The organism is Pantoea folii (genome assembly GCF_056678875.1).
In genome coordinates this window covers 1-57,671 of record NZ_JBWXON010000013.1, presented here as the reverse complement: position 1 = coordinate 57,671, position 57,671 = coordinate 1, and the positions used below count along the sequence as shown (strand labels likewise).

At 53.4% G+C, this 57,671-nt stretch carries 49 protein-coding genes, 1 tRNA gene and 1 pseudogene (1 of these 51 running past the window's edge); 25 read left to right on the top strand and 26 right to left on the bottom strand.

Annotation, left to right across the window (positions count from 1 at the left end):
* From AC1MDE_RS15735 to AC1MDE_RS15720, 4 genes are all read right to left on the bottom strand, one after another.
* On the bottom strand, positions 1 to 253 hold the 5' end (the start) of the coding sequence (locus AC1MDE_RS15735) for an ABC transporter ATP-binding protein (protein ID WP_058960201.1). Its footprint begins 536 nt before the window's first position; only the first 253 of its 789 coding nucleotides appear in the window; the start codon lies at positions 251 to 253; its stop codon lies off the left edge, out of view.
* Between the two features lie 10 nt (positions 254 to 263).
* Positions 264 to 1,139, bottom strand: a complete 876-nt coding sequence (gene ntrB / locus AC1MDE_RS15730) for a nitrate ABC transporter permease (protein WP_480344814.1) — start codon at positions 1,137 to 1,139, stop codon at positions 264 to 266.
* 11 nt (positions 1,140 to 1,150) lie between these two features.
* Entirely contained in the window at positions 1,151 to 2,404 is a 1,254-nt protein-coding gene (locus AC1MDE_RS15725) for a CmpA/NrtA family ABC transporter substrate-binding protein (protein ID WP_480344835.1), read from the bottom strand.
* 267 nt (positions 2,405 to 2,671) lie between these two features.
* On the bottom strand, positions 2,672 to 3,892 hold the full coding sequence (locus tag AC1MDE_RS15720) for a nitrate- and nitrite sensing domain-containing protein (RefSeq protein ID WP_479400776.1): 1,221 nt from the start codon (positions 3,890 to 3,892) through the stop codon (positions 2,672 to 2,674).
* 480 nt (positions 3,893 to 4,372) lie between these two features.
* Here AC1MDE_RS15720 and AC1MDE_RS15715 point away from each other — a divergent pair, with 480 nt between their 5' ends.
* From AC1MDE_RS15715 to AC1MDE_RS15680, 8 genes are all read left to right on the top strand, one after another.
* Positions 4,373 to 4,864 carry an SH3 domain-containing protein gene (locus AC1MDE_RS15715; RefSeq protein WP_176505716.1) on the top strand — a complete coding sequence of 164 codons (492 nt, stop codon included), beginning with the start codon at positions 4,373 to 4,375 and terminating at the stop codon, positions 4,862 to 4,864.
* Between the two features lie 85 nt (positions 4,865 to 4,949).
* On the top strand, positions 4,950 to 6,164 hold the full coding sequence (gene icmH / locus AC1MDE_RS15710; protein ID WP_480344813.1) for a type IVB secretion system protein IcmH/DotU: 1,215 nt from the start codon (positions 4,950 to 4,952) through the stop codon (positions 6,162 to 6,164).
* On the top strand, positions 6,164 to 8,278 hold the full coding sequence (gene tssM, locus AC1MDE_RS15705; protein WP_058960206.1) for a type VI secretion system membrane subunit TssM: 2,115 nt from the start codon (positions 6,164 to 6,166) through the stop codon (positions 8,276 to 8,278). Before icmH ends, tssM begins: the two co-directional genes overlap by 1 nt.
* A 13-nt stretch (positions 8,279 to 8,291) precedes the next feature.
* Positions 8,292 to 8,990, top strand: a complete 699-nt coding sequence (gene tagF, locus AC1MDE_RS15700) for a type VI secretion system-associated protein TagF (protein ID WP_058960207.1) — start codon at positions 8,292 to 8,294, stop codon at positions 8,988 to 8,990.
* 33 nt (positions 8,991 to 9,023) lie between these two features.
* On the top strand, positions 9,024 to 10,139 hold the full coding sequence (gene tagH / locus AC1MDE_RS15695) for a type VI secretion system-associated FHA domain protein TagH (protein ID WP_058960208.1): 1,116 nt from the start codon (positions 9,024 to 9,026) through the stop codon (positions 10,137 to 10,139).
* Positions 10,136 to 10,912: a PP2C family protein-serine/threonine phosphatase gene (locus AC1MDE_RS15690; protein WP_045816028.1), complete on the top strand. Its 777-nt coding sequence runs from the start codon at positions 10,136 to 10,138 to the stop codon at positions 10,910 to 10,912. The genes tagH and AC1MDE_RS15690 overlap by 4 nt, the downstream gene beginning before the upstream one ends.
* 14 nt (positions 10,913 to 10,926) lie before the next feature.
* Positions 10,927 to 11,877 carry a hypothetical protein gene (locus AC1MDE_RS15685; RefSeq protein ID WP_479398790.1) on the top strand — a complete coding sequence of 317 codons (951 nt, stop codon included), beginning with the start codon at positions 10,927 to 10,929 and terminating at the stop codon, positions 11,875 to 11,877.
* Between the two features lie 65 nt (positions 11,878 to 11,942).
* Positions 11,943 to 13,364 (top strand): serine/threonine protein kinase, encoded by a 1,422-nt coding sequence (locus tag AC1MDE_RS15680; RefSeq protein WP_479398792.1) that lies wholly within the window; start codon positions 11,943 to 11,945, stop codon positions 13,362 to 13,364.
* Here the strand turns inward: AC1MDE_RS15680 and AC1MDE_RS15675 are convergent, their stop codons facing one another.
* Positions 13,365 to 14,033, bottom strand: a complete 669-nt coding sequence (locus AC1MDE_RS15675; RefSeq protein ID WP_034824260.1) for a gamma-glutamylcyclotransferase — start codon at positions 14,031 to 14,033, stop codon at positions 13,365 to 13,367. It abuts the gene before it with no gap.
* A gap of 535 nt (positions 14,034 to 14,568) precedes the next feature.
* Between AC1MDE_RS15675 and chaA the strand changes: the two genes are divergently transcribed.
* Positions 14,569 to 15,660 (top strand): sodium-potassium/proton antiporter ChaA, encoded by a 1,092-nt coding sequence (gene chaA, locus AC1MDE_RS15670; RefSeq protein WP_058960212.1) that lies wholly within the window; start codon positions 14,569 to 14,571, stop codon positions 15,658 to 15,660.
* Positions 15,661 to 15,729: 69 nt separating this feature from the next.
* Here the strand turns inward: chaA and kdsA are convergent, their stop codons facing one another.
* From kdsA to hemA, 6 genes are read right to left on the bottom strand one after another with little or no spacing between them, the layout of a single operon-like run.
* Positions 15,730 to 16,584, bottom strand: a complete 855-nt coding sequence (gene kdsA / locus AC1MDE_RS15665) for a 3-deoxy-8-phosphooctulonate synthase (protein ID WP_058960213.1) — start codon at positions 16,582 to 16,584, stop codon at positions 15,730 to 15,732.
* Between the two features lie 27 nt (positions 16,585 to 16,611).
* Positions 16,612 to 17,421 carry an invasion regulator SirB1 gene (gene sirB1, locus AC1MDE_RS15660; RefSeq protein ID WP_034824266.1) on the bottom strand — a complete coding sequence of 270 codons (810 nt, stop codon included), beginning with the start codon at positions 17,419 to 17,421 and terminating at the stop codon, positions 16,612 to 16,614.
* A complete protein-coding gene (locus tag AC1MDE_RS15655) occupies positions 17,418 to 17,816 on the bottom strand; it encodes a SirB2 family protein (protein WP_058960214.1) in 399 nt (132 codons plus the stop codon). The genes sirB1 and AC1MDE_RS15655 overlap by 4 nt, the downstream gene beginning before the upstream one ends.
* A 14-nt stretch (positions 17,817 to 17,830) precedes the next feature.
* Entirely contained in the window at positions 17,831 to 18,661 is an 831-nt protein-coding gene (gene prmC, locus AC1MDE_RS15650) for a peptide chain release factor N(5)-glutamine methyltransferase (protein ID WP_058960215.1), read from the bottom strand.
* Entirely contained in the window at positions 18,661 to 19,743 is a 1,083-nt protein-coding gene (gene prfA / locus AC1MDE_RS15645; protein WP_034824272.1) for a peptide chain release factor 1, read from the bottom strand. Before prfA ends, prmC begins: the two co-directional genes overlap by 1 nt.
* A gap of 41 nt (positions 19,744 to 19,784) precedes the next feature.
* Complete coding sequence (hemA, locus tag AC1MDE_RS15640) at positions 19,785 to 21,041, bottom strand: glutamyl-tRNA reductase (RefSeq protein ID WP_058960216.1); 1,257 nt, start codon at positions 21,039 to 21,041, stop codon at positions 19,785 to 19,787.
* 217 nt (positions 21,042 to 21,258) lie between these two features.
* On the opposite strand from hemA, the gene lolB reads away from it, so the two are divergent.
* From lolB to AC1MDE_RS15620, 4 genes are all read left to right on the top strand, one after another.
* Positions 21,259 to 21,882 carry a lipoprotein insertase outer membrane protein LolB gene (gene lolB / locus AC1MDE_RS15635; protein ID WP_034824277.1) on the top strand — a complete coding sequence of 208 codons (624 nt, stop codon included), beginning with the start codon at positions 21,259 to 21,261 and terminating at the stop codon, positions 21,880 to 21,882.
* Positions 21,882 to 22,736 (top strand): 4-(cytidine 5'-diphospho)-2-C-methyl-D-erythritol kinase, encoded by an 855-nt coding sequence (gene ispE, locus AC1MDE_RS15630; RefSeq protein ID WP_167347109.1) that lies wholly within the window; start codon positions 21,882 to 21,884, stop codon positions 22,734 to 22,736. The genes lolB and ispE overlap by 1 nt, the downstream gene beginning before the upstream one ends.
* Before the next feature lie 137 nt (positions 22,737 to 22,873).
* Positions 22,874 to 23,821: a ribose-phosphate diphosphokinase gene (prs, locus tag AC1MDE_RS15625; RefSeq protein ID WP_034824282.1), complete on the top strand. Its 948-nt coding sequence runs from the start codon at positions 22,874 to 22,876 to the stop codon at positions 23,819 to 23,821.
* A gap of 225 nt (positions 23,822 to 24,046) precedes the next feature.
* Positions 24,047 to 25,222, top strand: coding sequence for a GGDEF domain-containing protein (locus AC1MDE_RS15620; RefSeq protein WP_058960218.1), 1,176 nt, complete (start codon positions 24,047 to 24,049; stop codon positions 25,220 to 25,222).
* On the opposite strand, the gene ychH is transcribed toward AC1MDE_RS15620, so the two are convergent.
* The gene (gene ychH / locus AC1MDE_RS15615; RefSeq protein ID WP_058960219.1) at positions 25,219 to 25,494 is read right to left on the bottom strand and encodes a stress-induced protein YchH; all 276 of its coding nucleotides are present in this window, start codon (positions 25,492 to 25,494) and stop codon (positions 25,219 to 25,221) included. The genes AC1MDE_RS15620 and ychH overlap by 4 nt on opposite strands.
* A 260-nt stretch (positions 25,495 to 25,754) precedes the next feature.
* Here ychH and pth point away from each other — a divergent pair, with 260 nt between their 5' ends.
* The 3 genes and pseudogenes from pth to AC1MDE_RS15600 form a co-directional block, all read left to right on the top strand.
* Positions 25,755 to 26,342 (top strand): aminoacyl-tRNA hydrolase, encoded by a 588-nt coding sequence (gene pth, locus AC1MDE_RS15610; protein ID WP_034824288.1) that lies wholly within the window; start codon positions 25,755 to 25,757, stop codon positions 26,340 to 26,342.
* 111 nt (positions 26,343 to 26,453) lie between these two features.
* Positions 26,454 to 27,545 carry a redox-regulated ATPase YchF gene (gene ychF, locus AC1MDE_RS15605; protein WP_034824290.1) on the top strand — a complete coding sequence of 364 codons (1,092 nt, stop codon included), beginning with the start codon at positions 26,454 to 26,456 and terminating at the stop codon, positions 27,543 to 27,545.
* Positions 27,546 to 27,643: 98 nt separating this feature from the next.
* Positions 27,644 to 27,784 (top strand): annotated as a pseudogene (locus AC1MDE_RS15600) (Arm DNA-binding domain-containing protein); the annotation flags it as partial.
* 176 nt (positions 27,785 to 27,960) lie between these two features.
* Here AC1MDE_RS15600 and AC1MDE_RS15595 read toward each other — a convergent pair.
* Complete coding sequence (locus AC1MDE_RS15595) at positions 27,961 to 29,427, bottom strand: DUF2235 domain-containing protein (protein ID WP_479402576.1); 1,467 nt, start codon at positions 29,425 to 29,427, stop codon at positions 27,961 to 27,963.
* A 539-nt stretch (positions 29,428 to 29,966) separates the two neighbouring features.
* Between AC1MDE_RS15595 and AC1MDE_RS15590 the strand changes: the two genes are divergently transcribed.
* Complete coding sequence (locus AC1MDE_RS15590) at positions 29,967 to 31,103, top strand: porin (protein ID WP_480344812.1); 1,137 nt, start codon at positions 29,967 to 29,969, stop codon at positions 31,101 to 31,103.
* A gap of 60 nt (positions 31,104 to 31,163) precedes the next feature.
* Here the strand turns inward: AC1MDE_RS15590 and AC1MDE_RS15585 are convergent, their stop codons facing one another.
* The gene (locus AC1MDE_RS15585; RefSeq protein ID WP_479398809.1) at positions 31,164 to 31,286 is read right to left on the bottom strand and encodes a hypothetical protein; all 123 of its coding nucleotides are present in this window, start codon (positions 31,284 to 31,286) and stop codon (positions 31,164 to 31,166) included.
* A gap of 417 nt (positions 31,287 to 31,703) precedes the next feature.
* Here AC1MDE_RS15585 and AC1MDE_RS15580 point away from each other — a divergent pair, with 417 nt between their 5' ends.
* Complete coding sequence (locus AC1MDE_RS15580) at positions 31,704 to 32,681, top strand: DUF1852 domain-containing protein (RefSeq protein WP_058960220.1); 978 nt, start codon at positions 31,704 to 31,706, stop codon at positions 32,679 to 32,681.
* A 27-nt stretch (positions 32,682 to 32,708) separates the two neighbouring features.
* Positions 32,709 to 33,737: a methionine synthase gene (locus tag AC1MDE_RS15575; protein WP_097116825.1), complete on the top strand. Its 1,029-nt coding sequence runs from the start codon at positions 32,709 to 32,711 to the stop codon at positions 33,735 to 33,737.
* A gap of 117 nt (positions 33,738 to 33,854) precedes the next feature.
* On the opposite strand, the gene AC1MDE_RS15570 is transcribed toward AC1MDE_RS15575, so the two are convergent.
* The 5 genes from AC1MDE_RS15570 to AC1MDE_RS15550 all read right to left on the bottom strand — a co-directional run bounded on the left by AC1MDE_RS15570 (position 33,855) and on the right by AC1MDE_RS15550 (position 38,916).
* Positions 33,855 to 35,273 (bottom strand): 6-phospho-beta-glucosidase, encoded by a 1,419-nt coding sequence (locus AC1MDE_RS15570; protein ID WP_480344811.1) that lies wholly within the window; start codon positions 35,271 to 35,273, stop codon positions 33,855 to 33,857.
* 201 nt (positions 35,274 to 35,474) lie between these two features.
* Positions 35,475 to 36,908 carry a 6-phospho-beta-glucosidase gene (locus tag AC1MDE_RS15565; protein WP_480344810.1) on the bottom strand — a complete coding sequence of 478 codons (1,434 nt, stop codon included), beginning with the start codon at positions 36,906 to 36,908 and terminating at the stop codon, positions 35,475 to 35,477.
* 30 nt (positions 36,909 to 36,938) lie between these two features.
* The gene (locus AC1MDE_RS15560) at positions 36,939 to 37,271 is read right to left on the bottom strand and encodes a PTS lactose/cellobiose transporter subunit IIA (RefSeq protein ID WP_034825225.1); all 333 of its coding nucleotides are present in this window, start codon (positions 37,269 to 37,271) and stop codon (positions 36,939 to 36,941) included.
* A gap of 8 nt (positions 37,272 to 37,279) precedes the next feature.
* Positions 37,280 to 38,596: a PTS sugar transporter subunit IIC gene (locus AC1MDE_RS15555; protein WP_034824306.1), complete on the bottom strand. Its 1,317-nt coding sequence runs from the start codon at positions 38,594 to 38,596 to the stop codon at positions 37,280 to 37,282.
* Positions 38,596 to 38,916 carry a PTS sugar transporter subunit IIB gene (locus tag AC1MDE_RS15550; protein WP_058960224.1) on the bottom strand — a complete coding sequence of 107 codons (321 nt, stop codon included), beginning with the start codon at positions 38,914 to 38,916 and terminating at the stop codon, positions 38,596 to 38,598. The genes AC1MDE_RS15555 and AC1MDE_RS15550 overlap by 1 nt, the downstream gene beginning before the upstream one ends.
* 294 nt (positions 38,917 to 39,210) lie before the next feature.
* Here AC1MDE_RS15550 and AC1MDE_RS15545 point away from each other — a divergent pair, with 294 nt between their 5' ends.
* The 3 genes from AC1MDE_RS15545 (at position 39,211) to gap (ending at position 42,351) form a co-directional block, all read left to right on the top strand.
* The gene (locus AC1MDE_RS15545) at positions 39,211 to 40,233 is read left to right on the top strand and encodes a LacI family DNA-binding transcriptional regulator (protein WP_479398817.1); all 1,023 of its coding nucleotides are present in this window, start codon (positions 39,211 to 39,213) and stop codon (positions 40,231 to 40,233) included.
* Positions 40,234 to 40,284: 51 nt separating this feature from the next.
* Positions 40,285 to 41,262 carry a GlxA family transcriptional regulator gene (locus AC1MDE_RS15540; protein WP_479402574.1) on the top strand — a complete coding sequence of 326 codons (978 nt, stop codon included), beginning with the start codon at positions 40,285 to 40,287 and terminating at the stop codon, positions 41,260 to 41,262.
* Positions 41,263 to 41,340: 78 nt separating this feature from the next.
* Positions 41,341 to 42,351 carry a type I glyceraldehyde-3-phosphate dehydrogenase gene (gap, locus tag AC1MDE_RS15535; RefSeq protein WP_058960227.1) on the top strand — a complete coding sequence of 337 codons (1,011 nt, stop codon included), beginning with the start codon at positions 41,341 to 41,343 and terminating at the stop codon, positions 42,349 to 42,351.
* A 66-nt stretch (positions 42,352 to 42,417) separates the two neighbouring features.
* Here gap and phoA read toward each other — a convergent pair whose 3' ends face one another.
* The gene (gene phoA, locus AC1MDE_RS15530) at positions 42,418 to 43,824 is read right to left on the bottom strand and encodes an alkaline phosphatase (RefSeq protein ID WP_058960228.1); all 1,407 of its coding nucleotides are present in this window, start codon (positions 43,822 to 43,824) and stop codon (positions 42,418 to 42,420) included.
* Between the two features lie 245 nt (positions 43,825 to 44,069).
* On the opposite strand from phoA, the gene AC1MDE_RS15525 reads away from it, so the two are divergent.
* Positions 44,070 to 44,157, top strand: a tRNA-Ser gene (locus AC1MDE_RS15525).
* Between the two features lie 64 nt (positions 44,158 to 44,221).
* Here AC1MDE_RS15525 and AC1MDE_RS15520 read toward each other — a convergent pair.
* A complete protein-coding gene (locus AC1MDE_RS15520) occupies positions 44,222 to 45,097 on the bottom strand; it encodes a LysR family transcriptional regulator (protein WP_479398821.1) in 876 nt (291 codons plus the stop codon).
* Positions 45,098 to 45,190: 93 nt separating this feature from the next.
* Here AC1MDE_RS15520 and AC1MDE_RS15515 point away from each other — a divergent pair, with 93 nt between their 5' ends.
* A complete protein-coding gene (locus AC1MDE_RS15515) occupies positions 45,191 to 46,204 on the top strand; it encodes a nitrilase family protein (protein WP_058960230.1) in 1,014 nt (337 codons plus the stop codon).
* 280 nt (positions 46,205 to 46,484) lie between these two features.
* On the opposite strand, the gene phoH is transcribed toward AC1MDE_RS15515, so the two are convergent.
* The 5 genes from phoH to putP form a co-directional block, all read right to left on the bottom strand.
* Complete coding sequence (phoH, locus tag AC1MDE_RS15510; RefSeq protein ID WP_034824330.1) at positions 46,485 to 47,273, bottom strand: phosphate starvation-inducible protein PhoH; 789 nt, start codon at positions 47,271 to 47,273, stop codon at positions 46,485 to 46,487.
* A 574-nt stretch (positions 47,274 to 47,847) separates the two neighbouring features.
* On the bottom strand, positions 47,848 to 49,128 hold the full coding sequence (gene efeB / locus AC1MDE_RS15505; protein ID WP_479400766.1) for an iron uptake transporter deferrochelatase/peroxidase subunit: 1,281 nt from the start codon (positions 49,126 to 49,128) through the stop codon (positions 47,848 to 47,850).
* Positions 49,129 to 49,130: 2 nt separating this feature from the next.
* On the bottom strand, positions 49,131 to 50,249 hold the full coding sequence (gene efeO / locus AC1MDE_RS15500; protein ID WP_058959853.1) for an iron uptake system protein EfeO: 1,119 nt from the start codon (positions 50,247 to 50,249) through the stop codon (positions 49,131 to 49,133).
* Positions 50,250 to 50,303: 54 nt separating this feature from the next.
* Positions 50,304 to 51,137: an iron uptake transporter permease EfeU gene (efeU, locus tag AC1MDE_RS15495; protein ID WP_058959854.1), complete on the bottom strand. Its 834-nt coding sequence runs from the start codon at positions 51,135 to 51,137 to the stop codon at positions 50,304 to 50,306.
* A 563-nt stretch (positions 51,138 to 51,700) separates the two neighbouring features.
* Positions 51,701 to 53,185: a sodium/proline symporter PutP gene (putP, locus tag AC1MDE_RS15490; protein ID WP_479400764.1), complete on the bottom strand. Its 1,485-nt coding sequence runs from the start codon at positions 53,183 to 53,185 to the stop codon at positions 51,701 to 51,703.
* Positions 53,186 to 53,630: 445 nt separating this feature from the next.
* Here putP and putA point away from each other — a divergent pair, with 445 nt between their 5' ends.
* Positions 53,631 to 57,575, top strand: a complete 3,945-nt coding sequence (gene putA, locus AC1MDE_RS15485) for a trifunctional transcriptional regulator/proline dehydrogenase/L-glutamate gamma-semialdehyde dehydrogenase (RefSeq protein WP_480344809.1) — start codon at positions 53,631 to 53,633, stop codon at positions 57,573 to 57,575.
* Positions 57,576 to 57,671 lie beyond the last annotated feature (96 nt).

Below are 57,671 nucleotides of genomic sequence, written 5' to 3'. Positions count from 1 at the left end.
TCTGGAACACCACCGCACGCTCAGGGCCGGGGCCGCTGATTTCGCGGTTCTCACACAGCAACACGCCGCTGCTCGGTTGAGTTAAGCCGGCGATCAGGTTGAGCAAAGTAGATTTACCGCAGCCGGAGTGGCCAATCAGGCTCAATGTTTCACCCGCGTGGATATCGAAGCTAACGTTATCGAGTGCCAGAAATTCACCGCTGGCGGTGTTAAAACGCTGACTCACCTGCTGTACGCGAATAATCGGATTCATCATCGGCCCCTTATTTATCCCAGCTAAAACGACGTGCCAGCAGCATCAGTGCTTGCTCCAGCAACAGCCCAATCACGCCGATCACTACGATGGCGATCAGGATGTTTTCCACATTGAGGTTGTTCCACTCGTTCCAGATCCAGAAGCCAATCCCGAGACCACCGGTCAACATCTCGGCGGCGACAATCACCAGCCAGGCGATGCCCATCGACAGGCGCATCCCGGTGAGCACGGCGGGCAATACCGCCGGGAACAGGATGCGGCGCATCACCGTCCATTCGTTGAGTTGCAGCACGCGGGCGACGTTGAGGTAATCCTGCGGGATGCGCTGCACGCCCTCGGCGGTGTTGATCACCATCGGCCAGATCGAGCAGATGAAAATGGTCCAGCTGGAAGCGGGTTCGGCACGCTGGAACAGCAGCAGGCCAATCGGCAACCACGCCAGTGGGCTGACCGGACGCAGCAGCGCGATGATTGGGTTGAACATGCGTGCCACAAAGGTGAAGCGGCCAATCAGGAAACCGGCTGGGATGCCCACCAGCGCTGCCAGCCCAAAACCCACCGCCACGCGTTGCAGCGAGGCGACGATGTTCCATCCAATGCCCTGGTCGTTGGGCCCGTTGTTATAGAAAGGGTCAGCGAACAGCGTGACGGCCGCCTGCCAGGTGGCAAACGGCGTTGGAAAGCCTTTGCTCGACATCGATGCCAGCTGCCAGACAAACAGCAGCAAAATTACACCGCAACTCGCCGGGATCAGTCTTTGTAGCAGCGGCTGCAGCCAGCGCTGACGAGCGCGCGGTTTCTGTGGCACCTTAAGCGCAATCACCTGCGCCGGTTGAGCGACGACAGGCGTCGCGGGTTTTAGCGTGCGGGCTTCAGATTTCATGCTGACCTCACTTAACTGCGTTTAATGGCAAAGCTGTCGGCATAAGCGGCGGGGTTGCTGCCGTCCCACACTTTGCCGTCAATAAGCGTGCTGCTGCGCATTTCACTGGACGGCACGGAGACGCCTCCCACTGCGCTGGCGGCTTGTTTGTAGATGTCGATACGATTGATTTGACGGGCAACGGCGGCGTAATCAGGAGCGGTCTTCACCATGCTCCAGCGTTTCATCTGCGTCAGGAACCACATGCCGTCGGAGATCCACGGATAGCTCACTTCGCCATCATGGAAGAAGCGCATGGCGTGCGCGTCCTGCCATTTCTGACCGAGACCGTTTTCGTACTGGCCGAGCATGCGCCCTTCTAAGGTTTCAACTTTGGTATTGATCCATGCGCGCCCGGCTAATACGGCGGCGGTTTCTTTGCGGTTTTCATCCGACGCATCGATCCAGCGTGCGGCTTCCAGCACCGCTGCCGTCATGGCGCGCGCCGTGTTGGGGTTTTCTTGCACCCATTGCGCGCGGGTGGCGAGGATTTTTTCCGGATGATCGGGCCAGATTTGCTGCGTGGTGGCGGCGGTAAAACCGATGTTGTCGCTGATGGCGCGCTGATTCCATGGCTCGCCCACGCAGAAGCCGCTCATGTTGCCCATCTTCATGTTCATTACCATCTGCGGCGGCGGCACCACCACGGTGCGCACATCCTCAAACGGATCGATACCGGCGTTTGCCAGCCAGTAATAGAGCCACATGGCGTGGGTGCTGGTCGGGAAGGTGTGCGCGAAGGCGAACGTGCCTTTCGCCTGGGTGGCGATCAGCTTTTGCAAGCTGGTGGCATCATTGACCTTCTGCTCTTTTAGTTGATTGGCGAGCGTGATGGCCTGACCGTTGTTATTCAACGTCATCAGGTTAGCCATGTCGTGTTGTGGCCCTGCTACGCCCAGCTGTAAGCCGTAGATCATGCCGTACAGCGCGTGTGCCGCATCCAGCTCTCCGGCTGTGAGTTTGTCGCGCACCGCCGCCCAACTGGCTTCTTTACTCGGCAGCAGCGTCAGACCGTATTTCTTATCAAAACCTTTTACAGAAGCCATCACCACAGGAGCGCAGTCAGTGAGTGGAATAAAGCCCACACGCACGCTGCTTTTTTCGGGCGCATCTGAACCGGCAGCCCATACCGCATTGCGTAAGCCCGGCAGTAAATAGCTGCTTCCTACCACCGCGCTACCCAGCAGGAACTGACGACGTGAGACTGAAAACCGCGTTTTACTCATCATGCGCTTCCTGAAAAAAAGAAATAAAAAAAGGCGTCCTCCCGCATGTCGTCAAAACATGGGGCCGGACGCCTTTATCCAAAGCACTCGCTTCACCGCCGTTGGCGAAACAAATGCGCAATGTCTGTGTAATACTGCAAAGCCTGTGCCAGAAAATTTATTACTGCAAAATCAATATTACCGCGCCATTGAGCCGTAAATCTGACTCCACTTTGCACTGCCCTGACGCACAATACGCACAAGCTTTGTGCAACTACCTCCTTCGGGTTATGGCTTCAGTGTGGCCGCTACGGCGAGGATCGCCTGAGCAATATCCAGCATGCGTTTGTTTTGATTCATGGCACTTTTGCGCAGCGCTTGCCACGCATCCTGCTCGCTAAAACCGTGCTGCTGCATCAGCCATCCTTTGGCCTGATCGATGACTTTTCGCTCATCCAGAGAAGCACGCATGGTGGCAAGTTCATCCGCCTGTGCCTGTAACCGTTGCGCCTGTTCACGAATCAATGACAGCACAGAGCGGCCGAGTTGGGGGGCGAGGCCGTTACTGTCGAGCGTTGTTTCCTGCTCACCCAGCCAGCTGGCTCCCGCCACGTAAAGAGAGAAACTCGCATCCTCATTGAACGCCAGATGCTGCGGCTCAGCCTGTTCGCTCACCGCAATGGCGCGCTGGCAACACGCCATTAATGTGCTGCAGAGCCCATCCTCAATCTGTTTCATCTGATCGAGTCGTTGGCTCAGCAATGTGAACCACTGCAGCACGCCATTTTCGCCGCACTGCGCGCCGGTGCAGGCAATACGCCGCAGTCGCTCAATCTGGCTATCTGCATCCGCCATCAATAGCCATTGTTGTTGGTTGTGCGCATCCGCGAAATGACTGAAGGTCGCGAAGCTTTGCTCTTGAGCAGTGATCAACATTTGAATCCGCTGGCGCTGTTCAGCAGTAAACTCCCCGGCAGCGAACCCGGCTGAACCGGTAGCGCGCTCCTGCCCCGCCAACTCCTTACCCTGCATAAAGCTAAAGAGCGCAATCAGCGCGCGGGAAATCTCCGGCTCACTGGCCGTATCAGTGGCTTCGAAGACCAGATTAAGTAAGGTGCGGATAATGTGATTAAAGCCCTCCATCGCCTCTGCATGGCTGCACTGCCCCGCCCGTATTTGCTGGCGTAACGATGGCAGGCTCTCTAACGACTGCAGCGCTGCAGCTATTAGCATACAGAAACGGCTGTAACCCGGCTGCGCCACCGCTTCCGGCAGGACCATAAGGGCATTTTCCTGTCGCTGCTCTACCTCAAGTGCGCGCGCATCCAGCTCATCGCTAAACAACCGCCCTGCGGAACAGATCCAAATGTTGCTGGCACCGCGCTCACGTTGCAGCACGTGAATTAACTCACTGATGGCGAGAATCTGTTCGCCTGTGCGCATAAGTCGTCGCAGGCTGGCAATTTCGCTGGCGCGGCTGGCGCGCAAATATTCAAAGGCCCGGCTCATAAGGTTCTCTTGAGCAAAAAGACATAACGATTCTAAGCAAAAGCCGTGCCGGACCGACTTTAAAGCTGGCGGAAATGTACACGGAAATTCCGAAAGTAAGAAAATTGTTTACCTGCGCAATCTTTTTTTAACCTTAAGGAAAGATTAAGAACGCTTACCAATTACAAGACATCTTTCTACGGCACTTCGGCTTTATCGCCTGCGTCACACACTTACACGACTAAATAAGTAAATTCAGCTTATCTATCACTATAGGCACAGGTTTTTTATCCCCCCTGATATGCGCTGTTTTCGCCCGGTAGCACGGGTTTTCTCGCTATGCAATGGATTGAATTCTCAAAAGTCTTAGGTAGACTGAGCACAGTACTATCTTTCTGTAATCTGACTGTTTTTTGATGGCTTTCCCGCTGCATACTCTGCCCGCCTTAAATGCGTGTGCCACATATTAATCTGCAGCTAATCTGATGAAATTTGAGGTTCATGGTGAATAAGAGTCTGTTGCTCACTCTGCTGGCAGTATTGACGTTGGCGGGTTGTAAAGCGCCACCACCGCCGATGACTGATGACACCCTGGTTACCAGTGAGGTAAATGGCGTCAAGCTGGTTCACCGTCATGCGGTGGCTGCGCCAGGCGAATTCACGCCGGTTAATGAGAGTTTCCGCGCACTGTATGCGGCGTCGGTGATGACCACGCCAGATTATGGCGGCAAGGTCGTTCGTTATCTCGATAACGCTAAACCCTTTGAAGTACTGGGACGTGTCGAACACAGTTGGTTAGCCGTTGCCGATGAACCCAATGGACAACTGATTGGTTACATCCCGCCGAAAGCCGGGGTTGAAAGTAGCCGTTATGACGCCACCCTGCGTAGCGACCGTCCACGTCCCCGCCGTACTAAACAGGTCTGCGTGGCCGTTGGCGGTGCCAGCAAGGCTTGCCGCACCAACGATACCGCGACCTGGATCCTAGACTGATAATGCAATATGGCGCAGATTGCCCACAGCAAGGTCGCACTCTGTGGACGCTCCCTAGCGCCATTGCCAGGAAAAAAGATATTTAATGATCCAGGATTCTGTTGTCCGCGATGGCATTGTCGCGGGCAACGATAACCTTTTGCTTAATGCCGCAGCACCGATATTGAATGCCGTTGTCCGTCTACGGCAGGCTGCTACGCATGACGATCCCGCCGGTTTACGCCAGTTACTCATTGAAGAGATCCGCCAATTCGAACATCGCTGCAAGCAAGCCGGTTTGCCGTTTGAGATGATTATTGGTGCGCGCTACTGCTTATGCAGCGTACTGGATGAAGCCGCCGCACAAACTCCATGGGGTACGCGCGGTGTGTGGTCAGGGAACGGCATGCTGGTCACTTTCCATAATGAAAGCTGGGGCGGCGAAAAAGTGTTTCAGCTGCTTTCCCGCGTCTCGCAAAGCCCGCAGCAACACCTGTGGTTGCTGGAGCTGATTCATTACTGTCTGTTGCTGGGCTATGAAGGACGTTATCGCGGCAGCGATGCTGGCCGTGCACAGTGTGAAGGGATTCGTAAACGCCTCGCTCAACTGATCCAGGAAACGCGCCCGTCAACCACTAACCCGGCCGTGCCGCTGGTGGAAGTGCATCCCCTGGTCAGTCGCTTAACCCGTCCGATGGTGCCGCTATGGGCCTGTGCGATGTTAGCGGCCCTGATTGCCTGCCTGATTTACAGCGGCCTGAACTGGCGGCTGGGCAATGCGGCCGAGCCGCTGCTGCGCGCCATCTATCAAACACCGCTGCCACAAATTATGCCCGGCCGTCGCCCTACCTCACCGCAGGCATTGCTGGATTTGCATCAGCGTTTGAATGATGTGATCGCCGCCGGTCAACTTGAAGTCAGCGATGGCGCCTTTGGCAGTAAAGTGATCATTCCTGCCGATAAACTCTTCTCCCCTGACGGTACCGTGGTCAATCAGGTTGGTCGCGCGCTGTTGGCGCACGTTGCCAGCGCCATGAAAACCGTTAAAGGCACGGTACTGGTGTCGGTGTATACCGATAACAGCCCGGTGGATGGGCGTTTTGCCTCAAGCTATGAATTTTCCTTTGCGCGCGCACGCGCCGTGACCCAGTTGCTAAACCCGCAACTGGCGGAAGGGCACAGTGTGAAAGCGGAAGGCCGCGGCGACAGTAATCCGCTGCTGCCAAATGACAGCAATGAAAACCGCGCGCGCAACCGCCGTGTGGAGATCACCCTGTTTGCCGCACCGGAAACCCTTGGCAATCATCCAGGAGGTGAGTGATGCGCGCATCGCTGCAACATCTGTTAACCCACCGCCTGCTGTGGAGTCTGATTGGTGTCACTGCCTTAAGCTGTGTGCTGTGGATGCTCGGCCCGCTGTGGAGTTGGGGAGACACCCGCCCCCTTGAGCCGGTGTTTCCTCGTCAACTGCTGGTCGGTTTGCTGTTCTTCTGCTGGGTGCTGTTCCAGTTTATCCCGGCGATCTGGCGCGGCTGGTTTAACAGTAAACTCCTCAACCGTTTGCAGGAGATGAGTCACGAAGAGCTGTCCGATCGTCAGGCCACTGATACGCTGCTGGCTCAGCGCTTCAGTGAAGCAGCGCTGCGCCTGAAACGCACACAGTTTGGTCGACGTCATCAACAGAACTGGCTGGCCCGCTTTCAGAGCCACTATCTCTACCAACTTCCCTGGTATGTGATGATTGGGGCGCCCGGCGCGGGCAAAACCACCGCCCTGCTCAATGCCGGACTGGAGTTTCCACTGACCGATAGCCTTGGCAAAGCGGCGATTCGCGGCGTCGGCGGTACGCGTCACTGCGACTGGTGGTTTACCGACAGCGCGGTGTTGATCGATACCGCAGGGCGATATGCCCTGCAGGAGAGCCAGCGTGCACGCGACGGCGCCGAGTGGCAGAGTTTCATCAACCTGTTAAAACGCTATCGCACCCGCCAGCCGATCAACGGGGTGATCATGACCATTAGCGTTGCCGATCTGCTCACCGATTCCGCGGAAGCACGTCACGCTCAGGCCAGCGCGTTACGTAGCCGCATGCAGGAGTTACACCAGCAAACCGGTATCCATTTCCCGGTGTATGTGATGGTGACCAAGACCGATCTGCTGAAAGGGTTTTTGAGCTTTAACGACGGCCTGAGCAAACCGCAGCGCGACGCCATCTGGGGATTCACCTTCCCCTGGGAACCGGGTAAACCGCACAAAGATGACTGGCATAACAGTTTTAGCCAGCAATATCAGCGTTTGGAACAGCGCCTGCAGCAGCAACTGCCCACGGTGATGGCGAATGAACGCGATCTCACCCTGCGTGCTGACTGTTTCCTGTTCCCACAGGAGTTCAGTTCGTTAAGGCCGTTGCTGAATGAGTACCTGGATGTGGTGTTCTCGCGCCATGAGGATGAGATTGCCTGGTCAGCGCGCGGCTTATTCTTTACCAGCGGAACTCAGGAAGGCTTACCGTTTGATCGCATCATGGGCGAACTCAACCGTAAGCTTCAATTGCCACATACCGGTGAAAGTAGCCTCGCCACCTGGGATAGCGTCACCCGTAATAACCCCATCCCCGGCAATAAAGGCCAGAGTTTCTTTATCCGCGACCTGCTGAGCGATCTGGTGTTCCGCGAAAGTGGCTTAGCGGGCAGTAATCGCCATTGGGAGTACCGCAACCGCCTGTTCCACTGGATTGGCTACGGTGCGCTCACCGGCGCATTGCTTTTGCTCTCCGGTTTATGGCTGGCCAGCTATGTCCAGAACCAGCAATATCTTAACCAGGTCGCTGAGCGTATTGAGCCAATGACTCGTCAGAGTCAGCAGGTGATTCATCAGCCAGCCGATAATATCTTTGATCTGCTACCCTTCTTAAATAACCTGGTGAAGCTGCCGTTGTCGGAGCGCTTTTCCCTCGACAATCCACCGCTTAGCATGCGCGTGGGTCTCTATCGTGGCAACCAGGTAAGCGATGCGGCATGGGTGCTTTATCAAAATGCGCTTAAGTCTCTACTGTTACCGCGCGTGGCCCAGCAAATCACCAATTTGCTGCGTGATGACCCCGGTAACGACAATGAATACAGCCGCAATGCGCTGCGTGCCTATCAGATGTTGTATCAACCGCGCAATTATGACGGCGAATTCCTGCGTGCCTGGCTGATGCAGAATCTTCAACGCAATCTGCCAGATGATGTCAGCGCCCGGGATTTGCAGCAGCTTGACTGGCATCTTAGCCAGCTTCTGGATCAGCAGATTCAGTCGTCGCCTTATGCGCGAGATAACGCACTAATGATGCGCAAGCTTGCAGAAAATCTGAAAATTGCCGGTGCGAATGGCAGTTCGCTGGCGATTGCACCACAGCGGGTTTCGCAGCGATTGACCGGACACAGTGAGTAATGGTGAGGTAACCATGGCGACGCACACCGCGCCGGGTTGGTACGGCAAATTACCGGCCACCGGCGATTTCCTGCGCCAGCGCCTGAGTGAGAATACCGTGACGCCCTGGAGCCATTGGTTTCAACAGGGGCTCATGCACTGGCATCAGCAACCCGATGCCTCCACTCAGCTGTTTCTGCGCGCACCTGTCTGGAATTTTGTTCTGCCGCTGTCGCCGCTACGTCAGCAGGTGCAGATGGGCTGCCTGCTGCCTTCGTGCGATCGCGTGGGGCGCAGCTGGCCGCTGCTGGCTTTGCGAAGTTTTCCGCTCAGCCACTGGCACAGCGCTCAGCTGGCCATGTCGGGCGACTGGTTTCAGGAGTTGGGCACGCTGCTACTGCGCGGCGTGCGTGACCGGCTGAACCCCGATGCGCTGGAGCAGCAGATGCAAGGCGTCACGCCGCTGATGGTCCCGGATAATCAGCGCAGCGATATTATGGATGTGATTGGTTTTGATGATCTGCCCTGCACGCTGAGCTGGCGTGAAGTGGCGGATAAATTTGATCCCCAGCAGCATATTAGCTACTGGTGGAGTAATCGCAGTGACGGTTTTGCCCACGCCACACACAAACACAGTGGGCCGCTCACCGCGCAACTTTTTGCGTTACTGTTTAACCCGGCGGCAGGTGCACAGCCGGGACGCAACGGCCTCTATCCACCCATGTTTGAATGAGCCGCAGCGTTTTCCTTGTTAACAGGATGACTCATGCAATTTACCATTGTGCAGTGCAATACGGATGTGCCAGCAAAGACGGTTGCTTTTAAACCGCCTGGGGGAACCATTGGCCGCAGTCAGGATAACGATCTGGTGCTGCCTGACGAATCGCGCGCCATTTCACGCTTGCAGGCGCTGGTGCATATCTCCCCGGAAGGTGAATGCCGCCTGACCAATCAGGGCAGCGTGACCTCGGTGGTATTGAACGGCGTGGCGCTACAGCGTGGTTCACAAGTGCAATTACAGCATGGTGATGCACTGCAAATCGGCGATTATGGCCTTGAGGTGCGCGATCCTGCCTGCCAGAGTACCCAGCATGATGACCCGCTCACGTTCTTCGCGGACAGCGCTGCCGATCCTCTCGGTATGCAGCAGGCATTCGACAGGGTGCCGGAACCCACTGCGGCGCGTCCGGAGCGCCTGACTGACCCACGCCTGGGTATTGATCCACAAAGTGATGCCCCTTCGGCTCCCGCCACGTTGCCGCATGCAGATCAGGACAAACTGCTGGCCGCGCTGCTGGAGGGCATGGGATTGAACAATGGCCATCACACGACGATCACCGAAGAGCAGATGCGCGTGACCGGCCGCATGCTGAGCCTGTTCTCGCAAGGCACTGTTGCCCTGCTCTCTTCCCGTTCGATCCTCAAGCGCGGCGTGAAAGCCGATATGACGATGATCCTCAATGAGGCCAACAACCCGTTTAAAATTTTGCCTTCGGGTAAAACGGTATTGATGCAGATTTATCAGAGCCAGATGCCCGGTTTTATGCCGCCAGAAGCGGCAGTGCGCGATGCACTGGTGGATTTGCAGGCGCATCAGCTGGGTATGATCGCTGGCATACGCGCGATCATCGCGGCGATGCTGCAATCCTTCAATCCGCAACGGCTGGAAGAGGAAGCACGTAAAGATGGCGTGTTGCCTAAGCTACCGTTTAACGGCGGGCGTAAAGCGGCCTTGTGGGATTACTTTTCACGCCACTACCAGCGCACTGCCGGTGAAATTGAAGATGACTTCCATACCCTGTTTGGTGAAGCTTTCCTGCATGCGTATGACATGGAAGTGAATCAATATAAAGATTCCCAGACTCGGACCGAAGACGCATGAAAATGATGTTTGCCAGCCGTTGCCAGCAGGGAATGCGCGATGAAAACCAGGATCGCACCGGAGCCGAGCTGGATGAGCACAAAGCCTGCTTTCTGGTTTGCGATGGCGTGGCCGGTTTGCCTGGCGGTGATAAAGCGGCGCAAATCGTGCGGGATACGCTGCTGACCCAGTTACACAACAGCCCGACGTTCACGCCCGAGAGCACTCGTGCAGCGATTGAGCACTGCCAGCAGGTGTTGCTTGAGGCGCAGGGAAAAAATCCGAAATATGCTCGCATGAGCACCACGCTGGCCGCGCTGTTTATTGACCGCGAGACACAGCGCGCATGGTGGGCGCATGCTGGTGACAGCCGGGTTTATCACTTCCGTCATGGGGTGTTGAGTCAAGTGACGCGTGACCATAGTCTGGCGCAGCAACTGCGCGAAGCAGGCTATGAAAATACCGGAATTAACAGTAATTTACTCTATAATGCGCTCGGCGTTGAGCCTGCACGTCCAGCCACCTTTAGTGAAGTGATTTCATTGACGGATGGCGATGCGTTTCTCGTCTGCACCGACGGGTTCTGGCTCAATCTGACCACTCACGAGATGGAACAAGCCCTGCGCATGGTCAATGCCTGCGAAGAGTGGCTGACTTTGATGGAACAAGCCGTTAACCGCAGTGTAAAAAGCGACAATCTCAGCGCTCTGGCCATCTGGATTGGCGAACCGCAGGAAGCGACGCTGCTTTATTCCCAGGCTGATGCGGCACGTTTTCTGCCGACACGTTATTGATCCCAAGGACCCTTATGAAAGTGTGGTTGCCGGGCTTAGCGACCCTGTTGCTGGCTCTAAATGCGCAAGCTGATGATTATCGTGTGGTCTATTCGCCGAGTCTGTCGCTTGAAGTCTATATCGATAATGTGGCCAGCAATTCACCCAACGACTGGTGCAAAGAGACCTTGCCGTTGCGTATTGTTTCCGGCAAAAGCACTGATTCCAGCATTCTGACCAGCTTCCTGCCGCGCGTTGGCACGCTGCTGGCAAATCAATGCGGCACGCTGGATGAAATCCCGTGGCAGATGACCAATAAAGACGGCAGCGTGCTGGCCAACGGCAGCGCAGCAAAATTACAGAACTGGCGACCCATCGTGATTAACGATGCGACCGCCAGTGCCAGTGCCAGCAATGCCGCCCCGCTGGATCTCTCACGCCCGGCAGACAGCACCCCATTGCAGCACTTCACCCTACCAGCGGGTTGTCATTTCCGCACCTCCTGGGACGAAAACGGCGACTCGCTATTTATTCCGGATAACCCGCAGCAGCACTGCTCCACGGATGGCTGGCTTGAAGGCCCGAGTGAATTAACGCTGATGAGTGGTGACAAAACCCGCTCGCTGGTGGTGAATTTCTATCAGGGCTATCCCATTGCCAACCTCAAGCTCAGCGGCCCGGCACTGGAAGTGGTGGCGGTGAACAAACAGCGCATGATCGTGACGCGTCCGGACGCCGAAGAGAGTTGGTTAGTGCTGCCGTTCGATAGCCAGCAACATGTGTGGCGCTTCACCGGCAATCTGCTGATTAAAATGGATAAGACAGCGGGTGAAGACAGTGACACGGTGAAGAGTCGGGTTGAAACCTTACGCGGCGTTTGGTCGTCGCAGTTTATGCCACAGCAAAAAGTGACTGTGTTACTGATTGACACCCTGCATGCGGATCTTGCCGATCCGGCGATTGGTGCCTGGCGTAACATTAATTAATTAGCGGTCGTCGCCTGACCTCAACAGACGGGCAGGCGCTACAGGACGTGTTCAGAGAGTTCACTATGTCGGCAAACGAAAACCACACACCGAATGCCCTGCCTGCGGGTTACCGGTTTAATGAATTTGAAATCAAGGAAGTGATTGGCGGCGGCGGCTTTGGCATTGTTTACCGTGCCTGGGACCATCAACTGGAACGCACCATCGCTATCAAAGAGTACATGCCGGTTTCACTGGCGGTGCGTGCCGCTGACCTGTCGCTGGAGTTGCGTGGCGAGCGCTTCCAGAAACTGTTCAACGCCGGACGTAACAGCTTCATTCAGGAAGCCCGTTTGCTCGCACGTTTTAATCATCCCGGCCTGCTGCACGTGTTGCGCTTCTGGGAAGAGAATGGCACCGCCTACATGGGCACGCTCTACTACAGCGGGATGACATTAAAAGAGTGGCAGGTCACCAGCCCGGACAGTATCGATGAGTCCTGGATTCGTCGGCTGTTACCGCCGCTGTTTGGCGCAATTAATACCATCCATACCGCCGGTTATCTGCACCGTGATATTTCGCTGGATAACATCCAAATCCAGGAAAATCAGCTGCCGGTGTTACTCGATTTTGGTTCAGCGCGTAAGGAGATCGGCAATCTCTCCGATGAAACCGAGATCATGCTGAAGCCTGGCTTTGCCCCGATTGAGCAATACAGTGAAGAGGGTGAAGTTGAGCAAGGGCCGTGGACCGATATCTATGCGCTTGGCGCGGTGCTGCACAATCTGATTACCGGCCATGCGCCTCCAGTTAGCGTGGTGCGCTGCATCGAGGATAACTATCAGCCACTGGTTGAACGCAAGCCAGCAGGCTATTCCCTGCCGCTACTGCATGCCATCGACTGTGCGCTGGCAATGAAACCCGGCGATCGCCCACAAAGCATTGATGCGTTTGCCAGCCTGATTGATTTGCCGGTGAGCGATGTTGAAGCACTGGTCACCACCTTCCCGGTGGCGGTTGAAGCTCCAGCTCCAGCGCCGGAACCCGTCGCCGCTCCGGTGCCTGAACCACAGGTAATGGCGGTGAATCATGCAGCGGCGGCGATTGAACCTGTCACGCCACGCAACGTGCGTCGCCTTTCGCCTGGTCTGGTCGCCGCCGCTGCCATTGCCATTCTGGCCGTGGTGGTGGTGGTGTGGAAAACGAATCGCCACAGTGAAACCGCTTCGATAGCCGCTACACCTTCTGCGTCAGCGCCGGTAGCGAGTCAGAGCGCAGCAGCCAGCGCGCCAGGTATGGCAACCGTCTATCTGCGCTTGCAGGAGGGCGAGAAAGTGCTGCTTAACGGCGAAGCGAAGGACGTGAAACCCACCGGCAGTGGCTTTGCTTCACTCAATCTTGCGGCGGGGAGTTATCGAATTGAAGTGCAAAATGGCAGCCAGGTAATGAGCCAATCACTGACCATTGACAAACCCGGCACCTGGCTGATTAATCCGGTTAAACAGTAGTTAACGCGCTGCAGATTGCTGCAGCGCCCTCACCTCAGCGGCCAGACGCGTCAACGCATCTTCCTGCATGCCGCGTTTACCCAACTCCTGTTCGAGGGAGTAGAGATACTGAGCATTGGTGCCCAATGGTCCGCTGGCCTGGGCAATCAACGGTGCGATGGTGCTGCGACAGGAGTCTGCTTCATACAGCGGGTGACGCGGATCCATGATAAATACCAACGCCGTCACTTTGCGAGCATCTTCCAGTTCCAGTTCGCACCAGGTTGGCAGATAACAGCCGGTGATCATCTCGCGCTTCCACAGCAGCTCCAGCTCGTCATGCAGCCGCGCTTCGGGTAAACGGAAAGCCAGACCGCTGGTTGAACCGCCTTCTTTTAGCGCCAGCATACGACCGGGCGTCGATACCGTTCCTCTGCCGGCGGTCAGACGCAGACAGAAAGCACGATGCCAGCCTTCGAGTCGCCCGGAAGCCACTTCTTCCGCCTCAAACACCGGGTTCCACATCAGGGAGCCATAGCCAAATATCCACACCGGGCTTTGGTCAGGGCGACAAGCCAGTGTGGCAGCGAGTGACGCGGCACGCTTTTCACAGCTCCACAGCAGCGCTTCGTCGATATCGCCAAATGATGTTTTACAATCCGCTTTTAAAAGAAATTCCCGGGTTAACAATGCGACCTCCTCTACTGCACTGACATCCTGTCGGTTCGGCTCCTCAAAGATGATGTCTCACAGGCAACACGCGTTGCGTCGAATTAAGAGAAGACATTAATGCATTTTTAACAAAAGTTTCAAGATTGACCCCGATCACAAAGGGGAAATTCTTTGTAAATAGCATCGGCTGCCTGGCAGATAACTTGAACAGAGTGATGACGAAGAAAGCAATGAAATGGCAAACATATACTTTAGTTACACAAGGTTTTTTAAATCCATAAAACCACGATAACCCTCATTGAAATCAGATTAAAACAGGCATTATTTTATCTTAAAATGACTTTTATCGATTTACAACAAGATGAATAGTCGATGTTATTAGAAGATAATTGCTTCTTTTGCTGGATTAGAATCAAAAACCTGACTAAGTAAAGTCGCGTAAAAAGCCTGAAACACAACTGTTGAAAAGTTACACTGCGCTGCGTCAGAAAAGTCATTATATTTATCAGGCACTGATCGCCTGTTTTGTTCTTTTTGCCGGAGAGGATGGTGAATGGCTACACATGAGAAAACCCGACACACCGAGTACTCACTGATTTTCCCGATTGTCGCGCTGACGGTGCTGAGCTTCTTTGGCGGTCAGACGGCATTATTGCCGGTTATCGGCATCAACCTATTGGCGCTGGTCGCCATCCTTTGTAGTGCTTTCAGCGTGGTGCGTCATGCTGACGTGCTGGCACACCGCCTGGGTGAACCCTATGGCTCGCTGATTTTGAGCCTGTCTGTGGTGATTCTGGAGGTCAGTTTGATCTCCGCCTTGATGGCCACCGGCGATGCTGCACCTGCGCTAATGCGTGACACGCTCTACTCCATCATCATGATTGTGACCGGCGGCCTGGTGGGCTTTGCGCTGCTGCTCGGCGGACGTAAATTCGCCACCCAATATGTCAATCTGGCGGGCGTAAAGCAGTACATGATTGCCATCTTTCCGCTGGCGATTCTGGTGCTGGTGTTTCCGAATGCGCTGCCAGGCGGTAACTTTACCACGGCTCAGGCGTTGATCATTGCCGCGATCTCCGCTGCCATGTACGGCGTGTTCCTGCTGATTCAGACCAAAACGCATCAGAGCCTGTTTGTTTATGAGCATGAGGATGACGGTGACGATGGCGATCCGCATCATGGTAAGCCTTCTGCGCATAGCTCGCTGTGGCATACGGTATGGTTGATCATTCATCTGATCGCCGTCATCAGCGTCACCAAAATGAACGCCAACCCGCTGGAGAACTTGCTGACCGAACTGAACGCGCCTCAGCAATTTACCGGTTTCCTGGTTGCGCTGTTGATTCTGTCACCAGAGGGATTGGGGGCGATTAAAGCGGTATTGATGAATCAGGTGCAGCGTGCCATGAACCTGTTCTTTGGTTCGGTGTTAGCGACGATTTCACTGACCGTTCCTGCTGTAAGCATTATCGCGACGCTGACGGATCAGCAATTAGTGTTTGGCCTTGAGCCACCACAAATGGTGATCATGAGTGCCGCGCTGATTCTGTGCCATATTTCATTCTCAACCGGGCGTACCAATGTGCTGAACGGGGCTGCGCATCTCGCGTTGTTTGCGGGTTATTTGCTGACGATTATGCTGTAGCGTCTAACGCTCAGATTCAAAGCAAAAAAAGGCGCCCATCGGCGCCTTTCTTACATCTGGATAACGCAATTAGTTGCTGGTATCCAGTTCCGGGAAGTTCTTCACCAGATCATCAATCGCTTTCATCTGCACCAGGAATGGCTCCAGCTTATCCAGCGGCAGCGCGGATGGGCCGTCGCATTTCGCGCTGTTCGGCTCAGGGTGCGCTTCAATAAACAGACCGGCGATACCCACCGCCATACCCGCGCGAGCCAGTTCAGCTACCTGCGCGCGACGTCCACCTGAAGCCGCGCCGAACGGATCGCGCGTCTGCAGTGCGTGGGTCACGTCGAAGATAACCGGGCTGTTGTTGGTGACCTTCTTCATCACGTTGAAGCCCAGCATATCGACAACCAGGTTGTCGTAACCGAAATTGCTGCCACGGTCGCACAGGATCACTTTGTCGTTACCGCCTTCCGCGAATTTATCGACAATGTTACCCATCTGGCCTGGGCTCACGAACTGCGGTTTCTTAACGTTGATGACTGCACCGGTTTTCGCCATCGCTTCCACCAGATCGGTCTGACGCGCCAGGAATGCAGGCAGCTGAATCACATCAACGACATCCGCCACCGGCTGCGCCTGTGAAGCTTCATGCACATCAGTGATGATTTTCACGCCGAACGCCTGTTTCAGCTCCTGGAAAATCTTCATGCCCTCTTCCAGACCTGGACCACGATAGGATTTGATGGAAGAGCGGTTAGCTTTGTCAAAAGAGGCTTTGAACACGTAAGGGATACCGAGTTTGTCGGTCACTTTTACATAGTGTTCGCAAATACGCATGGCGAGGTCGCGCGATTCCAGCACGTTCATGCCACCAAAGAGAACAAATGGCAGATCGTTTGCGACCTTGATATCGCCGATATTTACTACTTTCTGAGTCATGCCCTTTCCTTATTGTCGAGGTGACGCTTAGTGCAGCGTCACCTGTTTCTGTTCAATTGCGTGAATCTGCACTTTAATCATTTCGCTGACCGGATCTTCTGGACACTGTTCAACGAAGTAGGTCAAATCGGTCAGCGCGATATGTTCACACTCAAGCTGAGCGTAGATTAACCCCCGATCGCGGATTTCATACGGGTCATCGGGATCAATCTGCAGCAGTACCTGGCTGACGTTTAACGCCAGTTCCATCTGCTTCTCTTCCATCAGTGCCGCTTTCAACGTATCCAGCATTTTACGCATCACGTTGATGGTTTTGGCTTCATCCAGATCATCATTGTAGAGCTTCGCAGTCGGGCTGATATTGCCCTTCAGCCACACTTCCAGCGTATGTGTATCCAGCGTTTCGCCGTTGAAAGGGTTGATCAACCACATTTCACCGTCCAGCCAGTCAGCACGCAGAATCAACTGGGTGGGGAAAATCACCGGGATCAGCGGCAGCTCCAGCTCGTCGGCAATGTGTAACAGTATCACCCCCAGCGATACGGCTGTGCCCTGTCGGCTCTTCAGCACTTTATCTATCCACAGCGCATCGGACAAATTGTAGACGCCACTGGCGCCACCAAAGCCCCACTGGCGATAAAACAATTCAAGCAGCTTGCCCAGTTGCAAGTCGGCATCCTGTTCGCTACTGACGTATTCCCGTGCTTCTTCAACTAATGCCGCCAGCTGTTGCTGAACGGATGGCGCAGAAAAATCATTGCGTATGGCGCAGGTTGCGCCAATCACCGCTTCACTCAACGGTGTTTCACTGTAATCAACTAGCTCTGGCGAGGTCATACTATCCCCAATAACGGCATTTTGGTCATCGCCAGCTTAATCACAAACAGCAGTGCTACGATTGCAATCAGACAAGCGATCCAACGTGTCCCCATCTTGCGTGGGCGACGGCTCAATGCCACGGAACCTAAGGCGATGTAGATAATAACCCCTAACAGCTTCTCCGTCAGCCAGCTTCCTTGCGGTGAGAACGGATAAAAGTGTGTGATCACCACCAGCCACACGCCACTGAGCAGCAAAAAGGTGTCATTAATATGCGGCGCAATGCGCACCCAGCGACGCTGTAGCATCGCTGAACCGGTGGTTAACCAGTAAAAACGCAGCAGAAACAAGCTGATCGTCAACGCTACCGTCAGCAGGTGAAAATGTTTAATCAGCGGATACCAGCTTGCCATGGTGCTTCCTTAAATCAAAAAAATTGCCCAAGTGTGACGCGCGGATTGCCGCCATAATCGTTAATGCTGCTGACCTGCTGATAGCCGTGCTGCGTCATGATGGCGCGCACAGCTTCATCTTGTTGCCAGCCGTGCTCCAGCAACAGCCAGCCGCCAGGCTGCAACCACTGTGGAGCACGGTGAATAATCAAACGTAAATCGGCCAGCCCGGCTTCATCGGCCACCAGTGCACTAAGCGGTTCAAAGCGCACATCTCCCTGCTGCAGATGTTCATCGGCGGCATCGATATAAGGCGGGTTACTAACGATGAGATCGAAACACTGGGCGGGAATGTCATCGAACCAGTGGCTGAGCTGGAAACGCGCATTGCTAATGTGCAACCGCTGAGCATTCTCTTCCGCCAGCGCCACGGCTGCTGGGATACGGTCGCAGCCCAGCACCTGGCAGTCAGGACGTTCACTCGCCAGCGCTAACGCGATGGCTCCGGTGCCGGTGCCAAGATCGAGCAAGGAGGACGGTGTTACGGGAATACGTAAGAGCGCCTGTTCCACCAGCACTTCGGTATCCGGACGCGGAATTAATGTGGCATCATTGACGCGCAACGGCAGCGACCAAAACTCACGCTCGCCCACCAGATGCGGAATCGGTTCGCCTTTCACCCGACGCGCCAGCAGCGCATCAAGTTCGGCAAGCTGAGTAGCGTCGAGTTCATGATCGTCAAACGCCACCAGCCAGCTGCGTGATTTTCCCGTTACGAATCCCAGCAAAATCTCCGCATCCCGCTTCGGGCTGTCTCCGCCACAGAGCGCGACCACTGCGTGCTTGAGCCAGTGGCGAATCATCATCAGTCTTGTCCAGCCAGCGCGGCCAGCTGATCGGCCTGATACTCCTGCACAATCGGCTCGATCAGCGTATCCAGCTTCCCTTCCATGGTTTCATCCAGGCGGTACAGCGTCAGGTTGATACGATGATCGGTAACACGACCCTGCGGGAAGTTGTAAGTGCGGTTACGGTCCGAACGGTCGCCGCTGCCCAGCAGGTTACGGCGGGTTGAGGCTTCAGCAGCGTTACGCTTGGCGGTTTCGGCGGCATGAATACGCGCACCCAATACCGCCAGCGCTTTGGCTTTGTTTTTGTGCTGGGAACGTTCGTCCTGACACTCAACCACAATACCGGTGGGCAAGTGGGTAATACGAATCGCTGAGTCGGTGGTGTTAACGTGCTGACCACCGGCACCAGAGGAGCGGAAGGTATCGATCTTCAGATCGCCCGCGTTGATTTCCGGCATTTCTGCTTCCGGCAATTCTGGCATCACCGCCACGGTGCAGGCAGAGGTATGAATACGGCCCTGAGATTCGGTTTCCGGGACGCGCTGAACGCGATGACCGCCGGATTCGAATTTCAAACGACCGTAAGCGCCTTCACCATTAATTCGGGCGATAACTTCTTTGTAGCCGCCGTGCTCGCCTTCGTTGGCGCTAATGATCTCGACCTGCCAGCGGCGTGCTTCGGCATAACGGCTGTACATACGGAACAGATCGCCTGCGAAAATTGCCGCTTCATCTCCGCCGGTTCCGGCGCGCACTTCCACAAAGCACGAACGTTCATCATCGGGATCTTTTGGCAGCAGCAGCACCTGAAGCTGTTGTTCCAGCACTTCACGCTTCTCACGCGAAATTTTTAACTCTTCGTTAGCCATTTCACGCATTTCAGGATCGTCGAGCATCATTTCAGCTGTTTCGATATCTTCCTGCACCTGCTGCCAGTCGCGGAAGCAACGGGTCACATCGGTCAACTGTGCATATTCGCGTGATAAGGCGCGAAAACGTTCCTGATCGCCAATGACGCCGGCATCGCCCAGCAACGCTTCAACTTCTTCGTGGCGTTCCTGGAGGGCTTCCAGCTTGGCAACAATAGAGCTCTTCATGTAATAGAGGGTATCCCAGTGATAGGTCGTGACAGACCAGATTACTCTAAACCGAGGCTGTCACGTAAGATCTGCAGGCGTTCGTTGTCGCCATCGCGCGCGGCCTGCTGCAGTGATTTGGTTGGTGCATGAATCAGACGGTTGGTCAGCTTGTGCGCTAACTCTTGCAAGACTTTCTCGGCATCTGCGCCCTGACGCAGTGCGGCAATGGCACGCTCCTGCAACTCGGCACGCACGTCGTCCGCCTGTGAACGATATTCGCGAATGGTGTCGCCCGCGCTTTGCGCACGCAGCCACGCCATAAATTCGCCACTTTCCTGCACAACAATGCTTTCGGCCTGGACTGCAGCGGCTTTGCGTTGTGCCATATTCTGCTCGATGATCGCTTGCAGATCATCGACGCTGTACAAATAGGCGTTCGCCAGCTTACCCACTTCAGGTTCGACATCACGCGGTACGGCGATATCCACCAGCAGCATCGGCTGGTTGCGACGTGCTTTCAAAGCGCGCTCCACCATGCCTTTGCCAATAATCGGCAGCGGGCTGGCAGTAGAAGAAATAATGATATCCGCATCGGCCAGACGGGTTTCAATATCACCCAACCCAATCACTTCTGCGCCCACCTCATCGGCCAGCAGCTGCGCACGCTCGCGGGTGCGGTTGGCAATCATCAACTTCTGCACTTTGTGTTCACGCAGATGACGCGCCACTAACTCGATGGTTTCTCCGGCGCCCACCAGCAACACGTTGACCGTGCTGAGTGATTCGAAGATTTGACGCGCCAGAGAACAGGCGGCGAAGGCGACAGAGACCGCGCTGGCACCGATTTCAGTTTCGGTGCGAACACGTTTAGCGACGGAGAAGGTCTTCTGGAACATGCGCTCCAGCTCGCTGCTTAGCGCATGGTCACGCGAAGAATCAGCATGGGCCTTTTTAACCTGGCCGAGAATTTGCGGTTCGCCCAATACCAGCGAATCCAGACCGCTGGCAACGCGCATCAGATGGCTGACGGCGGCGTTGTCCTGATGCCAGTAAAGGCTGGCACGGACATCCTCTTCACGCAGATCGTGATACTCGCACAACCAGCGCACCAACCTCTCCTGCAAATCTGTCTGCTGCTCTACGCTGAGATAGAGTTCAGTACGATTACAGGTTGAGAGCACCACACCACTCTGAACCATCGGCTGGGACAACAGGCTATTCAGAGCCTGATCCAGCGTGTCTGGCAGAAACGCAACGCGTTCGCGCAGCGCAACAGGTGCGGTTTTGTGGTTGATTCCGAGAGCAAGCAGCGTCATGGTGATTCGGGTTGGGATGTCCCAATATTTGTCAGGGCTTTGTGAAGCGCATTCTACAAGATGCCACAGATCAAGAAAAGCCATACAAAGGCTATGACTGTAATAAGATTAAACTGATCGTGCGCAATTATCCTTACATCGGCATTGACGGCATAGTATTGGATGGTTAGCGTTATCGGTTACGAAGTAAAAACGTGTCTGAGGAGACGACCACGTGATGCATTTGCCCCCGCGCAAGCTGTTGCGCCTTTTGCCCCTTGCCAGCGTATTGCTGGCTGCTTGTAGCATCAACAAACCACAAGGTCCTGGCCCCAGCACCACCTCACCGCAATGGCAGCAGCATCAGCAAGCCGTTGAGAAAATCACCCAATATCAAACGCGTGGCGCTTTTGCCTATCTTTCCGATAAGCAAAAAGTCTATGCGCGCTTTAACTGGCAGCAAACCGCCGCCGATCGCTATCGTCTGTTGTTAACCAATCCGCTGGGCAGCACCGAGTTGCAGCTGGATGCGCAGGGGTCGGTGGTGCAAATTGTCGATAACAAAGGCAAGCGCTATGTGAGCAATGACGCTGAGAAGATGATTTCACAGTTGACCGGCATGGATATTCCGCTGGCGAATCTGCGTCAGTGGATGATGGGTCTGCCGGGTGATGCCACGGATTATCAGCTCAATAGCAGCTATCAGTTGCAGAGTGTGAATTACAGCCGTAATGGCCAGCAGTGGAAAGTGAACATCTCTGATTACGACAGCAAGGTCAATCCACCGCTGCCGGCCAACCTGGAACTGACAGAAGGTGGTCAGCGTATCAAACTGCGCATGGATAGCTGGACCACGCAATGATCACCACCTGGCCTGCTCCGGCAAAACTGAATCTGTTTCTCTACATTACGGGCCGTCGCGCTGACGGCTACCACAATCTGCAAACGCTGTTTCAGTTTCTTGATCACGGCGACACGCTTGATATCACGCCTGACAGCAGTGGGAACATTACACTGCTGACGCCGTTAGCGGGCGTCTCCGATGACGATAACCTGATCGTGCGGGCGGCGCGGATGTTACAGCAAGCCGCGGTCGTTCGCGGTACGCTGCCCGAAAACGCGGGTGCGGAGATAGCCCTGGAAAAACGTCTTCCGATGGGCGGCGGACTGGGCGGAGGCTCTTCCGATGCCGCGACCGTGCTGGTGGCGCTGAACCATTTATGGCAAACCGGGCTTAGCGTGGATGAGTTAGCCACCCTTGGCGTGCAGCTTGGTGCTGATGTTCCGGTATTCGTGCGTGGTCACGCCGCCTTTGCCGAAGGGGTTGGCGAGGAGATTCAGCCTGCTGAACCGGAAGAAAAATGGTATCTGGTGGCTCATCCTGGTATTAGCATCGGCACGCCGGATATCTTTCGTGATCCAGACTTGACGCGCAATTCACCGATACGCACATTAGATGAACTGTTACAGCGTCCTTTTCACAATGATTGTGAAGCTGTGGCAAGAAAACGTTTTCGCGAGGTTGATGCGCTGCTTTCCTGGCTGCTAGAATACGCGCCGTCGCGCCTGACCGGGACCGGATCTTGTGTATTTGCTGAATTTAGCACCGAATCCGCTGCTCGTCAGGTGCTGGAGCTTGCCCCGAAATGGATTTGCGGATTTGTGGCGCGCGGGCTTAATATCTCGCCGTTGCAACGCACCCTTTCCGGGCTCTAAGCGTTTGCGTGACAGTGCCACCCTGTTCCAGGCACTGCACGTGACGCATTAACACACCCGTATGAACGACTTCAAAAGTATTCGCCGGTTACTTTTGAAACGTTCATTCTCTGGACGCCAAGCCTGAGGTTCTTCTCGTGCCTGATATGAAGCTATTTGCTGGTAACGCCACCCCGGAACTAGCACAACGTATTGCCAACCGCCTTTACACTAGCCTCGGAGACGCCGCTGTCGGCCGTTTCAGCGATGGTGAAGTAAGTGTACAGATCAACGAAAATGTACGCGGTGGTGATATTTTCATCATCCAGTCCACCTGTGCCCCCACCAATGATAATCTGATGGAGCTGGTTGTGATGGTCGACGCGTTGCGTCGGGCTTCTGCTGGTCGTATTACTGCTGTTATCCCTTACTTTGGTTATGCCCGTCAGGACCGCCGCGTGCGTTCTGCTCGTGTGCCTATCACCGCCAAAGTGGTTGCCGATTTCCTCTCCAGCGTGGGTGTTGACCGTGTTCTGACGGTTGATCTGCACGCCGAACAGATCCAGGGCTTCTTCGATGTCCCGGTTGATAACGTGTTCGGTAGCCCAATCCTGCTGGAAGATATGCTGCAGATTGGCCTGGAAAACCCGATTGTGGTTTCTCCGGACATCGGCGGCGTCGTGCGTGCGCGTGCTATTGCTAAGCTGCTCAATGACACTGATATGGCTATCATCGATAAACGTCGCCCGCGTGCGAACGTTTCTCAGGTGATGCACATCATCGGTGACGTGGCAGGTCGTGACTGTGTACTGGTCGACGATATGATCGACACCGGCGGTACGCTGTGCAAAGCAGCTGAAGCGTTGAAAGAGCGCGGCGCGAAACGTGTCTTCGCTTATGCGACTCACCCCATCTTCTCTGGTAACGCGGTCGAAAACCTGCGTAAGTCAGTGATCGATCAGGTTATCGTGTGCGACACTATTCCGCTGTCAGACGAGATGAAAGCCCTGCCAATCGTGCGTACCTTAACGCTCTCTGGCATGCTGGCCGAAGCGATTCGCCGTATCAGTAACGAAGAGTCCATCTCCGCAATGTTCGAACATTAATACATTGCATGAAACCGGGCCCCGCGCCCGGTTTTTATTCCCAACAATCCGCTTCATTTACCGATTAAGCCGCTCTCGCTACAGATATTTTCGCGATAAATTTCGTTAAAATTCGCTATTCTCCCTGCCTTACACTCTTTTCATTCGACACGCGATGCTGCACTTTAGCGGGCCATTGATTAGTGGTATTTTTCTCCACACTTTTTTCTGAGAACTCCGACCACTATGACTCTCGACATTTACACACTATTTGTTTGCGAGCTCTATGTGCTGGGTTTTTTGAGCATTATTTTGGTGTTCGCCTGGGTGGGTGCGCAGTACGATCGCGTGCTGGGGTTCACTACGCTGGCGCTCACATTGACCCTGACAGCGGTGTTTCTCAGCAGTCTGCGCAGTGCTGGATTTGTTTTTCTTCCCATCGCTGTCGGCAACGTGGTGATGATGCTGGCCTATGGCAATCTGCTGAACGCTTTTCGAGCATTCTGCAATAAACCTCTCGGATTCAGCTGGTTAGCGGCTGCATTGTTATGGGCCATTCTATGTACGTTCCCGCAGTTTTACGCCAGCCAACCTAAACGCGTTTTAGTCATATGTCTGCTTTGCATTATTTACACCGGTGCCCTGATTCGCCTGTTGTGGCAATCGCGCGATGCACTGCAGGTGACCTTTTGGCCGGCGCAGATGTTGCTGTGGATCCATCTGCTGTTTCACGTGGCGCGCATTTTCCTGGATGACGCCATCGCTACGCCGGTGCGCGGCGCGATAGCCGGTTCCAGTTTTTCGGTGTACGTGATTCTAGAATCCATTCTGTTTGTGATTGGCCTGACGTTTACCATTCTGGCGATGGTCAATGAGCGCACGCAAATAGCTCACAAACGAGCCTCGCTTCACGATCCCCTGACCAGCGTCTGGAATCGTCGCGCCCTGTTCGAGCAAGCCGACAGATTAGTGGTGCGTAACACGCGAAATCCCCAACCGCTGGTTTACACCGCTGTGCTGTTTGATCTTGACCATTTCAAAGGCATTAACGATCGTTACGGCCATCTGCAAGGTGACCGCGTATTAATCGATTTTTGTCAGGTGGTGCAGGCGTTGCTGCCCGCAGAAAGTCATTTTGCCCGTCTGGGCGGTGAAGAGTTTGCGGCGATTCTGCCGGGCAATAGCGAGGATGCAGAACGGGTGTGTGAGCGTATCCGTCTGGCGACACAGCTGTCGCAGCCCAACGACGTCTGCTATACCGTGAGTATTGGCTATGCTACCGCTAACCATCGCGATCACACCTTCCCGATTTTACTCGGCCTGGCGGACGAAGCGTTATACCGTGCAAAAGCCAGTGGCCGTAACCGCGTCGAACGTTATTTCGTGCAGTTACAGCCGGTGCAGGAAGCCGCTCTCTCTTAATGTGAAGAGTGATTGCGGCGGCAGCGTTTGTCACCGTAATGGCGTAACCAAAAGTAGCGGTCTTCGACACGCTCACGTCCGCTGACGCGTGCCCCCGCCAGCCACAGCAGTGCCCCGACAAAGATGCTGAACATAGCACCATGTGCGAGGAACTGCGGCAGATTTAACGCAGGCAGCTGATTAATAATGGAATAGCCGACGCCTAATACCATCGTCAGTAAACCTAAACACATCAGGCCATTACCTAAATAGCGGCATTGTTGACGTTTCATGATTCACCTCCATCCTTATGAAAAAAGCAAAACAGCACATATGGTTAACTTGTCATAAGTTTAGGCAATGACTGCCGGTTAAGTTGCGTACAGGATCACACATCCTTCACAATCTCTGACATTTCTTTACGGCCAGAGGCTTGATTTCGATAGAAATTGATAAGTCACGCAGAGGTATCATCTGTACTCAGCACCCTTTGTCATCGCCGCTTGCAGGCAGTAAACTATCGCCCTTTCCGCAGCAAGACAGGATAAACATCGTGAGCAGCATTAAACTGATTGTGGGGCTGGCCAATCCCGGCGCTGAATACGCCGCAACGCGCCATAACGCAGGTGCCTGGTATGTGGATTTGCTGGCCGACCGGAACAATCAGTCATTGAAAGAGGAGCCGAAATTCTACGGCTACACTGCACGCCTGTCACTGGCGGGTGAAGATGTCCGTTTGCTGGTGCCCACTACTTTTATGAACCTGAGTGGCAAAGCGGTTGCGGCAATGGCGACCTTTTATCGCATCGCACCGGAAGAGATTTTAGTGGCACACGATGAACTGGATCTGCCTCCTGGCATCGCCAAATTCAAACAGGGCGGTGGTCATGGCGGGCATAACGGTCTGAAAGACATCATCAGCAAGCTGGGCAATAACAATAATTTCCATCGCCTGCGGGTTGGCATCGGTCATCCCGGCGATCGCAATAAGGTTACCGGCTTCGTGTTAGGCAAACCGCCTGCCAGCGAGCAAAAACTGATTGACGATGCCGTGGATGAAGCGGTGCGCTGCACAGAACTGTGGCTGAAAGAAGACAAAATCAAGGCGATGAACCGCCTGCATGCGTTCAAGGCTGGCTAAGCCCAATTCCCGCGCCGCAGAAGGCAATTCTGTGTATAATGCGCGAAATTTTTTGAATCTGTCGGCGCTGCCAGCCAGTGCCGTACACTCAGTGAGAAAGGTAATCAGACCATGGGATTTAAATGCGGTATTGTGGGCCTGCCGAACGTCGGTAAATCCACTCTGTTCAACGCGCTGACTAAAGCGGGTATCGAAGCAGCCAACTTTCCGTTCTGCACCATCGAGCCAAACACCGGTGTGGTGCCAATGCCCGATCTGCGCCTCGATCAGCTGAGCGAAATCGTTAAGCCACAGCGTGTTGTGCCGACCACCATGGAATTCGTCGATATCGCCGGTCTGGTGAAAGGCGCATCCAAAGGTGAAGGCCTCGGTAACCAGTTCCTGACCAACATCCGTGAAACCGAAGCTATCGGCCACGTGGTGCGTTGCTTCGAGAACGACAATATTATTCACGTTTCCGGCAAAGTGAACCCGGCGGAAGATATTGACGTTATCAACACTGAGCTGGCGCTGTCCGATCTGGATACCTGTGAACGTGCCATTCAGCGTTGTCAGAAGAAAGCCAAAGGCGGCGACAAAGATGCTAAAGCTGAGCTGGCTGCATTAGAGAAGTGCCTGCCGCATCTGTCCGAAGCGGGCATGTTACGCGCGCTGAAACTGGATGCAGACGAGAAAGCGGCCATTCGCTACCTGAGCTTCCTGACCCTGAAGCCAACCATGTACATCGCTAACGTGAACGAGGACGGTTTTGAAAACAACCCGTATCTTGATCAGGTGCGTGCGATTGCAGAAGCCGAAGGTTCAGTGGTGGTGCCGGTATGTGCAGCCGTTGAATCCGACATCGCAGAGCTGGATGACGAAGAGCGTGACGAGTTTATGGCAGAGCTGGGTCTGGAAGAGCCGGGTCTGAACCGCGTGATCCGTGCAGGTTATGCCCTGCTCAACCTGCAAACTTACTTCACCGCTGGCGTGAAAGAAGTACGTGCATGGACCATCCCAGTGGGCGCGACCGCGCCACAGGCTGCCGGTAAAATTCATACCGACTTCGAGAAAGGCTTTATCCGTGCGCAGACCATCGCGTTTGATGACTTTGTCACCTACAAAGGTGAGCAAGGCGCGAAAGAAGCCGGCAAGATGCGCTCAGAAGGTAAAGAGTACATCGTGAAAGATGGCGACGTGATGAACTTCCTGTTCAACGTCTAAATAAAATGTGTTTTCTCATGGGGTCTAACTAGATCTCATGATGTTCACGAAACTCAATTGAATCCACGCATTTGCGTGGATTTTTCATTTCATAGCGTATCAATGATTTCAATGAGTTATACCTCGAAGTCAAACCTAACGGCAAAAAGGCGCGGCATTATCGAATCAAGCTCAATAGCAAATCAAGCATGTTTGCAATGGGTGAATATCCAGCGGTAAAACTCATTGAAGCGCGAGAGTAATTTTAGATCTGAAATACGCCTCATATCTCATCTTACTCTCTGTTTTACTTAGTTTTTATTTACCACTGAACAGGAGCGCGCACCATACCCACTGCACGCCCCACATCTTACTGAGTCACTCGTTCTTTCATCGATGTGAAAATCATCGGTTGCACCGGTACTGTCCTGCTTCCCTACGTTTGCGGCTTACAGTGATCCAGCCTTCCAAAGGTAATCGTTTTTCCTTCGAGTACAGGCAGCATCTCGATTAAACGATTATCCAGCCAGATTGCCAGATAAGCCTGCCGGGGAGTTTTGAGCAACGTATACGAAAGTGTCTGTGAGACTGAGCCTAACGCTGAAAGGATTTCGTTATCCAGATGCAATGACGAGGGCGCCATTGCATCTTTCATTTTGTAGTGCAGTTTCGTTAACCCTTTATTCTCATCAATGAAAACAGTGTCTGCTTCTACTGAATTCGATACATCCTTAACATGAATGCCTGTGCGATCACGTGACAAGACAAAACTGGCGTACACCGTTTCGATCTGTGATGAATCCAGCATCGCGCCCCTGTCGATATTCGCATTGATCATCTGCTGTAACCGGTTCAGATTGTCACGACGCTGTTGACTACTCTGCGGTTTGACTTCCGCTACCATCTGCTGGCGAGAAACTTTCTGCACCCGGTCAGGATCTGGCGCACCGAATAATATATCGAGCAAACCGCGGGAATCATGTTTGCCATTCGTTAATGGATCAAACGTTGAATTCCAGCAATTCCCAGGCATCAGCCCCATCATATAAAGGAACTTCTCGGTCAGTACGATATAGAGATCGCCAATACCCTCAGAATAAGCAGCACCAATATCAGAATGCGCGCCGGGCAGATGGATAATATTAAGTCGTTGAGGAAATCCTGCCTGCAACTCTGTGGTACTGAGCTGTTCGGGTTCAGGAACAACTTCCACCGTAGGAGTAAAGAGCAGATTACGCTCTTCATCTGCCGCCACAAAATGGACAAGATAATCGAGCGAAACCGGGATACTCAAGTCCAGACGATTTCTTTGGCCCGTGGCCACCGTGTCATAAAAAATGGCATAGAAATGCGGTGATACCACTGACTGCGGCAATTTATTATGCCACTCGTTCGTCACCTGATTCATAAACTGGCGTGCTGTCGCAGCCCCACGGCTAAAGCCAGTCACAAAAATGCGTACGACAGCGTGGGGATCGTCCGTTTTCCACTTTTCAGCCTGCCTGAAGAAGTCTTCTGCTGCCTGGTTTGCGACATGTATTCCACTATTGCCCGTGGCGGCATCACGCCGACTAATTTCTTTATCCTGCATCCCTGCCCCAGGATAATAGACGGCGTTGACAGTATCAGCGATTCTCGCCACCAGTGTTTTCCGCTCATTCAGGGGAACTCTCTGGCGATCATTCATTGTTCCATCAAAGGCAACTTTGTAGAGATAGACCGTTTCCCCTGGTTCTGCTGCCGTCAATAGTGGTGCATTATTCGCGAATGCAGAGGCCTTTTGTATTTCTTTGCGGTCCAACGGGCGTACAGCAATAGGTGTACTACCTGAAAAAAAGCTACTGCAACTTGTTATGCTAAACATAGCGATGAGGCTAATAATAACTGAGCGTAAACACTTCATGTTCTTCCTTGATGAGTTTGAGAAAGAATCAGATATATCCCTTTTTATATCCCCCCGCATTAAAATTACAATTCAATTCATTAATCGACCGATACATCTATAACGTTCTTTTCCATCCTGCCATCATGATAATTTTTTGTCTGCCCTAAGTTAAATTCCAGCCACCTTCACTCCATTTAGTTAACATTTCTCAACCAAAATCTGACCTATTCTTATCCAGAAAGCACCCAGACATTGCTCCGATGGACAGGAGAAAATGACAGCCTGACTCAAGGAGTATTATGATATCGAGCCTAAATCTTCCTTTCGCATAAATTGGCAATTTAGATCAATAAAACAACCATGCTGTATATAATTCACCCTGATATAGTTCGATAGCTCATCATTTACGCATATATTCTCTTCAGGTTAGCCCTGTTAGTGAGAACTAATCTTATCAATGCCAATTGATATAAGAATTTTATATATTCAATACATTTCAATCATGATAAAAATTCAGCCCGCTTTTCTAAGCGTTATCATAATAAGAAACGGATACTATGAAAAAACTCACCACATCACTATGTCTCACCACAGCCACGTTGCTGGCCGTAGCCAATTCAGCGCACGCTGAAATAACCATCCTTGAGAAGAATAAGGACAGCAATGCACTGTTAGCGCCGCTGAGTCTGCAATTTGGCGGCAGTATTCGTCCTGAATTCATTTTTAATAATGGTCCGGAGCCGGGTTATTATAAGAATGGTCATGACGGTGGCACCCGTTTCCGCTTTAGTGGCGATTACGCACTCAGCCAGCATACATCGGTCATTGCCATGTATGAAATGGGTGTCGATCTGGCTAAAGCTGTTGGATGGGATAGCCATTATCCTGAAGGTAAGCAGCGTGATACGCAGAGGAAGCTGTACGCGGGCATTAAAGATGACCGTTACGGTACCGTGACTTACGGTCATCAGTACGGCATTTATTACGAAGTTGTGGGTATGAAAAGTGACGTATGGGACAACGATGGTCACGCAAGTGGTACCGGTATTGGTATCAATGGCAACTACGACGGCGCAAATCGAGCCAAGAATAGCATCAAGTATAAAAATACTTTTGGTGATCTGACGGTTTATGCCAATTACCTGTTGCCAGAGGATAACCTGAGTGCCGGGGATGGCCTTTTATATCGTCGTAATAGCGGCCAGGGTTTAGGCTTCGATTATAATCTGACTAAATCGCTGACCCTGAGTACAGCTTACATCATCACGAATGCCACCATGCGTGATAATGATTATAAAGAGAAGAAATATCATCAGCAGCTGTCTGGTACTGCGCTGACGTGGCAACCAGGAAACTGGTATATTGTGGGAACCGCAAGTTACTACAAAGACTTTGTGCCAAGCACGCGTTATTCAATCGTCAATCATTATTTCGCCGGTAGCGGATACGGTCTGGAAAGTTTCGTCGGTTATACCTTCAATTTCGATGCTCCGTGGTTCAAATCGGTGCAGCCTTATATTGCCGCCGACTCATTGCGCTTCAAAGGTGATGAAGAGTATCACGCTAACCACACGTATTTAGGTGTGGCCAATAACTTCGGCCACGGCTTATCCTTGTATGTAGAACGCACCCTTGCCAGCACTTCAGATAATGAAGCAGACGCAACTTGGATTACGCTATTCTACGACTTCTGATAACGGCGCTGTCGCTAACTGAATAATAATGGAGCATCATCACGATGCTCCATTTTTTTATCAGGCCAGCACCGATCGGGCAGCGTCCAGCACATATCCCCCGCACGCCACGTTAGCCAGCTGCTCAACCGGCTGATGCATCGGCCCGTCTTCGCCCAGACCGATGGTGCAAAACATAACCATTTAACATCCAATCTTCAAGTCGATGATTTGACCCTGTTGAATTAAATTCAGCCAAAAAAATCCACGCCTGGCGTGGATTTTTTATTTCCCATTAGGTAAATTCTTCCGCGTCGCCTCCGGGCGTGCTGACCATCACATCGCTTTAATCTCTGGTCTAACAAACATTCAACGCTCGCTTTTCCGCAAAAAATCCCCCTTCTGACCACCCTGCTTCAGAGTGTGAACCCGATCATGAAATTGGCTCATGCAGGTTTGAAGTTTAATCACTTTCAATCACTGAGTGACTCTGGCATAAAATTCGCATTGTTATTGACTTAAGACAATGTGAAATCTACCGCAGGTGATAGGCCGCAGTATCAGGTCTACCCGCCTAAAGCCGGAAAGGTTTTGCAGCTGAAATCAGGATACCCGAGCATCATGAGCAACGATTTTGCATTTTCAATTAAGAGCAGCGTTTTCGATGAGAACTACAATCCATCTGAAAATACGCGCATCACCACGAACTTTGCTAACCTGGCACGTGGAACCCATCGCCAGCAGAATTTGCGCAATGCCTTAATGATGATGAACAACCGTTTCAACTCTCTGGCGCACGCGGACAACCCAAAAGGCGATCGTTATGCCGTTGAGCTGGAAATCATTTCTGCGGAAATTGATATTGAAGGCAATGGCAAAACCTTCCCGGTGATCGAAATCCTGAAAACCAATATTGTTGATCGCAAAACTCAGCAGCGTACCGATGGCATCGTAGGCAATAACTTCTCGTCCTACGTGCGTGATTACGATTTTAGCGTGCGTCTGCTGGCGGCCAATAACAATAACTCCGGTTTCAGCCTGCCGGAAGGTTTCGGTGATCTGCACGGCAATATCTTTAAAAGTTTCGTCAACTCGGCGGCTTATCAGGAGCGCTTTAATAAAAAGCCAGTAATCTGCCTGAGCGTATCGAGCAAGAACACCTATCATCGCACTGACTATCAGCATCCGGTATTGGGCTTTGAATATCAGCAAGATGAGCTGTCTCTCACCGACCATTACTTCGGCAAAATGGGATTGCAGGCGCGCTACTTCATGCCCGAAAACAGCGTCGCGCCATTAGCTTTCTATTTCACCGGTGACTTGCTGAATGATTACACGGATCTGGAACTGATCGGCACCATCAGCACCATGGAGACGTTCCAGAAGATTTACCGCCCGGAAATTTACAATGCCAACTCTGCCGCAGGCCAGTGCTATCAGCCAAGCCTGACACATGGCGACCATTCATTAACGCGCATTGTTTACGATCGAGAAGAACGCAGCCGGTTGGCTATTGAGCAGGGGAAGTATACGGAAGAGCACTTCATCAAACCCTATCAAGACATTCTTGAGCAGTGGTCTGCACATTACGTTCTTTGATTAAGCCAAAATAAAAGGTTATTGATTATGAAATTGTTATTGCCTACTTCAACGGCAGGAAGCTTACCGAAACCGGCCTGGCTTGCTCAACCTGAAACGCTGTGGTCGCCATGGAAATTGCAGGGTGATGAATTAGCTGAAGGCAAAAGAGATGCCCTGCTGTTATCCCTGCAGGATCAGCAATTAGCGGGTATTGATATCGTCAGTGATGGCGAGCAAACGCGCCAGCACTTCGTCACCACCTTTATTGAGCATCTCAGCGGCGTTGATTTTGAAAAACGTGAGATTGTGAAAATTCGCAATCGCTATGACGCCAGCGTGCCGAGCGTGATCGGTGAAGTAGTGCGTAAAAAGCCGGTGTTTGTTGAAGATGCTAAATTCCTGCGCCAGCAAACCAAACAACAGATTAAGTGGGCTCTGCCAGGCCCAATGACCATGATCGATACGCTTTATGATGGTCACTACAAAAGCCGTGAAAAACTCGCCTGGGAATTTGCCAAAATTCTTAACCAGGAAGCCAAAGAGTTAGAAGCAGCCGGTGTTGATATTATTCAGTTTGATGAACCCGCATTTAACGTGTTCTTCGATGAAGTAAACGACTGGGGCATTGCCGCACTGGAAAGAGCCGTTGAAGGTCTGAAGTGCGAAACCGCCGTGCACATTTGCTATGGCTACGGCATTAAAGCGAATACCGACTGGAAAAAGACCCTCGGCACTGAGTGGCGTCAGTACGAAGAAGTGTTCCCTAAACTGCAAAAGTCTTCTATCGATATCATTTCACTGGAAGCGCAGAATTCGCGCGTGCCAATGGATCTGATTGAGCTGATCCGTGGCAAAAAAGTGATGGTCGGTGCCATTGATGTGGCGACCAACACTATTGAAACTGCGGAAGAAGTGGCTGATACCTTGCGTAAAGCACTGCAGTTTGTCGACGCCGATAAGCTTTATCCTTCTACTAACTGCGGTATGACGCCACTGTCGCGCCGTGTTGCCAGAGGTAAGCTGGAAGCCTTGAGCGCAGGTGCTGCTATCGTACGTAACGAACTCACCGCGTAATGCTGATCCACTCACCGCCCAACAAGACGGTGAGTGCTTTTCCCGGTGCCCAGCGATGTTCAAACGGGCACCGTCTTCAGTCTCCTTCCTGCCTCATTCGATCCTGATAAAACCTCATCACGCCCTATGCGCGTGCGCTTGCCTGTCGGCCAGTAACTGATCGACGAAGGTAACGATCTCCGGTTTGGTCTGCTCAATCTCCGCAATTTTGCTGGCGAACTTCGGCAAATAGGCTTTATGGGCATACAACAATTGATCCAGCACTTTGATCGCCGTGTCGCCCGCCGGAATCAGCGGATTAATGGTGAAAGCGTGTAATGCCGCACCGTAATCTCCAGTAACGGCGGCTTCAATCACTGTTTCCTCCATGGCTTTCATTAACTGAATCATGCCGCGCGCCGCAGGCGGTAACGCTCCCCAACGCAGCGGTTCTGCGCCATGAGAAGTGATGGCGGCAGTGACCTCCACCACGCAATCAAACGGTAAATCGGCAATCGCGCCATTATTGCGCGTTGAGACCACCATTAATTTTCCGCTGTTATTTTGAATCGATGCAATGAGATCGCAAGCCGCATCGCTGTAATGCGCCCCGCCCCGCTGACTCAACTCTTCAGGCTTGTAATTAAGGTTCACGTCTTTATATAACTCGAACAACCGCGCTTCGGTTTTCTTCACCACTTCAGCGCGGGTTTCATAGTGATCGAACTCTTCGATGGCATGAGCGAGCATCGGTTCCTGCAAATAGTAATAGCGATGGTAACCGCAGGGCAGCAGGCCAAGATGTTTTACCTGATCGTAGTTAAAAGGAATCTGATGAATATTTTTCAGCCCTTCATCGCTTTTTTCCTGCTGGTCTGGGGAATAGATTTTATCAATCAGTTCTGCGGTGCGTTCATTGCCCTGCTGATCCCATACGCGATGCCAGTGGAAATGGTTAAGCCCGGCAAATTTGAAATAGAGATCGTTCTCTTCCGCACCGAGCACGCTGCAAGCCTGAGTGATATGGCCGAACGGCACATTGCACAGGCCAACGGTTTTTTCCCACTTGCCATATTTAATCGCCGCTTCGGTGACCATACCTGCCGGATTAGTGAAATCCACCAGCCAGGCGTTTGGGCACAATTGACGCATATCCTCGATAATATCGAGAATCACCGGCACCGTGCGAAACGCTTTAAATATCCCGCCCGGGCCGTTAGTTTCCTGGCCCAGTAAACCATTGGCTAATGGAATCACTTCGTCTTTTAAGCGTGCATCCAGCAACCCCACGCGGAACTGGGTGGTCACGTAATCCGCATCCTTTAACGCTTCCTTGCGCTCGAGAGAAAGATGCACCTGCCAGTCGAGTTTGGCAGCCGCGATCATGCGTTTTGCCATACTGCCAACGATTTCCATCTTCTCTGCGCCGTCCTCAATATCGACCAGCCACAACTCGGCAATCGGTAACTGCTCCTGACGCAGGATAAGTCCTTCAATCAACTCAGGCGTATAGCTGGAACCCCCACCGATAGTGACAATTTTGATCTTATTTGGCATAGGATATAACTCCGTTTGGTTGCAATCAGGTGAGCAGAAGCGCCGTTTCAGGCAGCATCAGGCCTCACCGCATGGATGATATTTTTCCTGGTTCGGGTTCATGTTATTTATTCAGCCTGCCTGCGCAGGCTGGAAAGGATATTCACTGCCGAAGAGATGACAACTCTGATTTAACCGGGCTACCTGCCCGGGCAATGCGAATTAAAGCGCTTCACCTTGCGAGGCGATGACCTGTTTATACCAGGCAAAACTCTTTTTCTTCGAGCGCGAAAAATCGCCGGTTTGATCGTCATTACGGTTTACGTAAATAAAGCCGTAGCGTTTGCTGTATTGGCCGGTGCCAAAAGAGACACAGTCCAGACAGCCCCAGGGCGTGAAGCCCATTAAATCCACGCCATCTTCCAGTACGGCTTTTTTCATTTGCTCGATGTGTTCACGCAGGTAGGCAATACGATAGTCATCATTGACCTCGCCGTTGGCCTCACGTTGATCGACGGCGCCAAAACCATTTTCCACAATAAACAGCGGCTTCTGGTAACGCTCATACAGCGCATTTAGCGTGTAGCGCAGGCCGACGGGATCAATCTGCCATCCCCAATCTGACGCCTGAACGTGAGGGTTTTTACGGCTGCCGGGGAAAGCTTCAAGTGCGCTGTCCATGCGCGTTGCACTGGCATACTCCACGGCGTTACTCATGTAATAGCTAAAGCCGAGATAGTCGGTGCAGCCTTCTCGCAGCGTTTGTGCATCTTCCGGCGCCATCTCAATGTGGAATCCGCGCAGTTCCCACTCTTTCAAAATGTACGAAGGATAGGCACCGCGCATGTGCACATCGCCAAACAGATAGCGTTCCTGCATCGACTTTTGCGCGTACATTACGTCATCAGGATGGCATGACCACGGATACAGCGGCACCATCGCCAGCATGCAACCGATCTTGAATTCAGGATTGATTTGATGCCCCAACTTCACCACTCTGGCACTGGCCACAAACTGATGATGCAGCACCTGATACATCACCTCTTCCGGCTTCTCATGATCGGTGAAAATCACGCCTGAGTTGCTGTAGCCGAACAGTGGTCGGCGCCAGTTACGCTGGTTGTTGATCTCGTTAAAGGTCATCCAGTATTTCACTTTGCCTTTGTAGCGCTTCATCACCACTTCGCTATAGCGCACAAAGAGATCGATCAATTCACGATTCAGCCAGCCGCCATATTGCTGCACCAGATGCAATGGCATCTCGAAGTGCGACAGCGTAATCACCGGTTCGATGCCATATTTGAGCAGCTCATCAAACATGTCGTCGTAGAACTGCAGGCCCGCTTCGTTAGGTTGTTGCTCATCGCCTTTCGGGAAGATGCGTGTCCAGGCAATCGAGGTACGAAAACATTTAAAACCCATCTCGGCAAACAACGCGATATCATCTTTGTAATGATGATAAAAATCGGTGGCCTGATGATTGGGGTAGTGTTTCCCCTCGACAATGCCATCGGTAATTTCACGTTCAACGCCATGCGCTCCGCCCGTCAACACATCGACGATGCTCGGCCCTTTACCGCCTTCGTTCCATCCACCTTCAACCTGATGCGCGGCAACGGCGCCGCCCCATAAAAAATCAGCCGGTAACTGAGACATAATCCATCCTTTCATGTGATTAACTGCGTCTTACTGCAAGTGGGTTTTCGATAACTCCTGCACCTGACGATGCAGATAGATCAGCTCTTCAACTAAATCGCGGCACAACATGGCGTTCATCAGATGATCCTGCGCATGCACCATAATCAGGTTGACCGGAATTTTGCCGCAGCCTTCATCCGCACCGATCAACGCGGTTTGAATTTTGTGGGCTTCGCGCGCAGCATTTCGTGCACTTGCCAGCAACGCATCGGCTTCCTGCCAGTTGTGTTTTCGGGCCGCTTGCAGTGCCTGCATCGATGATGAACGGGCTTCCCCGGCATGAATAATCAGCTCCATCACCGTGCTTTCCATTTCCTGCATCTCTTGCATTACTTCATCTCCTCAGCCAGTTGTTCCTGCGCCATCTCTTCTTCCTGCGCAAGCAGTTGGCGTTCATACATTTTGAAGAACGGGTAATAAATCAGCGTGGACAAACAAATCAGGAACGCGACTAACACCACTGCGCGCCAGTCCCAGCCGGTTGACCAGGCGGCACCAATCGGTCCCGGCGTGGTCCAGGGTGCCAGCGAAATGACGTGGTTGATCAGGTTGGTGCGGGTGGCGGTCCAGGCGATAACCGCGTTGATCAACGGCGTGGTGATAAAGGGAATAAACAGCAGCGGATTCATCACCACCGGCGAACCGAAAATAATCGGCTCATTGATGTTAAACATACCGGGTACAAAGCCTAGGCGGCCGATGGCGCGCAGATGCGCGGAGCGGCTGCGCAGATAGAGAATCACCAGGCCCATGGTGGCACCCGATCCGCCTACGGTGATGAAGAATTGCCAGAATGGCTCGATAAAGATTTTAGGGATCTCTTGCCCGGCATTTAACGCTTCCTGGTTCAGTCCCAGATTACTCAGCCAGAATGCCTGCAGGATGCCGCCGACAATCGCCGCGCCGTGAATGCCGGCGAACCACAGCAAATGACATAGCAATACGGCGATGAGCACCGCAGGCAGTGAATCGGCTGCTGAGATAATTGGCGCAAACACTGACATGATGGCCTGAGGAATCAACAGACCAAAGTGGCTCTCCATAAACAGGTTCAGCGGGTAGAGCGTCAGGAAAATCACCATGATGGGGATCAGCAGGTCAAAGGACTGACGAATTTTCGGCGGCACCTGTTCCGGCAGTTTGAAACCAATGTTGTACTTCACCAGCCAGTGCATCACTTCCGTGCAGTACAGGCTGATCAGAATGGCGGTGAATATCCCTTCCCCACCCAGCGAAGCGACGGACAATGCGCCGTTCTTTTCCGGTGCAGCCACCACCAAAAAAGTCATCAGCGACAGCAGCGCCGCCATCAGGCCATTCAGTTTGTAGCTTTGCGCCAGGTTATAGGCAATCGCGCCGGTGATGAACACCGCCATGATGCCCATCGTCATGTTGTAGGGCATCATCAGCTGGTCGTTGTACTGCTTCACCATACCCAGCCACCACTGGGCGAAGCCCCATTGGCTGTCCTGACTGAAAGGAGGATGTGAGAACAGCAGCATAAATGAGCCGACAATCAGGAACGGCATCGAGGCAATAAATCCGTCCTTGATCGCCACCACATGCCGTTGCGAGGAGAGTCGCGCAGCAATCGGGCTGATGCGGTTTTCAATCACACCAAATAAGGAGTCAGCCAGTGTACTCATCATGCCCCCTTATTAGCATCAATCAGGGCGAGCGCCGACTTCAGGATCTTTTCGCCATTTAACATGCCGTAATCCATGGTATTAATGACGGTAACCGGTTTGTGATACTCCTGTGCCTGACGTTCGAAATCTGCCAGCTTATATTTGATCTGCGGGCCTAGCAGACAACAGTCATACTCGGCGATTTTTTCACTGAACTCTTCCATGCCAACGGCATCAATTGTGGCTTCTAAACCCAGCTGCGTAGCGGCTTTCTGCATTCTTTGTACGACCATGCTGGTTGACATACCTGCGGAACAACACAATAGAATTTTCACCATGACACCCTCCGTTTTTTTTAAATAATTACGCGCCGAGAATCGTTTCTGCAACCGGTTACAGATTCAATTTGTTCTTTTTGTGATCCATAACTCAAACCGTTAAACCTTATTTAAAGAGTGAAAAGATGATTAATCTGAGACCGGTTTCATATTATTTTTATGTTAGCCTTTTAAATATGTGATGAAATCAGATGATAATGAGAAAAAACGTTATCGGTTAGAAGAGCCTCACTCTGCGGTTTTCAGATTGAGCTTTTGCGCTACAATGCGCGAGAACGCTGAGAAGGAAGATAAATGACGACAATGCTTGATGTCGCAAAACGCGCAGGTGTGTCAAAAGCCACGGTGTCACGGGTGCTGGCTGGCCATGCTTATGTGTCTAAAACGGTGCGGGATCGGGTGATGCTGGCCATAGATGAGATGGATTACCGTCCTAATCTGCTGGCACGAAGTCTTGCGACCAACCGTTCGCACAGTATTGGTCTGATGGTGCCCAACACGCTTTACAATGGTCCCTTTTTTACCGAGCTACTATTCCAGGCCGCGACCATGACGGAAAAACTCGGTTCACAACTGGTGCTGGGCGATGGTAAACACAATGCGCAGCAAGAGCGCGAGGCCATAAACTTTTTAATCGATAGCTTTTGCGATGCCGTGATTATCTATCCGCGCTATTTAAGCGTGGAAGATATTGATGCCCTTATTCCTGGTATGAGTAAGCCGTTAATCGTGTTAAATCGCCGTTTGAAGCAGCATCCGCAATATTCGGTGTGTGCTGACCACGAAAATGACACCCTCAACGCTGTGAATCATTTGATTGCTCAGGGCCACCGCGAGATCGCTTTTATCAAAGGGATGGGTAGCTCTCACACCGGATTAAGTCGCCTGAAAGGCTATATTTCATCGTTGATGGAAAATGGCATTGAATACGATGAAAACCTGATGCTGGATGGCTGCTGGACCAGCGCCAGTGGGCAGCTGGCGGTTGAAGCACTGTTACGTCGTAAAGTCACATTTTCCGCGATTGTCGCCAGCAATGATGATATGGCGATTGGCGCCGCCTGCGCCTTGCACAACGCGGGTTTGCGCATCCCGCATGACGTCTCCTTGCTGGGCTTTGATGATATCCCGGTTGCGCCCTATCTCCTGCCGGCGTTAACCACGGTGCATGTTCCGGTTGCTGAGATGGTGTCGAGCGCATTAACGCAACTGTCTAAAATGCTGGATGGCGAAAGCGTGACGGCGCAGCCACTGATGCCGGGCCGACTGGTGCTGCGCAATTCGATCACTCAGGGACCGTATTACCAGCAAAAATAATGCTGCCGTGCCATAATCTGGCTTAATTTGCCACGATGAGCATTTTACGCCATGAAGCATTTCCTCGTTATTGTTCCCGATGGCGGCATGCTGTTTGAAGCCGCCGGTATTGCCGACATCCTAATGCACGCCAACCTGCACCTGCCGGTCGGCGTTGATCAGCCACGTTATCGTGTCAGTATCGCCACCACGCAGTCACATCAGGTGATTCATGGTCAGTCGGGCCTCAACCTGCTGGCTGACCTGAAGCTGGCCGAATTAGATCCCCGTGCCGCCTGGGACACCATCATGATTACCGGACGCGGTGACAGCGTTGAAGAAGGCAATATGGTGGTGGATTTCATCAGGCTGGCGGCTCCTCAGGCTCGGCGTGTGGTGTCTATTTGTGGTGGCGCGATGCTGCTCGCCGAAGCCGGTTTGCTCGACGGACGCCGCGCCACGTCACACTGGCGCCTGCTGGAAACCCTGCAAACCCGCTTCCCCCGTGTCCAGGTGGAAGGGGGTCCGCTGTATATTCAGGATGGTCCTATCTGGACGTCCGGCGGCGTCAGTTCCGGCTTTGATCTCACGCTGGCGCTGGTTGAAGAGGATTTTGGTTTCAGCGTAGCACGCGATATCGCTCAGGATATGGTGATGTATTTGCGTCGCCCCGGCGGACAGATGCAGTTCAGCCGCTACCAGCTACAACAAACCAGCACCGGCCCGATCCACGATCTGCAAAGCTGGATACGCGCCAACCTGGCGAAAGATCTGTCGGTTGAGAAATTGGCCGAACGTGTCGCCATGAGTCCACGCAATTTCACCCGCGTATTCACCCGTGAAACCGGTGCGTCACCGGCGCGCTATGTCGCAGAAGCGCGACTGGCCGCCGCACGAGAACAGCTGGAGCAGAGTCGCGCGACGCTGGAAAGTATCGCCCTTGACACCGGATTTGGCAGCAGCATCAATTTGCGCCGCAGTTTTGAGCGCCAGCTGCATCTCACTCCGGGTGAATATCGCCAACGCTTTCACTGCCGTAAAATGGCGTAAAGTGATCCTTTTTTGTCGTTTACGCCAATCACGCATCGTCCTACATTGACTGCAACCACTTCGGATAAGGAGTCAATGATGATCAAGGTTGGCATTAACGGTTTTGGCCGTATCGGACGTAACGTATTCCGCGCCGCACTGGGAAGCGATGATATTGAGATTGTGGCGATTAACGATCTCACCGACAGCAAAACGCTGGCGCATCTGCTTAAACACGATTCACTGCTGGGCAGACTTCCTGCAGAAGTTGAGGCCGGTGAGGGTGAGCTGCGCATCGATGGTAAGCCAGTGCGGGTGTTCAGCGAGCGCGACCCGGCCAATATCCGCTGGCGTGACGTGGGTGTTGATATTGTGATTGAAGCCACCGGCTTCTTCACCGAGCGCGAGAAAGCGGCAGTGCATATCACGCACGGCGGCGCAAAAAGAGTGATTATCTCTGCTCCTGGTAAAAACGATGATTTGACGATTGTGCTGGGTGTGAACGACCAGCGTTACGATCCCCAGCAGCATTTCGTGGTGAGTAACGGCAGTTGTACCACCAACGGTCTGGCGCCCGCCGCGCAGGTATTGCATCAGGCATTTGGTATTGAGCATGGTCTAATGAATACCACTCATGCATATACCAATAGCCAGGTGCTGCACGATCAGCCTGAGAAGGATCTGCGCGGTGCGCGTGCGGCGGCGCTGTCAATCGTGCCTTACTCCAGCGGTGCGGCTAAAGCGCTGGGCCGTGTTATTCCCGAGTTGGATGGACGTTTGACGGGCTATTCATTGCGCGTACCGGTGCCGGTGGTGTCGATTGTGGATCTTACCGTGACGCTGAAGCGTGATGTGACGGCAGAAGAAGTGAACAATGCATTTAAGGCCGCCGCCGCTGAGGGTCCATTAAAAGGCATTCTGGGATACAGCGATGAGCCACTGGTCTCCAGCGATTATCAGGGCGATCCGCGTTCATCGATCATTGATGGGCTCTCTACCCTGGTGATTGGCGGCAACCTGGTGAAAATCCTCGCCTGGTACGATAACGAGTGGGGATTCTCAAATCGTCTGGTGGATTTAGCGCGCTTAATGGCGCAGCGCGGATTGTAATTCGCACCAATCTGCAGCCAGAAAAATCCCCGCTGATGCGGGGATTCTCGTTGCTGCCGGGAGTGATTACTTGATGCCCATTGCATCCTTCAGCGTAAAGAACAAGTCAGTCTGATCGGTCAGGCCCACCACGTTAGCCGCATAAGGCCCATAGGCCGCGATGCGCAGCTGTGTGCCGGTATGTCCCTGAGAATCCTCTTCAGAGTTACCGTAGCTGATGGTCATGACCGCACCATCTTTGGTGTTCACCGCCTGGGTCAGGCCTGGGGCTTTGCGGCCATTTTCAATAATCTGGCTGCTATGCGCATGGTCTGCCGTCACTACCACCAGCGTGTCACCGTGTTCACGTGCAAAGGCCAGCGCCTGCTGCACGGCCTCATCCAGATCCACCGTTTCGCCAATCTGGCCGCACGGGTTCGCCGCGTGATCCTGTTTATCAATTGACGCGCCTTCCACCTGCAGGAAGAAACCTTTCTCATTGGTGCTCAGCAGATCAATCGCCTTTTTAGTCATCTGCGCCAATGTTGGTGTTGATGCCGGGCGATCTTTATTCACTTCACAGGTCACCACCGGTTTATCGATATTGCCGTGATAGCTGGCTTTCGGTCCCTGCCAGCGAACCGGCATATTGCCGTCAGAGAACAGCCCGAGCACCGGCTTCGTCTGATCGGCCTGTTTAATTGCATTCATGCCATCAAGGTTATCGACCAGCTGGAAGCCCAGTGCCTGAGCCTGCTCGCGCAGGGTTTTACCCTGATATTCACCCGCTTTGGCGCTTTCAGAGAACGATTTCGCCCCGCCGCCGAGGGTGACATCTGGACGGGTTTTCAGCATCTGCTCGCTGATGGACCCTTTACCGCCCTGCTCCAGCGCATTGGTGGGACACAGCTCGCTGGTTTTTTCCGGGCCATAACATTTACGCGACGTGACATGCGCCATCAAAGCGGCGGGCGTGGCATCCTGTAATTCTGCAGTCGAGACGTTACCGGTGGCTTTCCCAGCGGCTTTCGCCAGCTCCAGAATGGTGACCTGATCCTTGCCATTAACGTCTACGCCGATGGCGCCGTTATAAGATTTGGTGCCCGTCGCCCAGGCGGTCGCGGAGGCAGCCGAATCGGTCACGTAATTCGGTTTGTGAGTTTTCTTGTCTAACGAGTAGTGGGTGTACTGACCGGTTAACGGCAGCGCATCAATGCCTGGGAAGAAACCACCCGCGCCCATCGCCTGATTTCGTGCGGCGGTGATTTCCGAGTCACCCATGCCATCGCCGATCAATAAGATGACGTTTTTGGCCGTGGTATTGATTAATGAGGATTTCAGCGCTTCCGTCTGGTCGCTGCTGAGGCGGCGCGCGCCACCGTGTTCGGTGATATCACCGGTGGCGGCGCGGCTATACGTTGTTGAATCTGCGACAGCTGACGTCGCGATGAGTGAAGCCAGCAGAGAAACCGTAAAAAGAGGTATGTGTTTCATTTATAAGCATCCTTATCAGTAAATATAACCAAATGTTTCCGCAGACAAGTCTGCGACAGTCTGGTGACACTTTTGTGGCAGAGAAGGAATAATTTGATGACAGAACACGCAGTTCGGCGAGAGATGCAGCAAGCTGCACAGAGCTTAAGCGGATAGAACAAAAGGAGAAAATAGGGCTTGACCGTATTCAGGTAACTCCCTATAGTAGCGCCCCGTTGACCCAGTGCGGTTGGCAGAAAAAATGTGGTGAGATGTCCGAGTGGCTGAAGGAGCACGCCTGGAAAGTGTGTATACGGCAACGTATCGGGGGTTCGAATCCCCCTCTCACCGCCATCATTTTGAAGAAGAGCCTGAACGAAAGTTCAGGCTTTTTTTTGTCTTCAATTCAGCCACATCGTTAATTTATCTGGCCATTTTCCATTACCATCGCTAAAAACTTGTCTCTTAGCGGGTCCTTAATCTGACCATTCCACGCCAAACCGGTGTGCCATTGGGTATGCTCGCCTTCCAGCGGCAATAGTGTGACGCCTACAGGCAGGATGTGTTTCACACTCGCCGGCAGTAACGCCACACCATCACCAGCGGCCACCAGCGCCAGTAACGTCTGGATATCATCAGCAGCCGACACCGTGCGCGGCGTGAGGTTTCTTGCGGTCAGGAATTGATCGGCCTGCGTAGTGAGCCCTTCGCCCCGCTGAGGTGCCAACTGTAAGAGTTGATGATTTTCAATAACCTGCGTTGCTTCTAAGTGACTCAATAATTGATCAGCGGCTACCGCCAGCACTAATTGTTCCGTATCCAGACTGTGACTTTGCAGTGATTCAGGCACGGGTAAGCGCACAAATCCCACCTGCAGTCGTCCTTCAGCAAGCCATTGGGTCTGAACCGCCGAAGGCATATCGTTGAGCGAGACCTTTACGCCGGGATAACGAACGCGAAAGGCAGCGACACGTTTGGCAGCAAAAAGATAAGAAGAGATGCCAAAACCCAGAGTGAGTTTTCCTGAATCCCCTCTTTGGATCGCCGTCACGTCAGCGAAAAAATCCGCATAGCGTTCCACTGCCTCGCTGGCAGCCGCTAACAATTGATCTCCCGCCACCGTTAACCGCGCGCCATGCCGTCCGCGCTGAAATAGCGTCACACCAGAAAGGTGCTCCAGTGTCTGGATCTGTTTCGATAGTGCGGGCTGGGTGATGCAGAGCTTATTGGCCGCCGAGTGGTAGGTGCCTTCTTGCGCCAGCGTCACAAAGGCGCGTAACAGTTTAATATCCATTCCAATCGGTTATCAAAGTGGGAGAAGTTGTGATTATACACGGTGGTTTTCCCTCTGGTGAAATAGCGACCTATTTCCTTTCGGAGAATCACCATGGAACATTCACTTCGCGTTGCCACCGTGCAGTTTTGCCATCGCGCCAGCGACAAAGCTTACAATCTTTCCGTGATGGAGCGCTTTATCGCGCAGGCCGCACAAGAAGAAGTCAAAATATTAGCCTTTCCTGAAATGTGCATCACGGGTTACTGGCATGTGCCGGATCTGCCCATTACAGAGGTCGAAGCCCTGGCCGAGCGCACGGAAAACAGCCCGTCACTGGCGCGTATCGCGAGCCTGGCGGAAAAGCATCAGATGGCGATCGGCGCCGGCTACATCGAAAAGCATGATAATGGACTGCTCTACAATGCCTATGCGGTCTGCATGCCGGATGGCCAACGCCATGTACATCGTAAGATCCATGCTTTCGAACATGCGGGCATCGCCCAGGGAAATGAATTCACCGTGTTTGACACGCCATGGGGGGTGAAAGTCGGGATTCTGATTTGCTGGGACAATAATTTAACCGATAACGTCCGCATCACCGCGCTCATGGGAGCCGATATTCTGATTGCCCCGCATCAAACAGGTGGCACCCATTCACGCAGTCCCTTTGGTATGAAACCCATTCCGGTGAGCCTGTGGGAAAACCGAGAAAGCGATCCCAGCGCACTGGAAATCGCTCTGGCTAGCGACAGCGGTCGAGGCTGGTTGATGCGCTGGCTGCCTTCGCGTGCGCACGATAACGGTCTTTTCGTCCTGTTCAGTAATGGCGTCGGACTGGATAACGGCGAGATCCGTACCGGCAATGCGATGGTGATTGACCCCTATGGCCGCATCGTTAACGAAACCACTTCCTTCAGGGATACGCTGGTGAGTGCCGACCTGGATCTCTCGTTACTGGCGATGTCTACCGGACGCCGCTGGATCCATGGTCGTCGCCCGGAGCTTTATCAACTCCTGTGCGAACCTCAGGGCTATGAGCGTGATGCACGTACTGCACGGTTTTCCGAAGATGTTCCTGTGTTCGATCACATAATGGCGCGTAAAACATTTTTGGATAAAAAATAACGCAGCATGAGGAGTAAACCTTTCGCGTTTTATGAATACCGACACTGAAGATATCTGGATGTGATAAATACTCATATAGGAAAAAATAAATGAAAGGATTCATGCATTATCCAGAGGGTTTAATTGGCACTTATTTTTTACAACATCATCGTGTTCTGATCGATTTTCCTAACCAGCAGTTATTGATGCGCGCCATTGAACCAGGCTGAGCAGCAATAAAAAAACCCGGCTTGCGCCGGGTTTTGCTTCGCTACACTCTCAATCAACTACTACTCAATGGTTAACCGTAAGCCAGCAGCGTGCGCTGGCAAAGTGCCGAACGGACGCAGTCGTTTTTGTCGAAACGCACCACACCAATCATCTCGTCTTCTTCGAAACGCGCCAGCGCATCAGCAAGACCGGATTTGACATGGGACGGCAAGTCACACTGGGTGATATCACCGTTGACGATAACCGTCACGTTCTCACCTAAGCGTGTCAGGAACATCTTCATTTGTGCCGCAGTGACGTTTTGTGCCTCATCAAGGATCACTACCGCATTCTCAAACGTACGTCCGCGCATATATGCGAAGGGCGCAATCTCTACCTTGGCAATTTCAGGCCGCAGGCAGTACTGCATAAAGGAAGCGCCGAGACGTTTAACCAGAACGTCGTATACCGGTCGGAAATACGGGGCGAACTTCTCGGAAATATCCCCAGGGAGGAAACCGAGGTCTTCATCCGCCTGCAGAACCGGGCGCGTCACAATAATCCTTTCGATATCCTTATTGATCAGGGCCTCAGCCGCTTTGGCTGCGCTAATCCAGGTTTTACCGCAACCGGCTTCACCGGTGGCGAATATCAGCTGTTTCGTTTCTATGGCATTAAGATAGTGCGCCTGAGCTTCATTTCTGGCTTCAATCGGACCACGATCGCGTGAATCACGCGCCATACCAATTGAGTCCAACCCACCCATCTGCACCAGCGAAGTGACCGATTCTTCTTCGCGCTGACGGTGACTGCGAGAATCACTACGAACGACTCTTCTTGCTTCACGACGCGCTTTGATCACTGCTTTCTGTCTTCCCATAGTGGCACCTTACAGTTGGTTTCATTTATCGCGGCGGATCACCCGCGGCGATGACTTGAACGCTTTAGAGGTTTGTTTGGCTTCCTTGTAAGCCGGGTCTGGCCATTGAAAATAGTGTGCAACAACGACGAAGCGCTGAAGCGCACCGGTAGAGAATTGGCGTTAGTTCGGAAACGATAATTGAAAAGTGAAGAGGATACTTTGGAGGGAAGAAATCCCCCGCAGTGTACTGCGCTAGCTGAAGTGTATTTAACTGTCCATAGAAGGACCGGGTCATGCGCGAACTCCAGTGGACTTAGCCACACAACTGACAACGCTTATGAGTAAAGTGCATCATATTAACCATGCTTTGCAACAGTATTTTTACGTCACGACAAAGAAAAACAGATAAGCGAAGCATGAGAATTTTCGTCTTAAATTAAATTATCTCGCAATTTCAGTGGGATGGATTATTTGACGTGCGACGAACTTTTTCGGAACATTCGGAAGTGGAAGCGACCAGGGGAAAGTTTACGGTCGGTGAAAAAAGCGCCAGCGCAACCTTATCGCTGTGCTGGCACGGTGCGTTTATTAATCAGGCCTGCAGTAAAGGCTGGCCAAGGTAATGTTTTTCGTCAGGTACGCCGGGCAAAACGAAAAAATATCCGCCGCCAATCGGACGAATATATTCTTCCAGCGCTTCGCCATTGAGACGTTTTTGCACGGTGATAAAGCCTTTGGCTAAATCATGCTGATAGCAAACGAACAAGAGTCCCATATCTAGCTGCCCCGAACCGGTAATCCCTGAGGAGTAACTGTAACCCCGGCGCAGCATTAAACTGCTGTCGGTTTCCGGCGTGCGTGGGTTAGCGAGACGGATATGCGCATCCAGCGCGATGACATCGCCATCCGGGTCTTTGCTGTAATCCGGCACGTCATGTTCCTCTTTCATGCCCAGCGGCGCACCGGAAAGTTTCTCACGACCGAATATCGTTTGCTGTTCACCCAGTGGAGTGCGATCCCACATTTCAACGTGGAAACGAATGATACGCACCGCCTGATAACTGCCGCCATGCGTCCATGCGGGTTCTTGTTGATTTGCAGTGACCCACAGCAACTGATCCATCAACGCAGGATTATGCGTGTCAGGGTTAGCGGTGCCATCTTTGAAGCCCAGCAGATTGATCGGCGTTTCTTTACCGTGACTGCGTGCAGCGTGGTCGGCGATAAAGCCGTCGCGCCGCCAGCGCACGGCCAGCAGATCGGGCGTGTACTTAATGATGTCGCGCAGTGCGTGTATCACCGTATCTTGCGTATTGGCGCAGATTTGCAGCAGCAGATCGCCGTGACACTGATCGGCATCCAGCGAATCGTTGGGGAAGCGCGTCATGCTTTGCAGTTGCGTCGGTTTGTGTGCACTTAAACCAAAGCGCTCATCAAACAACGAGGTGCCCACGGACAGCGTCATGGTGAGATTATCGGGTGCGATATCGGCGCCAAGAATGCCGGAATCCATTGGCGGCAGCTGCGGGTTGGTGACAACTGGCGCGGCGCCTCCTTTGGTCAGGAAAGCGAAGCGCTCGGTCAACAAACGGAACAAGCGCTCCAGATCGGTTTTATCGCTGGCTAAGACGTCAAAAGCTACCAGCATCATCGAAGCTTGCTGCGGGGTGATAATGCCAGCCTGGTGAGTGCCGTAGAAAGGTTGCGCCTGCTGGCGCGCATCGGGTGCAACCGTGCCGGGAGAGAAGCTGTCAGCCGCGGCTGCCGTATGGAACGGACAACCGCCACTCAGGGCGGCCGCGCCGCCCAACATACCTAACCCCTGCAATAAACGACGACGCGACGGCTCTGCCGCGTCATTTTTATGGCTCATGATTAGTCGAGACCTAAAGTTCCGCGCAGCAGGGAGAGATCTTCCGCCAGAGTGGTGATCGGCCCTTTCAGCGCATTGCGGTCAGCGGTAGTCAGTTTCTCGTAAGATTCGAAACCGTCTTTGGTGCGGTATTTGCTGAGGATGCTGTCGACTTTCTTAAAGTTAGCATCGACTTTCGCCAGCAGCTGCGGGTTAGCTTTTTGCAGCTGTGGACGCAGCAGATCAACGATTTTCTGTGCACCGTCGATATTGGCCTGGAAGTCGGACAGGTCGGTACGGCTGTAACGATCTTCTTCACCGGAGATTTTGCTGGCCGCCACTTCTTCGATCAAACCTGCTGCGCCACCGACCACTTTCGCCGGAGGGAAGGCCAGTTCACTGATGCGGGTCTGCAGATCCAGCACGTCCTGATTCAGCTTAGTCGCAAACTCTTCTGCATCTTTGGTGGTTTTGTCGGCCCACAGGATTTTTTCGATGCGGTGGAAGCCGGTGAATTTCGGATCTTCGGCTTTTTTCTCGAAGTCATCTTCACGGGCATCGATGCTGCTGTCCAGATCGGAGAACAGTTCTGCAATCGGTTCGATACGCTCGTAGTGCGCACGGGTTGGTGCGTACAGCGCTTTGGCTTTTTCCAGGTCGCCCGCTTTAACCGCATCGGTGAAGGCCTGAGTGCCCGCCACCAGCTCTTTGACTTCGCTCATCACGTAGGTTTTGTAGTCCGTGATTGGGCCAGCCAGCTGCATGATGTCGGTTTTACCTTTGGCAGCGGTTTTCGACTCACCCGATACCACCAGTTTGCCTTTCGGGTTGGTCAGCAAGCCACAGGTCATGTCATATTCGCCCGCTTCGAGGTTCGCGGTCAGTTTCTGGCTGAAGCCCGGTGCGATGTTTTCACGCTCTTCCACCACCATTACCCCTTTCAGGATTTCCCACTCCAGCGCTTTCTGGCTGTTGTTTTTGATGATGAACTGGGTTTTACCCGCCTGCACATTAAGCGACATCGGCTCACACTGTTTGTCAGTGACGGTGACCGTGACTTGCGGGATGGATGCAGCAGATGCGGCGCCTGAGAGAGCCAGCATTGAAACCAACAGCGCCTTACGGCGGAAGCGAATCGTCATAGTGATATCCCTGTTACATGGAAGAACAGGCGCGCAATCGCGCCTGATTTAATTTCAGCGCGTGGTGCGCGCAGCACTGGCCGTTGGGCGCGCCGGGAAGAAGAACAGCAGCAGCGCCGGAATCAGGTAGATAAGCCAGGCCGCCACTTCACTGACGCTTGGCGTTTCCTGATAGCCGAGAATGCCTTCCAGCAGCGTACCGACCACCGAGTGGGTGGAGAGCGTGTTGCTGAGGTCGAAAGCAATGTCCTGGAAGTGGTTCCAGAGCCCCGCTTCGTGGAAAGCACGGATCGCACCTGCCGCGAGACCTGCGGCAACAAAGAGAATGAATAAGCTGGTCCAGCGGAAGAAGCTCGCCAGGTTGAGGCGGATGCCGCCGTAGTAGAGCAGCATGCCCAATACAATCGCCGTCAACAGGCCGAGTACTGCACCAATAGGCGGCGCGTAGCCGACATCCTGGGTGAAAGCAGCGAGCAGGAAGAATACCGATTCAAGCCCTTCACGAGCCACGGCCAGAAAGACCATGAGGACCAACGGGAAGCCACCGCCGCCCTGCTTTTGCAATGCCTGGTCCACCGAGCGTTCCAGCGTAGCTTTGATGTTGCGCGAGACTTTGCGCATCCAGAACACCATGGACGTGAGGATAACCACCGCGACGACCGCGACGATGCCTTCAAACAGTTCTTGTTGTTTTTGCGGGAATTCGCCGGTGGTTTCATTAATGAAGATGCCAAGGCCTAAGCAGAGTGCCGCGGCAATGAAGACGCCCGCCCACATCGCGGGGAACCACTGTGTACGCTGGGTGCGTTTCAGGTAGCTGGCAATCAGGCTGACGATGAGAGCTGCTTCAAGACCTTCACGCAGCATAATGAGAAACGGTACGAACATCACCAACCTCTTGATTGTTAAGCAGGGTAAACCTTAGGTAAAAATACGTAAAGTGCAAACGATATCGATTATCATTATCGCGGGTAGAATTACAAGTCACTGAATGAAATTATTTCTCATTTGCGGGCTGTAATGCGGATTCTGTGAAAATGGGCGATGGGGATTTCAGCGTTCAGATAAATATTCAGTGCTGGGGGTGTGGCTGCAAGCTCAGTGCCGGGATATCGCTGCAGGTTCAGTGCCGGGTTTTCGCTGCACGTTCGGTGCAGGTTAAGTGCCGGGTTTTCGCTGCACGTTCGGTGCAGAGTTATCGCTTCAGGTTCAGTGCAGAGGTGTCGCTTTGAGTTCAGCGCATTGTCCACTAAAGGCCATCCCGATCGCGAAGAAACCACGCATCCCTGCAGATCGGCCGCGCCGTCCATTTCGCGGACGCTTCGCTCCTCGGAATGGCCTTTATTGAACGATTAACTACGTCATTGCTTTGAAGGGAATGCTGAAGCCTGGTCGATTCCATAAAAAAAGCCCGCCGTTTGACGGGCGGGCTTAGTGTGTCAGAGACAAAATTACTTGGTGTTGTATTCAGCTTCAGCGGCAGCGAAGCGCGCCTGTGCTTGTTCTGATGGGCCTTTGCCGATCAGGCTGAACACCACAATCGCGATGCTGGCGAAGATGAAGCCAGGAATGATTTCATACAGTTCGGTGTAACCATACTGTTTCCACAGCAGCACCGTCAGTGCACCAATCACCATCCCAGCTAGCGCGCCATTGCGGGTCATACGCTTCCAGCATACGCCGAACAGAACAACCGGACCGAAGGCAGCACCAAAGCCCGCCCATGCATAGCTGACTAAGCCGAGCACACGGTTTTCCGGATTGGCCGCCAGCGCGATAGCGATCAACGCAATCAGCAGCACCATTAAACGCCCTACCCACACCAGCTCTTTCTGACTGGCATTTTTACGCAGGAAGCCTTTGTAGAGGTCTTCTGTCAGGGCGCTTGAACACACCAGCAGCTGGCAGCTTAAGGTGGACATCACCGCAGCCAGTATCGCAGACAGCAGGATGCCAGCAATCCACGGGTTAAACAGGATACGCGCCAGTTCAATGAACACGCGTTCGCCGTTCTGGCTTACGCCTGCCGCTTGTTCAGGGTGGTTCTGGAAGTAGGCGATACCGAAGAAGCCCACCGCCACGGCACCGGCCAGGCACAGGATCATCCAGGTCATGCCAATGCGACGTGCAGTGCGAATCGAGTGATGTGAATCCGCCGCCATAAAGCGCGCCAGGATATGCGGTTGTCCAAAGTAGCCCAGGCCCCAGCCGAGTAAGGAGATAACGGCAACAAAGTTGAGCCCTTTCAGCATGTCGAGGTTTTCAAGACTTTTTGCTTCGATCACCGCCAGTGAATCATCCAGGCCACCTACCGCGATAATCACAAACACCGGGGTGAGGATCAGCGCGAAGATCATCAGGCTGGCCTGCACGGTATCGGTCCAGCTCACCGCCAGGAATCCGCCCACCAGCGTATAAAGAATGGTGGCAGCAGCACCGGCCCACAGCGCAGTTTGGTAATCCATACCGAAGGTGCTTTCAAACAGACGCGCACCCGCAACCACGCCTGATGCGCAATAAATGGTGAAGAAGATGAGAATGACCACAGCGGAGATAACACGCAGCAGCTTGCTTTTGTCTTCGAAACGGCTGGAGAAGAAGTCCGGCAGTGTTAAGGCATTATCGTGATGTTCGGTCTGCACGCGCAGGCGACCTGCCACAATTTTCCAGTTAAGCCAGGCACCGATGGTTAGGCCAATGGCGATCCAGCTTTCTGAAATGCCGGAAAGGAAGATGGCGCCGGGTAAGCCCATCAGCAACCAACCGCTCATATCTGATGCACCCGCTGACAGTGCGGTGACCACACTGCCTAAACTGCGTCCGCCCAAAATGTAGTCGTCAAAGTTTTTGGTCGAACGGTAGGCAATAAAGCCAATCAGCACCATTCCCAGGATATAAATTACAAAGGTCACCAACATCGGTGTACTCATACTCATACTCTCTCCACTTATTATTTAATCCGTTAAGAGAAATCTTTTTTCCTGTGCCACCGGAACGGGACGGCATCAGGGCTTTACCGCATCCAGAGAAAGCGATTTCTCTTAAGGCGCGGTATCCTGCCGCAAAGGGGCGGCGCGCACAATGCATTTAACACAGCTGTCACAATGGTTTCACCTGACTTCGCTGATTTAATGCCAATAGGTTGCACACGCTCACACTTTGAGTTGCACCTTGTTCAGCATGAGAGTGCTCTCGTTGACGGGAGTTGCAACTTTGGCGAGCTTCTTGCAGCAAGTTTTGTGCCGTTTCTTCACATGACCGATTTTAAGTGTTGATAAACGTGCAACTCAGGTCACATTTAACATGGTTGCACAAAGTTGCAACATGAGTGATAGTGCAGCCCACGCTGATGTTGAATCATATTTTGAGGACGAGGAAATCATGGGAACGACCACCATGGGGGTGAAGTTGGATGAAGCCACCCGCGATCGCATTAAATTGGCGGCAGGTAAAATTGACCGCACGCCACACTGGCTGATCAAACAGGCGATTTTTAACTACCTTTCGCAGCTGGAAGCCGGTGAATCAATGCCGGAAATTCCCCTACAGCTCGCCGACGCCGCCAGTGAAGAAGGCACGGCAGACGAGTCATTCCAGCCCTTCCTCGACTTCGCTGAACATATTTTGCCGCAGTCGGTCACGCGCTCTGCCATCACCGCTGCGTGGCGTCGTCCGGAAACCGATGCGGTACCGATGCTGCTGGAGCAGGCGCGTCTCCCTGCCCCGTTGGCCGAGAAAACGCATCAGCTGGCTTATAGCCTGGCGGATAAGTTGCGTCACCAAAAAGGTGCAACCGGGCGCGCCGGAATGGTGCAAAGCCTGTTACAAGAGTTCTCCCTCTCTTCGCAGGAAGGCGTGGCGCTGATGTGTCTGGCGGAAGCGCTGCTGCGTATTCCCGACAAACCAACTCGTGATGCGCTGATTCGCGACAAAATCAGCAATGGCAACTGGCAGTCGCATCTGGGCCGCAGCCCGTCGATGTTCGTTAACGCCGCGACCTGGGGTCTGCTGTTTACCGGACGTCTGGTATCGACTCACAATGAAGCCAACTTGTCGCGTTCACTTAATCGCATTATTGGTAAGAGTGGAGAACCGCTGATCCGCAAAGGCGTGGATATGGCGATGCGCCTGATGGGCGAGCAGTTCGTTACCGGCGAAACCATTGCGGAAGCACTGGCCAATGCGCGCAAACTGGAAGAGAAAGGCTTCCGCTACTCCTACGATATGCTGGGTGAAGCGGCGCTGACCGCCAGCGATGCCAAAGCTTATCTGGTGTCCTATCAGCAGGCGATCCATGCTATTGGTAAAGCTTCCAATGGCCGTGGCATCTATGAAGGTCCAGGCATCTCGATCAAACTGTCGGCCCTGCATCCTCGCTATAGCCGCGCGCAGTATGAACGCGTGATGGAAGAGCTATATCCGATCCTTAAATCACTGACCTTACTGGCCCGCTCTTACGACATCGGTATCAATATCGATGCGGAAGAAGCAGACCGTCTGGAACTGTCGCTCGATCTGCTGGAAAAACTGTGCTTCGAGCCGGAACTGGACGGCTGGAACGGGATTGGCTTTGTGATTCAGGCATACCAGAAGCGCTGCCCGTTTGTGATCGACTCCCTGATCGATCTCGCCCAACGTAGCCGCCGTCGCCTGATGATCCGTCTGGTGAAAGGCGCGTATTGGGATAGCGAAATCAAACGTGCGCAGATTGAAGGGCTGGAAGGTTATCCGGTTTATACCCGCAAAGTGTACACCGACATCTCTTACCTGGCTTGCGCCCGCAAACTGCTGGCGGTACCGAATCTGATCTATCCGCAATTTGCTACTCATAACGCTCACACGCTGGCAGCGATCTATCAGCTCGCAGGCAATAACTACTATCCGGGTCAGTACGAGTTCCAGTGCCTGCACGGCATGGGCGAACCGCTGTATGAGCAGGTGGTCGGCAAAGTGGCAGACGGCAAACTGAACCGTCCGTGCCGTATCTACGCGCCGGTCGGCACCCATGAAACCCTGCTCGCCTATCTGGTACGTCGCTTACTGGAAAACGGGGCCAACACCTCGTTTGTTAACCGCATCGCGGATAACACCCTGCCGCTGGATGAGTTGGTTGCCGATCCGGTTTCTGCGGTGGAGAAGATGGCGCTGACCGAAGGCGCAGTCGGTTTACCGCATCCGAAAATCCCGCTGCCGCGCGATCTGTATGGTGAGAAGCGCGCCAACTCAGCCGGTCTGGATTTGGCTAACGAACATCGTCTGGCATCACTCTCCAGCGCCCTGCTCAATAGCGCCAGCCAGCCATGGATTGCCCAGCCGCTGGTCGAAGGTGAGCTGGGTGACGGCGTGAGCCGTCCGGTACTCAACCCGTCTGCGCCAGCCGATGTGGTGGGCAGCGTGCGCGATGCCAGCGAAGCAGAAGTCTCGGAAGCGCTGGATGCCGCAGTGAATGCCGGTCCAATCTGGTTTGCCACTCCGCCACAAGAACGTGCAGCCATTTTGGAGCGCGCCGCCGAAGCGATGGAAGGCCAGATGCAGCAGCTGATTGGCCTGCTGGTGCGTGAAGCAGGTAAGACCTACAACAACGCCATTGCCGAGGTGCGTGAAGCGGTTGATTTCCTCTATTACTACGCCGGTATGGTGCGAGATGATTTCGATAACGAGACCCATCGTCCGCTCGGCCCAGTGGTGTGCATCAGCCCGTGGAACTTCCCGCTGGCGATCTTCACCGGTCAGATTGCTGCAGCACTGGCAGCCGGTAACAGCGTGCTGGCGAAACCCGCTGAGCAGACGCCGCTGATAGCCGCGCAGGCGGTACAAATCATGCTGGATGCGGGCGTGCCATCAGGTGTGCTGCAACTGCTGCCGGGCCAGGGCGAGACTGTCGGTGCACAGTTAACGGGTGACGAGCGAGTACGCGGTGTGATGTTCACCGGTTCCACCGCCGTCGCGACGCTGCTGCAACGCAATCTGGCGGGTCGTCTCGATCCGCAAGGCCGCCCAACGCCGCTGATTGCTGAAACCGGCGGCATGAACGCCATGATCGTGGATTCTTCGGCGCTGACTGAGCAGGTGGTGGTCGATATCGTTGCCTCCGCCTTTGACAGCGCCGGACAGCGTTGCTCGGCGCTGCGTCTGCTGTGCGTACAAGATGATGTCGCCGATCACACCCTGAAAATGCTGCGTGGCGCGATGGCTGAATGCCGCATGGGCAATCCGGAACGTCTTTCTACGGATATCGGCCCGGTGATCGACGCCGAAGCCAAAGGTAACATCGAGCGCCACATTCAGGCGATGCGCAATAAAGGTTTCACCGTGTATCAGGCGGCGCAGGACAATCCGCAAGACAGCAAAGAGTGGACCAGCGGCACCTTTATCAAGCCAACCCTGATCGAGCTGGGTCAGGTGAGCGATCTGGATAAAGAAGTGTTTGGCCCAGTGCTGCACGTGGTGCGTTATGCGCGTAACAGCCTGCCACAGCTGATCGATCAGATTAACGCCTCTGGTTACGGTCTGACACTGGGTGTGCATACGCGTATTGATGAAACCATCGCGCAAGTCACGGCAGGCGCGAAGGTCGGTAACCTGTATGTGAACCGCAATATGGTCGGCGCGGTCGTCGGCGTGCAGCCCTTTGGTGGAGAAGGTTTATCCGGCACCGGTCCAAAAGCCGGAGGTCCTTTGTATCTCTATCGCCTGCTGGCAAACCGCCCAGACAGTGCACTGCGTAAGACCTTCGATCGTCAGGATGCCGAGCGTCCAGTCGACAGTTCCGTACGTGCTGAGCTGATGAGCGCGCACCAGGCATTGCAGAGCTGGGCGCAGGATAAACCTGAACTGCTGGCGCTCTGTCAGCGTTATGACGAGCTGGCGCAGGCGGGTACGGTGCGACTGCTGCCAGGCCCAACGGGTGAACGTAACACCTTCACGCTTCTGCCGCGCGATAACGTCCTCTGTATTGCGGATAACGAGCAGGACGCACTGACACAGCTTGCGGCAGTGACCAGCGTGGGCAGCCAGGCGCTGTGGCAGGATGATGAGTTGCATCGCGCGCTGCGCAAATCACTGCCTGCCGCCGTACAAAAACACGTGGTGCTGGTGAAAGATGTGCTGGCAGCCGGGTTTGATGCGGTGATCTACCACGGTGACGCGGATCAATTGCGCGTGCTGTGCGAGCAGGTTGCCGCGCGGGACGGTGCGATTGTTTCGGTACAGGGCTTCGCGCGTGGCGAAACCAATCTGCTGCTGGAACGTCTGTTGATAGAGCGCTCACTGAGCGTGAATACCGCCGCAGCGGGTGGTAACGCCAGTTTGATGACGATTGGTTAAAAAATAAGGGCCCACATGGGTAATGCCGATCAGTTAAGGATCAGTTGAACGATCCAGTGGCTGTGTAAGAATCCGGAAACGCTTCGTTTCCGGATT

Coding starts and splice junctions, on each gene's coding strand:
- AC1MDE_RS15565 (WP_480344810.1), bottom strand. CDS start 36,908: ATGTCTCAGTTACCGGCTGATTTTTTATGGGGCGGCGCCGTTGCCGCG.
- AC1MDE_RS15595 (WP_479402576.1), bottom strand. CDS start 29,427: ATGAAGTGTTTACGCTCAGTTATTATTAGCCTCATCGCTATGTTTAGC.
- AC1MDE_RS15570 (WP_480344811.1), bottom strand. CDS start 35,273: ATGCCAAATAAGATCAAAATTGTCACTATCGGTGGGGGTTCCAGCTAT.
- AC1MDE_RS15655 (WP_058960214.1), bottom strand. CDS start 17,816: ATGGCAAGCTGGTATCCGCTGATTAAACATTTTCACCTGCTGACGGTA.
- tagF (WP_058960207.1), top strand. CDS start 8,292: ATGGCGACGCACACCGCGCCGGGTTGGTACGGCAAATTACCGGCCACC.
- chaA (WP_058960212.1), top strand. CDS start 14,569: ATGGCTACACATGAGAAAACCCGACACACCGAGTACTCACTGATTTTC.
- putA (WP_480344809.1), top strand. CDS start 53,631: ATGGGAACGACCACCATGGGGGTGAAGTTGGATGAAGCCACCCGCGAT.
- lolB (WP_034824277.1), top strand. CDS start 21,259: ATGCATTTGCCCCCGCGCAAGCTGTTGCGCCTTTTGCCCCTTGCCAGC.
- efeO (WP_058959853.1), bottom strand. CDS start 50,249: ATGACGATTCGCTTCCGCCGTAAGGCGCTGTTGGTTTCAATGCTGGCT.
- AC1MDE_RS15515 (WP_058960230.1), top strand. CDS start 45,191: ATGGAACATTCACTTCGCGTTGCCACCGTGCAGTTTTGCCATCGCGCC.
- prfA (WP_034824272.1), bottom strand. CDS start 19,743: ATGAAGAGCTCTATTGTTGCCAAGCTGGAAGCCCTCCAGGAACGCCAC.
- AC1MDE_RS15575 (WP_097116825.1), top strand. CDS start 32,709: ATGAAATTGTTATTGCCTACTTCAACGGCAGGAAGCTTACCGAAACCG.
- AC1MDE_RS15720 (WP_479400776.1), bottom strand. CDS start 3,892: ATGAGCCGGGCCTTTGAATATTTGCGCGCCAGCCGCGCCAGCGAAATT.
- ychH (WP_058960219.1), bottom strand. CDS start 25,494: ATGAAACGTCAACAATGCCGCTATTTAGGTAATGGCCTGATGTGTTTA.
- efeB (WP_479400766.1), bottom strand. CDS start 49,128: ATGAGCCATAAAAATGACGCGGCAGAGCCGTCGCGTCGTCGTTTATTG.
- AC1MDE_RS15540 (WP_479402574.1), top strand. CDS start 40,285: ATGAAGCATTTCCTCGTTATTGTTCCCGATGGCGGCATGCTGTTTGAA.
- AC1MDE_RS15725 (WP_480344835.1), bottom strand. CDS start 2,404: ATGAGTAAAACGCGGTTTTCAGTCTCACGTCGTCAGTTCCTGCTGGGT.
- ychF (WP_034824290.1), top strand. CDS start 26,454: ATGGGATTTAAATGCGGTATTGTGGGCCTGCCGAACGTCGGTAAATCC.
- ntrB (WP_480344814.1), bottom strand. CDS start 1,139: ATGAAATCTGAAGCCCGCACGCTAAAACCCGCGACGCCTGTCGTCGCT.
- prmC (WP_058960215.1), bottom strand. CDS start 18,661: ATGATGATTCGCCACTGGCTCAAGCACGCAGTGGTCGCGCTCTGTGGC.
- AC1MDE_RS15715 (WP_176505716.1), top strand. CDS start 4,373: ATGGTGAATAAGAGTCTGTTGCTCACTCTGCTGGCAGTATTGACGTTG.
- sirB1 (WP_034824266.1), bottom strand. CDS start 17,421: ATGACCTCGCCAGAGCTAGTTGATTACAGTGAAACACCGTTGAGTGAA.
- AC1MDE_RS15620 (WP_058960218.1), top strand. CDS start 24,047: ATGACTCTCGACATTTACACACTATTTGTTTGCGAGCTCTATGTGCTG.
- gap (WP_058960227.1), top strand. CDS start 41,341: ATGATCAAGGTTGGCATTAACGGTTTTGGCCGTATCGGACGTAACGTA.
- tssM (WP_058960206.1), top strand. CDS start 6,164: ATGCGCGCATCGCTGCAACATCTGTTAACCCACCGCCTGCTGTGGAGT.
- kdsA (WP_058960213.1), bottom strand. CDS start 16,584: ATGACTCAGAAAGTAGTAAATATCGGCGATATCAAGGTCGCAAACGAT.
- AC1MDE_RS15590 (WP_480344812.1), top strand. CDS start 29,967: ATGAAAAAACTCACCACATCACTATGTCTCACCACAGCCACGTTGCTG.
- putP (WP_479400764.1), bottom strand. CDS start 53,185: ATGAGTATGAGTACACCGATGTTGGTGACCTTTGTAATTTATATCCTG.
- AC1MDE_RS15580 (WP_058960220.1), top strand. CDS start 31,704: ATGAGCAACGATTTTGCATTTTCAATTAAGAGCAGCGTTTTCGATGAG.
- AC1MDE_RS15560 (WP_034825225.1), bottom strand. CDS start 37,271: ATGCAGGAAATGGAAAGCACGGTGATGGAGCTGATTATTCATGCCGGG.
- phoH (WP_034824330.1), bottom strand. CDS start 47,273: ATGGGAAGACAGAAAGCAGTGATCAAAGCGCGTCGTGAAGCAAGAAGA.
- AC1MDE_RS15690 (WP_045816028.1), top strand. CDS start 10,136: ATGAAAATGATGTTTGCCAGCCGTTGCCAGCAGGGAATGCGCGATGAA.
- AC1MDE_RS15545 (WP_479398817.1), top strand. CDS start 39,211: ATGACGACAATGCTTGATGTCGCAAAACGCGCAGGTGTGTCAAAAGCC.
- AC1MDE_RS15680 (WP_479398792.1), top strand. CDS start 11,943: ATGTCGGCAAACGAAAACCACACACCGAATGCCCTGCCTGCGGGTTAC.
- phoA (WP_058960228.1), bottom strand. CDS start 43,824: ATGAAACACATACCTCTTTTTACGGTTTCTCTGCTGGCTTCACTCATC.
- AC1MDE_RS15685 (WP_479398790.1), top strand. CDS start 10,927: ATGAAAGTGTGGTTGCCGGGCTTAGCGACCCTGTTGCTGGCTCTAAAT.
- tagH (WP_058960208.1), top strand. CDS start 9,024: ATGCAATTTACCATTGTGCAGTGCAATACGGATGTGCCAGCAAAGACG.
- icmH (WP_480344813.1), top strand. CDS start 4,950: ATGATCCAGGATTCTGTTGTCCGCGATGGCATTGTCGCGGGCAACGAT.
- AC1MDE_RS15520 (WP_479398821.1), bottom strand. CDS start 45,097: ATGGATATTAAACTGTTACGCGCCTTTGTGACGCTGGCGCAAGAAGGC.
- AC1MDE_RS15555 (WP_034824306.1), bottom strand. CDS start 38,596: ATGAGTACACTGGCTGACTCCTTATTTGGTGTGATTGAAAACCGCATC.
- efeU (WP_058959854.1), bottom strand. CDS start 51,137: ATGTTCGTACCGTTTCTCATTATGCTGCGTGAAGGTCTTGAAGCAGCT.
- AC1MDE_RS15585 (WP_479398809.1), bottom strand. CDS start 31,286: ATGGTTATGTTTTGCACCATCGGTCTGGGCGAAGACGGGCCGATGCAT.
- AC1MDE_RS15550 (WP_058960224.1), bottom strand. CDS start 38,916: ATGGTGAAAATTCTATTGTGTTGTTCCGCAGGTATGTCAACCAGCATG.
- hemA (WP_058960216.1), bottom strand. CDS start 21,041: ATGACGCTGCTTGCTCTCGGAATCAACCACAAAACCGCACCTGTTGCG.